Raw genomic sequence first — 57,671 nt, forward strand, 5'->3', positions numbered from 1 at the left:
GGGGAGTGCGATCCCCTCCCGTCTTGTAGGGGCGACCCTTGTGGTCGCCCGCATCCATGCAGGCATTTTGACGTTTCCTGCACCACCTTCCACTTCTTCGACAGACTGAGCGGCATGGAGCATTCCATGCCGCTTCCGTCTTGTTTGGCGGGATTGTAAGGGGTTACTCCAGCGTCAGGGATTGCGCCCAATCCTTCAGCTCCGCCGGGCTGAGCCGGCCGTTGAGCAGCCGTCCGTCCACGATTCTGGCGCCGGGGGCGCTGGCGCGCAGACCCTCCGCCGATCTGCCCAGGCCGCTTCCGCCGGAGGTGGCGAAGAGGACGATGGTTTTGCCCGAGAAGTCGTAGCGCTCCAGGAAGGTATTGACGATGGCGGGGGCCACATACCACCAGATGGGGAAGCCCAGAAAGATCACGTCGGCGCCGGCCACGGGGGCGTCTCCGTCGGCCAGAGCCGGGCGGGACTGCTTGTCCTTCATTTCCACGCTGCTGCGGGAGCTCTTGTCCATCCAGTTGAGATCCGCGCCGGTATAGGGGACGGCGGGTCTGATCTCATAGAGGTCCGCTCCCGCCGCGCCGGCCAGCGCCTTTGCCGCCTTGGCGGTGGTACCGGTGGCGGAAAAATAAGCGACCAATGCTTTTTTCATAAAAAACGCCTCCTTTTCCCTTATTGTAGCGCCCTTTGTCGGAGATGTAAAATACCGATTTCCTATGGACGGCGATTCTTAAAAAGCATTTTTGACCCGCTCCGGCGCAGAAAGGCGTAAAAATGCTTTTACGCTATTTCTGGTCATCCAAACCAGGCATTAGACAGGGGGAAAAAACCGTCTTACAATAGAGCTGTCCGGAGGAGGACACCTGCATTTTTTCATTTGGAGGCTGCGGTATGACCATAGAGGAGGCAAGCGAGCGCTACGAAATTCCCATGCACATTTTGCGGACATATGAGAGCTGGGGGCTGTGCGGGGCGGTCAAGAAGGTCATGGGGGACTGGCAGTACGACGAGACGGACCTGGAACGGCTGAGCGTCATAATGACGCTGCACGACGTGGGCTTTACCGCTGCGGAGGTGGAGGCCTATATGCGTCTCCTGCTGGAGCGTCCCCACACGGAGGAGCAGCGGCTCCGAATGCTGGAGGTCCGGCGCGCCGCCGCCCTGGATGAGATCCACTTCAAGGAGCGCCAGCTTCAGCGGCTGGACGATCTGCGCTATGAGATTCGGAACAAACAGAGGGAGGTACCAAAGAATGCATGCATTTGAACAGCTCCGCTTACAACTGGCGGAGAAGGACCCGGAGTTTGCGTCCTTCTTCTCCGCCTTTGCCTTTGACGAGGTGATCCGGGAGAGCCGTCTGGACGATAAGACCCGGTTTCTGGCCATTCTGGCGGCCCTGATGGGCTGTCAGGGGGCGGACGCCTTCCGCGCCGCGGTGCCGGAGGCCCTGCGGCACGGCGTGACTCCCGTGGAGTTGAAGGAATTGGTCTATCAGGGGACGGCCTATCTGGGACTGGGCCGTACGCTGCCCTTCCTGCACGCGGCCAACCAGGCGCTGGAGGGGGAAGGGGTGCCGCTTCCGCTGCCGCCCCAGGGAACCACCGCGCCGGAGACCCGGATTGAGGAAGGCAACCAGGTCCAGGTGGACATTTTTGGGGAAGGGATGCGGGGATTCCAAAACAGCGGTCCGGAGGAGAGCCGCCGCGTCAACCGCTGGCTGGCCGGCAACTGCTTTGGCGACTACTATACGAGAGGCGGACTGGACCATGGGCAGCGGGAGCTCATCACCTTCTGCTTTCTGGCCGCCCAGGGGGGCTGTGAGCCCCAGCTGGTGAGCCATGCCGCCGGCAATCTGCGCATCGGCAATGACAAGCGCTTTCTCATCGACGTGGTGTGCCAGTGCTTGCCCTACATCGGCTATCCCCGCAGCCTCAACGCGCTGCGCTGCGTCCATGAGGCCGCCAAAGAAAGGGAATAAGGAGCTGCTTTTATGATTTATAAAAAGTATCAGGGCCAAAAGCTTTCCAATCTGGGCATGGGTTGCATGCGCCTTCCGGTGGTGGGGGGAGCCGACGGGGCGGTGGACCAGTCCGCCGTGGAGGAGATGGTGGCCTGCGCCATGGAGTGGGGCGTCAACTATTACGACACCGCTTGGGGCTACCATGGGGGCCATTCGGAGACGGCCATCGGAACAGCCCTGTCCGCCTATCCCCGTGAAACGTTCTATCTGGCCGACAAGTTCCCCGGCTATGATCTCTCCAACATGGACAAGGCGGCGGAGATTTTTGAAGCGCAGCTGAAAAAGTGCCGGGTGGAGTATTTTGACTTCTATCTCTTCCACAACGTGTGCGAGATGAACATTGACGCCTATCTGGACCCCAAGTACGGCATTCTGGACTACCTGCTGGAGCAGAAGAAGAAGGGCCGCATCCGCCATCTGGGCTTTTCCTGCCACGGCGCCATGCCGGTGCTCAAGCGGTTTTTGGAGGCGTATGGGGCGCATATGGAATTTTGTCAGCTCCAGCTCAATTATGTGGACTGGCGTTTTCAGGGGGGAAAGGAGAAGGTGGAGCTGCTGGAGCGGTACCACATCCCGGTGTGGGTGATGGAGCCGCTCCGGGGCGGACGGCTGGCCCGGCTCAGCGAGAAGGAGCTCGCCATGCTCCAGGCGCTCCGGCCGGAGCGTTCCGCGCCCGCCTGGGCCTTCCGCTTCCTCCAAAGCATTCCAGGCGTGACCGTCATTCTGTCCGGCATGTCCGACCTGGAGCAAATGAAGGACAACCTGGAGACCTTTGAGACGGAAGAGCCCCTGTCTGACGGAGAACAGAAGGCCGTTCTGGCCTTGGGGGAAGAGATGACCAACTCCAAGGCGCTGGCCTGCACCGCCTGCCGGTACTGTACCGCCCACTGTCCCCAGGGGCTGGACATTCCCCATTTGCTGGCGCTGTACAATGAGCACCGGTTCACCGGCGGCGGCTTCATCGCCCCCATGGCCCTCTCGGCCATCCCGGCGGACAAGCGGCCCGGCGCCTGCGTGGGCTGCCGCAGCTGCGAGGCGGTGTGTCCCCAGCAGCTGAAGATCTCGGAGGCCATGGCGGAGTTCAGCGCCATGCTGTAAGGAGGGTTTTTATGAAGTGTATGGACCTGAAAACCTTTGAGCGGGAAAATGTGTTTGGTCTGGGGAAGGAGAACAGCGACTACGCGCGGTTTTTCGTGGGCAATTCCTACCTGAATCCGCTGACGGTACCCGGCCGGTGTCCGGTGTTTCTGGCCAATGTGACCTTTGCGCCGGGGTGCCGCAACAACTGGCACATCCACCACGCCAAGGATGGCGGCGGACAGCTGCTCATCTGTACCGCGGGAGAGGGCTGGTATCAGGAGGCGGGCAAGGCGGCGGTCAGTCTGACGCCCGGCATGGTCATCACCATTCCCGCCGGGGTCAAGCACTGGCACGGCGCCAAGCGGGACAGCTGGTTTGCCCATATTGCCGTGGAGGTGCCGGGAAAAGAGACCTCCAACCAGTGGTTAGAAGCCGTTTCCGACGAGGAATACGCGCAGCTGCACGGATAACGGATAAATGAGATACGGCGGGGACCGGTGCCGTCCGGTGCCCGCCGTTTTTCCGCCCGTCGTTCCCGCGGCGTTTTTGTCTTGTGGAAGGGCGGCGAATATGGTAGGATGGGAAAAAAGAGGTGAAAGAGATGGAGCTTCGGGTATTGCGGTACTTTTTGGCGGTGGCCCGGGAAGAGAACATCACAAAAGCGGCGGCCTTGCTCCACCTGACGCAGCCCACCCTTTCCCGGCAGCTGATGCAGCTGGAGGAGGAGCTGGGGGTGCGGCTTTTCCACCGCAGCCGCTATCATATCGTCCTGACGGACGAGGGGATGCTGCTGCGCCGCCGGGCCCAGGAGCTGGTGGAGCTGGCGGACAAGACCGCCCGGGAATTCCGCCAGGCGCCGGAGCTGCGGGGGGAGATCTCCATCGGCAGCGGAGATTTGGAGGGGATGAGCCTTCTTGCGGAGCTGCTGACCTCCTTCCAGGCCCTTCATCCGCAGGTGACCTATCGGATCTACAGCGGCAACGCGGACAACACGAAGGAGCGCATCGAAGGGGGAATGCTGGACCTGGGCCTGCTGCTGGAGCCGGTGGATATCAGCAAGTATGATTTTATCCGCCTGCCGGTGAAGGAGCAGTGGGGCATCCATGTCCGGGCGGACGACCCCCTGGCGGAGCGGGAGGCCGTCACGGCCCGGGAGCTTGTGGGGGTGCCTCTGATCTTTACGCAGCGGGACCTGGTACAAAAGGAGCTGGAGCGATGGTTCGGACCCTATGGCCGGCAGCTCCAGGTAGCCGCCACCGGAAATTTGCCCTACAATATGGCCCAGCTTGCCAGGGCCGGCATGGGGGCCTTTTTGACGATTAAGCTGCGCTGTGAGTACCAGGGACTCCGCTTTCTGCCGCTCTCTCCGCCGCTGGAGGCGAGCACGGTGCTGGCCTGGAAAAAGACCGAGACCTTTCCGCCGGCCATGGGGGCGCTGCTGGAACACATAAAGCGTGAGATTGACCATAAACGGTGAGGGAAAAACATGGAGCATTCGTGGGGATGCTCCATGCGTTTTTTTGAGCGGGTTACTCTCCAATGGTAGAGGAGGCCGAGGCGAAAAGCGTACCCGATGAATGGTGACGACCCGTGCGGCCCGTGGGGACGAGCGGCGGACACAAAGGGAAAATATAGAATATGCCACATAAAAGATAAAAAGAAATCAGATATTTCATCAAAAAAACCAGCTATATTCCACATGATTAGATAGCCTTTTTTGGAAAGAAGTGTTATAATAAAATTTAACTGAGCTCCGAGGGGAGAACAGGAAAAGTGAGTCGATTTATTTTGTATCATATAGAAGAATTCGTCAGATTGGATGTGAATGATATGCCGGCATCGGCATTGGAAAAAGAGAGCCGCCCACAGCTGACAGGCGGACAACAGATGTACCTCAGATGTAAGAGAGGAATTGATATTTTGCTGTCCGGCGTGGGGCTGGTTGTGCTTTCGCCGGTTTTTCTCGGCGTGGTCATGGCCATCAAGCTGGAGGACGGCTGGAAGGCCCCTGTTTTCTTTGCGCAGAAACGAGTGGGGAACCATAAGACCTATTTTCAGCTGTATAAATTCCGCAGTATGAAGCTGGACACCCCCCATGATATGCCCACCCATCTGCTGCGGGACCCGGAGCAGTACATCACCAAGGTGGGGAAGGTGCTGCGCCGCACCTCGCTGGACGAGCTGCCTCAGATCTGGAACATTCTAAAGGGGGATATGTCGGTGATTGGTCCCCGGCCGGCGCTGTGGAACCAGGAGGACCTGCTGGCCGAGCGGGACAAGTACGGGGCCAATGACGTGCCGCCGGGTCTGACCGGCTGGGCCCAGATCAACGGCCGGGACGAGCTGGAGATCGACGTAAAGGCTCGGTTTGACGGCGAGTATGTGGAGAAGCTCTCCTTCCCCTTTGACGTCAAGTGCTTTTTTGGCACCATTTTCCGCGTTCTCCGCAGCGACGGCGTGGTCGAGGGCGGCACCGGGGCAGGCAAAGAAAACATGGAGCGGTGAGAATGCCCGTGAAGCAAATTTACATCATTGGAAAAAATGGATATATTGGGTCCGCATTTGCGGAATGGCTAAAAAAAGAACCGGAAAAATATACGGTCTATACCATCGCGGCAAGGGAATTCCGGCCGGAGACATTTGACTTTTCCCGGGCGGATGCAGTCATTTTTGCGGCCGGGATCGCGCACCTTTCATCCAAAGAAGGCAAAGAGGCGCCATATATGCCTGTAAATTGTGATCTGGCTGTTGCAAGCGCGCAAAAGGCGAAAAAAGACGGCGTCGGGCAATTCCTTTATCTGAGCTCCATGAGCGTCTACGGGGTTGAAGCGGGAGAAATTGATCGCAGTACCCCGCTTTGTCCCAAAAACGAATACGGACGCTCCAAAAAAATGGCGGAGGAGAAGCTGACGGCGCTGCATTCTACCAGCTTTCGTGTGTGTATTTTGCGCCCGCCCATGGTATACGGTAAGAACTGCCGCGGAAATTATCAGACCCTTCGCCGCATTGCGTGCAGGGTTCCCGTTTTTCCGGCGGTCAAAAATAAGCGCAGTATGATCCATATTGATAACCTCTGTGCCTGGATGCAGTGGGCCATCGATGGACAAAGCGGCACGGTTCTTTTACCGCAGGACCCTTTTTATATCTGTACATCAGACATGGTGCGGCTCATTGCGGCGGCGCACGGCAAACAGAAGGCGATGGTTCCCGGCTTTGGGCGGATTCTGGCCATGCTGCCTGTTTCCGCCGCACGGAAAGCCTTCGGCAGTCTTTACTATGCGCCCAGTACCGATGACCACAGCGTGGTGCGCACCTTGGAAGAGGCCGTCGCCCGGACGGAAGGGAGTGCGGAATGAAAAAGGTGCTCTTTGTGGCCACCGTGGTACAGCTGCACATTGCCCGGTTCCACATTCCCTATCTGAAGTGGTTTCATGAGCAGGGGTGGCAGGTGGACGTGGCGGCAAAAAACGACTATGCACATCCGGAAGAATGTGTGATCCCCTACTGCGACCACTTTTACGATATCCCGTTTGCCCGCAGCCCGTTTGATTCCAGCAACCTTCGGGCTTTTAAGATGCTGAAACAGCGTTTGGATGAGACCCATTATGACATCATCCACTGCCATACGCCCATGGGCGCCGTCATTGCCCGCCTGGCCGCCCGAAAGAGCCGCCGGGCCGGGACCAAGGTTATCTACACGGCCCATGGCTTCCATTTTTACCGTGGCGCTCCCATGAAAAATTGGCTGCTCTACTATCCGGCGGAACGGTTTCTGGCCAGATGGACGGATGTCATCCTGACCATGAATCGGGAGGATGAGCAGGCCGCACACAAATTTCCCTGTCCCCGGATCGAATATGTGCCGGGTGTCGGGATAGATCTCGAGAAATTTTCCAGGCACCAACCCCGCGACGCGGTCAGAGCCGCATTGGGTATCCCGCCGGACGCCGTCTTTATTCTGTCCGTTGGTGAACTCATCGCAAGAAAGAACTATAATGTTGCCATTGAGGCGGTGGCCGCGTTGGACACGCCTGCTGATTTTAGATTTTATATTGCCGGAATCGGAGACAAGGAATCCCAGCTGCGGCAGCATATCGCGGACAAGGGACTGGAGGACAAAATCAAGCTGCTGGGCTTTCGGAGCGATATTCCGGATCTGCTCCACGCGGCGGATGTGTTTTTCTTTCCGTCCTTGCAGGAAGGGCTGCCGGTGGCGGTCATGGAGGCCATGGCCTGCGGTCTGCCCATTGTCTGTTCCCGCATTCGCGGCAATACCGATCTGATCGACGAGGGACTGGGCGGATACCTGGTGGACGCGGCGGATACCGCCGGCTTTACACAGGCATTGACGCAATGTATAACCTCGTCGTCCAATGCCGATATGGCAGCGTATAATCGGGAAAAGATAGTTGGGTTTTCCGAAGAGGCTGTATTGGAGCGCATGGCAAATATCTATCGGACCACAATGAATGGAGCGGTGTAATGCTCAACACGATTACAATTCTCATTTGGATCGCCATCGTCACAGCGGCTGTTTTCCTGGCGGGCACACGGCGACTGGTCACACAATACGGACAAGAGGAGTGCCGCTTCCCCAAAGCGGCGGCCTGGGCCATTGCAATTCCGATTATTGTCTGGGCGGGCACGCGGGGATATGTGGCAGATACGACCCTGTATCGCATCGGATTTCAAGATGCGGCGGACAGTATTTTTGCCATCCCAAGCTATTTGATGTCCCAGCCCCAGGACCCGGGATACGGCGTTTTTCAAATTATTGTCAAATCGATCATTGGAAACAACGATGTCCTTTATTTTACCATCATTGCCGCAATCTGCGCGCTGTGTGTCCTGCTGACCTATCAAAAATACTCCTGCTCCCTGGCCATGAGCGCCTTTTTGTTTGTCGCGTCCTGTGACTGCTACCAGTGGCTCTTTAACGGTATGCGCCAATTCATTCCGGCCGCGGTCCTGTTTGCCGCGATGGGTCTGCTGCTGCGGAAACGATACGTCGCCTTTATCGTCTTGACCCTCCTTGGAGCGACGTTTCACCTTTCCGCGCTGCTGCTCATCCCGGCGGCCTTTCTGGTGCAGGGGAAGGCATTGAACAAAAAAACCTTGCTTTTCTTTGTGGCAATTGCGGCTGCTATCATATTTTTGAATCAATTTACCGATTTTTTGGAGACGGTGCTCAGCAATACCCAGTATGATGATGTCGTATCACAATTTGCCGAGGATGACGGAACAAATATTTTACGGGTGCTTGTCTATGCGGTGCCCGTGGTTCTGGCGCTGATCGGGAAAAGACAGATCGATTATTATGACAGTCCGGTCATCAATCTTTCTGTCAATATGTCGCTTCTTTCTCTGGGATTTTATATTCTTTCCATGTTTACAAGTGGAATTTATGTTGGACGGCTCCCTATTTTCTTTTCTCTGTATAACTATATCCTGCTGCCCTGGGAAATTGAGGCCATTTTTGAGCGCCGCTCCGCAAGATTGGTAAAAGTATTGCTGATTTGCTTCTATATGGCGTTCTGTTATTATCAGATGACTGTCAGCTGGGGCGTCAGTTTGTACTAAAAAGGACTGTATATGAAAATCAGTGTGATCGTTCCTGTCTACAATGCGGAGCAGTATCTGCCGCAGTGTTTGGACAGCCTTCTCCAGCAGACCTATCAGGATCTGGAGATTATATGTGTGGATGACGGCTCCACGGATGCGTCCGGTGAAGTCTTACGGCGATATACGGAAAAGGATCGGAGAGTCAGCGCCTTTTTTCAGCGGAATATGGGGGTATCTCAGGCCAGAAATCTTGCCTTGCGTCATGCGACCGGGGAATACCTGATGTTTGTGGACGGCGATGACTGGCTGGAGCTGAATACCTGTCAATCCGCGGTGGAGGCGATGGAGCGGACCCGGGCGGATGTAGTGATGTGGACGTATATAAGAGAATATGGCAGCCACCGACAGGTAAAGCATATTTTTGATGAGGAAGAGCTGTTGTTTGACGGGGAAGGCTGCCGGGAACTGCATCGCCGGATGATCGGTCTGGTCGGTCGGGAGCTTGCCCATCCGGAGACGGCGGACGCGCTGTGTACGCTCTGGGGGAAGCTGTACCGCCGGTCCATCATTGCCGACCATGACATCCGAGTGCCGGATATTCGGTATTTTGGCACCTATGAAGATGGACTATTTAACTTGAATGCCTTTGCTTTTGTGCAAAAGGCGGTATTCCTCAATCGCCCCTTTTACCATTACAGGCGGGATAATTCCGCCTCCATTACACAATCTTTCAAGAAAGATCTGTTTCAAAAGCAACAGGTCTTGTTTGACTACATGTCAGACTACATAAAGTCCCATCCGGAACTTCCAGATGGACAGGAGGCGCTCAGCAACCGAATCGCGCTGAGCCTGATCAGCCTGGGGCTGAATGAACTGGAAAATCCATCCGGTATGCGGGCGAGATATGCGGGAATAAACGCCATTCTGACAGATCCCAGATGTCACAGCGCCTATGGTACGCTTCCGCTGGGCATATTTCCCATTCACTGGAAAGCGTTTTTTTGGTTTGCCCAAAGAAGATTTACATTTGGTGTCTATTTGCTCTGCTGGTGCATCAATTTTTTGAGAAAATAAAAAGAGAGGATAAGTTATTATGCCGGCTTCTCCTAAGGTTTCCATCATTATGGGCGTGTATAATTGCGAAAAAACACTGCCGGAGGCTATTGATTCCATTTTGAATCAGACCTTTCAGGACTGGGAGTTTGTGATTTGCGACGACTGCTCTACGGATGGCACCTACAAGATACTGGAAGAATACAAAAAACAATATCCGGATAAATTTGTTTTGTTGTCAAACGAAAAAAACAGCCGTTTGGCGGCCAGTCTCAATCATTGTCTGCAATATGCTTCGGGAGAGTATATCGCCCGGATGGATGGCGATGATTTGTCCGTTCCCAGCCGCTTGGAAAAATTGGCCGCTTTTTTAGACGAGCATCAGGAATATCAAGTGGTTGGAAGCCAGATGATGATGTTTGATGAAAACGGGGACATTGGCGTCAAGGGGATACAGGAATTCCCGGATAAGTATACGATGCGTAAAAAGACTCCCTTTACCCATGCCACCATTATGATGAGAAAATACGCCTATGATGCGTTGAATGGATACCGGGTATGCACCGAAACGCGCAGATGCGAGGATGCCGAACTCTGGTTCAGGTTTTTTAAGGAAGGATTCAGCGGTTGCAATCTTCAGGAACCGCTTTACAAGGTCCGTGAAGACCGGAAGGCGTTTCAGCGGCGGAAATTGCGGTACGGGATTGATCTTTTGAAGGTATGCTGGAAAGGCTTCCGGATGCTGGACTATCCGTTTTACTACTACTTTTATCTTATAAAGCCGCTTGTCAGCAGCATCATGCCGTCGTTTGTCATGAAAACATACCATGAGCTAAGGACCAGGAGCGTAGGATAAGTAAAATCTATGAGAAAAAAAGTATTGTTTGTCATCCATGATTTACACCATGGCGGCGCTGAAAAGGTACTGGTCAATCTGGTCAATCATATGGATCAAGAGCGCTTTGCTGTCAGCGTATTGGCTTTGTTTGGAGGGGGCGTCAATGAGCCGTTTCTCTCTCCGGAAGTGCGGCTGCTCCATGGACATAGCCGGTTGATCCCCGGGAACAGCAAAATTATGAAGCTGTTTTCGCCCAAGCAGTTATTTCGGCACTACATCAAGGAAAAATACGATATCATTGTGTCCTATCTGGAGGGACCCAGCGCCAGAATCGTCAGCGGTTGTCCAGATGATGGGACCAAGTTGGTTTCCTGGATTCATATTGAGCAGCACACGATGGAGAAAGCGGCACGTTCGTTTCGCAGTCCAGCGGAGGCGCGCGGCTGCTATGCCCGGTTTGACCGGACGATCTGTGTTGCGAAAAGTGTTGCAGAGGATTTTCAATCCATTTTTTCCTTAAAATCTCCTGTGGATGTTTTGTACAACACGGTGGAAAGCGACGTAATCCAAGCCAAAGCTGGGGAAGAGGTAGAGAAGAAGGAATTCCCGCAAGAGAAGTGGAAGCTTGTGGGGGTGGGAAAGCTGGTGCCGACAAAAGGTTTCGACCGGTTACTGCGCATCCAGAAGCGGCTTTTGGAAGAAGATCATTTGCCGGTGCATACCTATCTGCTGGGAGAAGGCCCTGAGAGAGAGCGCATGGAAAAATGGATCAAAGAAAATGGTCTGTATGGCTCTGTCACTTTTTTGGGTTATCAAACCAACCCATATAAATATATTGCTGCTTGCGATCTCTTTGTGTGCGCGTCTCATGCGGAAGGCTTTTCCACGGCCGCCACGGAGGCCCTGATTGTGGGCACGCCCGTAGTTACCACAAAAGTGTCCGGTATGGAAGAAATGCTGGGTGACAATGAATACGGTATAATTACGGAGAATGAGGAAGAAGCGCTTTATCATGGCATACGGGATATGCTGACCACGCCTGGAAAGCTGGCGCATTATAAAAGTAAGGCAAAGGAACGCGGAAGCTTTTTCAGCACGGGGAAAACAGTCCAAGAAGTAGAGCGTATGTTGGAGGCTTTATAAATTAGGGTGTACAATTCAAATGAATAAGATACATTATTCTGTTATCATACGGACAACTGGACAGGCGGGTGAAAAATACGCTAAGCTATTATCTTGTATTTCTGAACTTCAGCCGGAGCCAGAGGAGATTATTATTGTTTTGCCGGAGGGGACAAAACCGCCGGAAGAACGGTTAGGAAATGAATCTTTTTATTATTGTCCCAAAGGGATGGTACGTCAGCGCCTTTATGGACTTGAGCAATGCCGCACCCCATATGCTCTATTTTGTGATGATGATGTTGCGTTTTCATCTGATTTTGTACAAAAATTGCATAAACCTCTGGCAGATGGGATTGCGCAGCTTTCAGCAGGGCCGCTTTTAAGCTTTTTTCCACAGAGGGGGGCGAAAGCGGTTGCGAGTATGCTTTTAGGGAATACAGCCCCCATGTTTCCATGGCGAAATATGTACGTTCGAATATTACGTTCGACAGGATACTCTTATAACCGAAATATTGATTCTTCGAAATGTATGTACTATCCGTCTGAATCCCTGGCTTGGACATGTTTCTATGCAGAAACTGAGGCTATGCGCCGGATTTGTCTGGAAGAAGAAACATGGTTAGATGCGCATGGTTATGCAGCTATGGATGACCAAACCATGTTCTATAAAGGCCATTTGCGAGGAATTCGTACAGTTGTTGTGGCGAATGCCTTATATGAACATTTGGATGCAAAAACATCTACGAGAGCGCTGCAGAGCAGACCAAATGTAAATTATTCGATGGGATTTAATCGAATGGTTTTTTGGCATCGCTTTTTTCTTAGTCGGCACAGAAATATTTTGGAACGCTTTCTGGATAGAGTTTGCTTCTATTATCAATGTGTTTGTGCGTGTATTTATTCTAGAATCAATGTATATTGCGGTAAAAAAAGGAAAGAAGATCATCAAAAATTTGTATCTGGGATACTGGATGGAGCAGGTTATATAAAGTCACCTGAATATAAAAATTTGCCTCCCGTTAAGGAATGAGAATTATTTATGGACTTGATTTCTGTTATTATTCCCGTCTACAAAACAGAAGCATACTTAAGGCGATGTATCGACAGCGTCTTGGGTCAAACATGGACAAATTTGCAGATTATAGCTGTAGATGATGGCTCTCCGGACAACTCAGGGGTAATCTTGGATGAATATCAAAAGAAAGATCCAAGAATAACTGTAATTCATCAAGAGAACAAAGGAGTCTCAACTGCAAGAAACGCCGGACTTGCAATGGCGACAGGGGATTATATAGGCTTTGTAGACAGTGATGACGCATTGGCTCCTAATATGTATGAGGTGCTGGTAAATCTGGCTAAGGAATATGATGCACCCATTTCACACTGTGGATATCGGCGTATTTCTAAGGACGGAAGTACGAAAGAAATCTCTGGAACTGGTATGTTAATGGTACAAAACAATCAGGAAGCTATGGATTGTCTTTTATCAGGGAGACACTTTGTAGGTTCCCTATGGAATAAGCTTTTTGATAGACGGTTGTTAGATGGGCTCTCCTTCAGAGAAGATCTCAAAATCAATGAGGATTTTTTGATGGCGTATCAGCTATTCAAAAAATCTGAACGTAGCGTATATATTGACCGCTCTCTATATTTAATGTTTGAACGAGAAGGGTCCGCGACTAGCTCTGGAACCAAGCAGGACAAGCGGGAAAAGGATTTGCTTTTTGTTGCAGAGTGGATTGCAAAAGATAGCGCTAATACAAACTTTGAGACAGCAGCCCAAATGAGATACATTGAGATATTGGCAATTGAGTATGCATGGCTTCTTTCCAGCGGTCGGGATGGGGAGCTGTTAAACATACGAAAAAAGCTCGCTGAGACAAATTGGGAAAAATATGATTTTCGCCTAACATTTAAGATTAAGCTTATGATGCTGCTTTACGCTCCAATACTTTATGGTTTAACGAATAAAGTTTACAGAAAAATTTTTAAGAGCAATTGGGATACGGTGTAAAATGGAACATATAGAAGAAATGATAAAACATTTTCTAAAAGAGGGGAATCCATTTTTGCTTTTAAGGCGCCATATGGCTAGAAAAAAGCTTCAAAATAGAGATTTCACTTTAATTACATCCAATTGCATAGGAGGCATTATTTATCATGAACTTGGAGTGAAATTTTACTCTCCGACAGTTAATCTTAGAATTGACTCCGACCAATTTGCAAAATTTGTAATAAAAATAGATTACTACTTAGAGCAGGATTTGAAGTTTATTCCATCTGAAGAGCAATGTCCAGTTGCATTGCTGGATGATATTAGAATCTATTTTACGCATTACAAGACCGCGGAAGAAGCGCGCAAAAAATGGGAAGAACGGAAAAAAAGAATTCGATGGGACAATTTGTTTATCATTTTCAATGATCGGGATGGAATTTCGGATGACGCGATAGAGTCGCTCCGTCAAGTGAAATGCCGTGGTATAGTCATCTTTTCGTCTAAAAGGCGGCCAGAAGTTCCATATGTACTATACATGGACTGCTACAAAGATGAACCGTGTGTGGGAAATATATTGGAGAAAAATCCTTGGACGGGGATGCGGACCTATGAACGATATTTTGATTATGTGAGATGGCTCAACGAGGCAGATGGTTCATTGAATTGCGCGCCGTTTTCAAAAAGGGGACAATAAGGTGACAAATAGAATCAGTGTGGTGATCCCTGTTTATAAAGTGGAACCCTATTTGGACCGGTGCGTACAGTCTATTGTGGAGCAGACATATCCTGATTTGGAAATCATCCTGGTAGACGATGGTTCCCCCGATCATTGTCCCGCCGTGTGCGACGCCTGGGCGAAACGGGACAGCCGCATTAAGGTAATCCACAAGGAAAACGGCGGCTTGTCTGATGCCAGAAATGCGGGCATGGCAGCGGCCACGGGTGAATATATGGTATTCGTCGACAGCGACGACTGGGTGTCTGAATATTACATACAAGCGCTGTACGAGGCGGCCCATTATGCAGACGCTGACATTTGCGAATGTGAAATGATCAAAACCGACGGAGAAGTCCCTTTGGAGGAAGAACCGTGTTTGGAAGAGGCGGTCTGCTATGAGACCGAACAAGCGCTTTCGCTTCTGATGCAGGATAGGGTATTCCACCAATATGTGTGGAATAAAATTTACAGAAGCGCCGTGATAAAGGGAATTGCTTTTCGTAAGGGAAAGACCAATGAGGATGAATTTTGGACCTATCAAATATTCGGACGGGCCAACCGGGTGGTGAAGATCGAAAAGAGGCTGTATTGCTATTTTCAGAGAAGCGGAAGCATCATGAACTCGGGATATAGCCTCAAACGGCTGGACGCACTGGAGGCAAAGTGGGAACGTCAAGCGTATATCGACAGTAACTTTCCCCAACTGGGTGGAATTGCCCGGGTAAGCCTGCTGAATTCCTGCCTGTACAGCGGCCAGATGGCACTGCGGTATATGAAAGGAACGGAACGGGACGAGGCGGTAAATACTGCCCAGCGGTACTTTCGTCAAGGAAAAAAAGAGATTGGGGAGCTGCCCAGCACGATGAAGCAAAAAATATGGCTTTCTTTGGCCGGAATCAGTTTTCCTCTAATATGCAGACTACGAAACCGGTTGCAGATCGGCTTTTGAATCAAACGGAATAGAAGGAGAAAAATGATTGAAAATCACAGTATTTACACCGACTTATAATAGGAAGCATATCATTTTGTCTCTTTATCACTGCTTACAGCAGCAGAGCTTTCATGATTTTGAGTGGCTGGTCATTGACGACGGCTCTACGGACGGCACAGAAGAGCTTTTTGCCGCGCTGCTGGGGGATAAAAACCCATTTCCAATCCGTTACTACAAATTTGAAAACAGCGGTAAACAAAAAGAAATCAATCGGGCGTTGGAGCTGGCCCGGGGAAAATTGTTTTTCATTGTGGACTCAGATGATTTGCTCACGCCCAATGCGTTGGAACTGGTTGACCGGTGGGACGCCGCCATGCCTGCTGACGGGAAATACTGCGGCTTTGCCGGGAGCGACGGCGACGCTCAGGGGCATCCTACCAACCCGATTTTTGAAGCGCCTTATATGGACGCGACTTTTTTCGACAGAGACCCCCATTCAGCCAACTTTATTGGATATGACCGGCCATGGGTCTTGTATACCGATGTCCACCGGGCCTATCCATATCCTGAGTTTGAGGGAGAGACGTTTATTACCGAGGCTGTGGTCTGGAACCGGATGGCGGCGGACGGATACCGGATCAGATGCTTCAACGATGTGATCTATCTCCGGGAGCATCAGGAAATTGGGCTGACCAATAAAATACATGAAATACTGGTCAATAATCCCCAGGGCTACGGCCTCTGGATCAAAGAAATGATCGCTCAATCCAACTACAACTGGAAGCAGCGGTTTGCAAGCTACTATTCTTTTTACTGTGAAATGCGCCACAAGGCGCCGCTGGGAGAAATCGGACGGTATGTCGGCGCGACAAAAATAGAAATGGCAATTGTCGGCGCGGTTTATAAAATAAAACATCCCCTTGGGTGATAAGACCAGTCCTCCGGCACCATACCATCAGGGCAAGTGAATTGAAAAAACGGAATAGCACGGTGAAGCAGATGAAGGTAGTTTTTATTGTGCCCTATTATGGGGCGTTTCCCAATTATTTTGCGTTGTTCCTGAAAACCTGTGCAAAGAATCCGGATTATCATTGGCTGATTGTCTCGGATATAAAAAAGCCCTGTCCCTATCCGGATAATGTACGGCAGTTGGAGCTGACCTGGGATGCGCTGAAGGCGCTGGTGAAGAGCAAATTTGCGTTTCCCGTTTCTTTGGAAAAGCCATATAAGCTGTGTGATTTCAAACCGGCTTACGGATACATCTTTGAACAATATATCAAAGAGTATGATTATTGGGGCCATTGCGATATAGATTTGCTGTTCGGCGATTTGAAGCGCTTCCTGCCATTTGAGAAGATTCAGGAATTTGATAAGATCGGACACCTGGGCCATATGACTCTTTACCGCAATTCGGAGGAGATCAACCGGATGTTTGCCCGTCCGATTGACGGGGTGCTGAGATATCAAGAGGTATTTTCCACAGAAGCGTCCTGTGTTTTTGATGAATGGGACTGGATCAGCATCAACCATCTTTTTTTGCACGGAAAGAAAAAGGTGTGGATGTTTGATTCTTTTTTTGACGTGTACCCCAATGACGACAACTTTAGAAGGGTTGAACGGGAGCGCCCAACAGGAAATCAGTCCTATGGTGCAGACCACGTCGAGAAATGGACCAGCTTTGCCAGCTGGGAAGAGGGAAAAGCCTTTCAGTGGCGGTACAGAAATGGAAGCTGGGACAAAACAGAGGTGGCATACGTTCATTTTCAAAAGCGGAATATGCAGCTTCCGGAAGAGCCGCTTTCTGAAAACATTCTGTGCGTGCCGGATGCTTTTTTGCCGCTGGAGGGAGAAACAATACCAAAGGCGTATTTGCGTAAAGCCAGACTCCATACGCTCCTGAATAAAAAAAGAATACGATGGAATGTAAAAAAACTGCTGTATTGGATCATCGTCAAGACAAGTCCCATCAGACATCCCTTTCGGCGGACGCAGGAGAAGGGGTAAGGGCGACCTATGACAAAGGAGAGTATACATGATCAATTTTTATGCCCACGGGGGAAGCGGAAACCACGGCTGTGAAGCCATTGTCCGGTCGTCCGTCAAACTGCTTCATCAGCCGGTCACTCTTTTTTCGACCCACATGGATCAGGATATCCAGTATGGTCTGGATCAAATCTGCACCGTGTGTTCCGACACAGATACTCCGCTGACCCGGGGAAGCAGAGAGTGGTTTCTTTCCGCCATTGAGACCAAGCTGACGGGAAGGATCGACAAGCAGATCGCCTATCGAAAAAAGGAACTTTTTAAGCAGATTCACAGCGGGGACCTTTATTTTTCCATCGGCGGCGATAACTATTGCTACCCGGGAACCGAGGTTCTGGCCGCGGAACGAAACATCCTCCAGCGGCGTGGAGCGAAAGTGGTGCTGTGGGGGTGCAGCGTGGAGCCAAAGCTGCTGGAAAAGCCGGAAATCGCAAAAGATATCGCGGCCTATGATCTTATCACAGCCCGGGAGACCCTTTCGTATGAGGCGCTGAAACAGGTAAATCCCAATACCGTATTGGTGGCCGATCCAGCCTTTACACTGGAGCGGAAGGACCTTCCGCTCCCAGATGGGTGGATGGACGGAAATATGGTTGGGATCAATGCCAGTCCGCTGATTTTGCAAAGCGGGAAAAACGGTCAGTTGGTGTATGCCGCGTATCAGAAGATGATTTCGGATCTTCTGGAGGCTACGGATTGCGGCGTAGCGCTCATCCCCCATGTGGTGTGGAAAGAAAATGATGACAGAGAGCCTCTTTCCAGGCTGTATCAGGAGTTCCGGTCGTCCGGACGGGTTATTCTGCTGAATGACTGCAACTGTTTGGAGCTGAAGGGATATATCGCCAGATGCAGGCTGTTTGTAGGGGCCAGAACCCACGCCACCATAGCGGCCTATTCCACCTGTGTCCCTACCCTGGTCCTGGGGTACTCGGTAAAATCGAGAGGCATTGCAAAGGATCTGTTTGGGACCGAAGAAAATTATGTTTTACCGGTACAGAAACTGGACGACAAAGAGGCCTTGTCGACGGCGTTTCGCTGGCTGTGCGATCATGAAAATGAGATCCGGACGCATTTGGAAAAGTACATGCCGGCATATACGCAAAAGGCACTGATTGGGGAAAGCGCTGTCAGGTCACTGTGACCCATTCCGGGCACACGGAATGGAAGCAGCGGTATACAATAAGTAAAGGATACAGAAATGAACAAAAAAATCAGCCAATTAAAGGCAGGCGTAATACTTTCCTATATTAACCTTGCCATTGGCAGCATGATACCAATCATATATACGCCCATTATGCTGCGGCTGCTTGGGCAGGCGGAATATGGGCTGTACAGTCTGTCCACCTCAGTAATCGGCTATCTGTCGCTGCTGAATTTCGGCATGGGGAGTACGATTGTCCGGTATGTGACCAAATACAGAGTCGAACATAAGAAGCATCAGGAACAGACGATTGTGGGACTATTTTTGATCGTCTATATTGTCCTGGCAATTTTGGTGCTGGCAGGCGGTGCGATTCTCTGCACCTGTACCCCCGTTTTTTTCAGCAAAGGCCTGGTCCAGGCGGAAATAGAGAAATTACAGGTATTGATTTTGATTATGACGGTCAATACCGCGGTCTCTTTTCCCATCAGTGTTTTTTCTTCCGTCATCATCGCCCATGAACGGTATGTGTTCAGCAGATGTATTGATATTCTTTCTACGATCATAGTCCCGATTACAAATATCGTCATGCTGTATCTGGGCTTTGGGTCTGTGGGAATGGCCGGCGCTTCGGTGGCCATTCAGCTTGCCATACTGCCGCTCTCGTTGACTTTTTGCTTAAAAAAGCTGGAAGTTAAGCCTATATTTGAAAAACCGGAATGGACGCTACTGAAAGAGATTTTGGGATTTTCTGCATTTGTCTTTCTCTCCACAGTGGTCGATATGCTGTTTTGGGCTACGGATAAGGTCATTTTAGGCGCCTTGGTTGGCTCCGTGGCCGTGGCCATTTATAACGTAGGTGCTACATTCAATTCAATCGTTGAGAAGCTCTCCACCACAATCAGCGGAGTTTTGACTCCGAGGATCACGGGAATGGTGGTGCTGGGCGCGGACGGGAAAGAACTGACGGATATTTTTATCAGAATTGGAAGGATTCAATTTCTGATTATAGGGTTGGTGATTTCCGGCTTTATCACCTTTGGAGAGCCGTTCATAGCCCTTTGGGCGGGAGAAGGATATGAGGAATCCTATGTGATCGCACTGCTGACCATGGTTCCGCTGACCATTCCTCTGATTCAGACAGTGGGCAAGAACATCGTGGTGGCACAAAACAGGCATCAGTTCCGCTCGGTTGTATATCTGGTAATAGCCGTTGTAAATGCAGTTTCCACTTATCTGATCATTCCGTATATGGGTGGCGTGGGAGCGGCGCTATGCTCCTCTCTGTCTTATATTGTGGGACAGGGCATTATTATGAACATCTATTATCAGAAAGTAACGGGACTGGATATGCTGGCTTTTTGGAAAAATATTTTGAAGATGCTGGTTGTACCGCTCATATTAGTGGTCATTTTTAAGCGATTTGTCTGTCAGACGGTTGATTTTTACCATTGGGAAACCTTTTTGGCGGGAGTGGTGGCATATACGTTGCTTTACTGCCTGCTGATGTATGTTACCCAGCTCAATGCCTATGAAAAGGACCTGATCCGGAAACCGATCCAGATTGCGGTGCAGATTATAAAAAAAGTGAGTTGAGCATATGGCTAAAATATTGATTTATAAAGATGTGGTGCCAAATGGGGAATATGATATATTCCGAACAATTGATTATCAAAAATTTCGGGACGAGGTGGGGGAGAGCGCCTGTTACAACGTAGGGAACAGGGCGTGGTTACAGGGAATCATCGTTGCGCTGGAGGACGGGAAGAACGAGCTGGTATTTCTGACCAAGGAAATGACTCCAAGCCAGATCAATGCGGAATTTGACTTTATCGTACTGCCCATGGCGAACATTTTCCAAAGGCGTTATATTGCGGATATGGAACGCCTGACGAAGATTTTTTCCCAGATCAAGGTACCGACATATGTTATCGCGTGCGGAGCCCAGGCGGACTCGTTCGATCAGCTGGAGGAATTGGTGGAATCCGTAAAAGAGCCTGCCAGCCGGTTTATCCGATCCATTTATGAAACTGGTGGAGAATTTGCGCTGCGGGGATTTTTTACCAAAGATTTTTTTGACAAATTGGGCTTTCCATCTGCCGTAGTGACAGGTTGTCCCTCCATGTACCAGTTAGGACCTGCGTTAAAGATAGAAAAGAAGGCGGGGACAGGTACCATCAAAGCCGCATATAACGGCAGTCTCCGTATCATCGGAAAAAAGCTGCTGAAAGAAGCGGGCTCCGTTTATTTGGATCAGGATGAATTTTACGGATTGCTGTTTGCCCTGGGGAACGAGGAGGTGAGCATACGGAATGATGTTTATGTCCGCAGTTTGGTAAGAAAATATGGCTATGAAATGGTGAAGCTGGCGATGGAACACAGGGCGATGCTGTTCCTGGACGTTCCTGTCTGGCGCAAATATTTGATGGAGAATAAGTTTAATTTCTCCTATGGCACACGGATCCATGGCAATATTATTTCTATTTTAAGCGGAATTCCCGCTTTAATCTGTGCGTGCGATTCCAGAACAAGAGAAATGGCCGAGTTCTACGCGATCCCTATGATTCAGCCGGACCAAAAAGAGAGGACGCTGGCAGAACTCTATGAGCTGACGGATTACAGCGCGTTCAATGCAAACTACGCCAAGAACTACAAGCAATTTGAGCGCTTTCTGGTCAACAGCGGGTTGGTTACGAAAATCGGGACAAAAAACCTCTTTTTTACAGAGGATGTCAGCCTGACATATGTGGACTGGGTACAGGCGCTGCTGGACCCGTATAGAAGCACCTTTGAAGCGCAGGAATACAAGCTTTTCCTGTACGATCAAAGAGTCAGGCTATCCAGAAAGGCCAAACAAATCACCCATAAGTTTTTGCCATAAGACTATGGAATGACGGATAAGAGGACGTTTACGCTATGCCGGAACTTGCGAAAAAAACAGAATGTACAGGCTGTACCGCCTGTGCATCCGTTTGTCCAAAGCAATGTATCAAAATGGTACGGGATGAAGAAGGCTTTGCCTATCCCGAAGTTGATCTGCATCAATGTGTTGACTGTATGCTGTGCGTGAAAAGCTGTCCCATTAAGACGAATGATCTGCGGACCCATCCAACGCCATCGGCATATGCGGCTTATAGCAATGCCGCCCAATTGCGGGAAGAGAGCTCCTCGGGCGGGATTTTTTCCGAGATTGCGATGGAGATATTCAACAGGGGCGGCGTTGTATTTGGAGCTGCGTATGACACGCGGTTTGAGGTAAGGCATGTTTGCATAGAGACGGCGGACGAGCTGTACAGATTAAGAGGGGCAAAGTATGTGCAGAGCACACTGGACGGTGTTTTTTTACAGGTAAAGGATTACCTGCAGAGGCAGCGTGAGGTGTTGTTTTCCGGTACGCCCTGTCAGATCGCCGGACTGAAAGCCTTTCTGAAAGAAGAATATCCTTTGCTGACATGTATCGATTTCGTCTGTCATGGCGTGCCCTCTCCGGCTGTTTGGCGGGAATATGTGCGATATCGCAGCAGGCTGGACAATAACGGGGATCTACCGCGCTCGATCAATATGCGTTCCAAGGAGTCTGGCTGGAGCCGTTATCAATATTCCAATACGTTTGTTTACGGTCAGAAGAGATGGAGCAGCCGAAACCAGGATAATCTTTTTATGAGGCTGTTTGTAGGGGGCTATATCAACAGAGCGTGCTGTGAAAATTGTAAGGCAAAGGGGTATGACAGAACAAGCGATATTACGCTGGGGGATTTTTGGGGGATATGGGAAGTCAGGCCGGAAATGGATGATGATAAGGGGACTTCTCTGGTCCTGCTCCATTCAGAAAAGGCCAGACGGCTATTTGATGCCATCCATGACCGGATCAGATATCAGCCCGTAAGTTTGGAGGAAGCGAGTTGGATGAACCCGTCGCTTTTGCAATCCTCTAAAGCCAAAGGGGAACGGGCGGTGTTTATAAAAAGTGCAATAGACGGAGCATTTGACCAGTTGGAGGAGCGGCTTGGTCAGGATGCTGCTGGGCGCAAAGGGTCTCTTTTTCGCCGTGCCGGCGGGTGGTTTCGGCGGCTTCTGCAGGGAAAATAACAGAAAAAAAGAAAGGCATCGGCTTGTTGTCTGCGCCTATGTATGAACGGTCGGTGTGGGAGTGAGATATGGTAAAGGAAGGGCAAAGGGAATCAAACTTTGAGCTGCTGCGCATTTTGTCCATGTGTGGGATCATCGTCGCGCACTATATCAACAGCGAGATAGGAGGCGCGGTGCAGGAAGCGGTATTTCCCAATTTTTCGTGGTTATATGTACATTTTATCAGCGGATTTTGTATGCCGCTGGTCAATTGCTTTGTGCTCATCTCCGGGTTTTTTATGATAAGCAAAAAGACATTTTCTTTGAGAAAAACAGCGGATTTGCTGTGTATTACGGCGTTTTATGGGGGTATTTCCTATTTTATCTCCATTGCGGCGCAAAGCAACACTTGGAACATTCGGGAGTTTGTATACGCAGTCATACCGTTTTGGAAGGGCGCGAGATGGTTTGTAGAAACCTATATCATTCTGATTTTGCTGGCGCCGTTTTTGAATAAGGCGCTTTGTTCTTTGAACAAAAAAGCATATGAGCTCCTGCTTGCCATTCAAATATTGATTTTTTCGGTATGGTATTCCGTTGGCCTGAGTGCACCGGTATTGGACGACGGATACGGGATCATCAACTTTATCACGCTCTATATGATAGGGGGATACCTGAAACGATACGGCGGTGAGAGCTGGCTTTACCGGCAGAAGAAGTGGAAGCTTTTATTGATCTATGTGGGGATGGCTGTCGTAACCTTCCTGATGAGCTATTTTACCAATCCATATGGGTATGCTTACATCACAAATATCGTAGGCGCAGCTGCTATTTTTACTTTTTTTGCAAAGTGGGATATCGGTCGGATCAGATGGATCAATGGAATCAGCAAGGCCGCGTTTGATGTATATTTTGTACACAGCGACAAAAATACAAGCCTTTTGCTGATGTATGAGCTGTTGGGAGCAAAGTTTATTGTGGATACCCCATGGATTATGCTCCACGTAATACCAGTCATTCTGATCGTGTGGCTGCTGGGATTTTGCACATTTAAGGTCCGCAAAAAGCTGTTCCGCCTCTCGGTGGATAAACTGCTGGATAAGGTCCGATTTTTGAACAGAGAGATTGAAATCTAAACCATAAAGCGGCCAGTGTTCGTAAGCGTAAAAACAGTCGGCGGCTTGTCAGGGTAAAATGCCTCTGCCAAACTATAAGAGTCTAAGAAAGTGCATGGTACTACAAGGTAGTACCAGAGAGTACCCAAGACTCTGAGACAGTGAGGTGGAGATATGGAAAAGACAGAAAGTTTACAGAGGGCCAATCAACAACAGCGGTTGGTGGAATGGAGCCGGCATGTGGAGGCCTGCCGGAACAGCGGGCTGTCGGTAGGTCAATGGTGCCGGGAAAATGGAATATCGGTATCCACCTATTTCTCCTGGCAGAGGAAGGTGTTCCAGGCTCTGAAAGAAGTCCAGGAGGTAACCTTTGCAGAGGTGCCGGTCATGGAGCGTTCCCAGCCCTGCGGGCATATCGCAGCCGCAATGGAAGTAAGCGGTGTACGGATCCAGGTCTATGAGGGAGCGGATGGGGCCACACTGCAGGCAATTCTCCAGGCAGTAAAGTCATGCTGAACGATTTTAGCTGCAGCTGCCCGGTGTACATCGCCTGCGGATACACAGACCTGCGGCGCGGCATTGATGGACTGGCCAATCTGGTAAAGAGCCAGTTCCAAATGGATCCCTTTCAGCGGGCGCTGTTTCTGTTCTGCGGGAGGAGGCGGGACCGGCTCAAGGCACTGTACTGGGAGGGAGACGGCTTTCTGCTGCTGTATAAGCGTCTGGAGAGCGGCAGTTTCCAATGGCCTCGGAGCACGGAGGAAGTGCGGGCCCTGACGCCGCAGCAATACCGCTGGCTGATGGAGGGACTGAAGACGGAGCAGCCGAAGGCAAACAAGGCTGTGTTTGGCCTGAGCGTGATCTGATGCCGGAAAAGAGCAAAAGCAGTGGCTTTTTGACCTGTTTTATGGTATAATTTTATTATGGAACACGAAAAGAATACTGCCGCAAGCACCCCGGAAATGGTGACCATTTCACGGGCGGAAAAGGAACCAGGCAGGACTTCTACGAGCAAGTCCTACATGTGGCTCTACCGGACCAGCGGCTGCGCCAAGTATCCCATTGTGTTGTACGAGTACCAGCCCAGCCGGAAGGCGGAGCACGCGGCGGCCTTCCTCAAGGATTTCTCCGGCTGGCTGCATGCAGACGGCTACCAGGGGTACCACAAGCTGCGGTCGAACATCCGGGTGGTGGGCTGCTGGGCTCATGCCAGGAGAAAATTTGACGAAGCGCTGCAGACGCTGCCCAAAGAGAAATGGAAGGATTCTCTGGCGGCAGTTGGTGAGTGTTATTGCACCAGGCTGTTTCAGCTGGAGCAGTCTCTCATGGACCTGACGCCGGAAGAGCGCTATACCAAGCGGCTGGAACTGGAGAAACCGGTTCTGGACGCTCTGTTGGCATGGGCAAATGAGGCCAGCGCTAAAACGGCCCCCAAGTCTGCCCTGGGCAAGGCCCTGCACTATCTGCGGGAGCAGTGGCCCTACCTGGTGCGCTATCCGGAGGACGGCAGGCTGGAGCTCTCCAACAACCGTGCCGAGCGCAGCATTAAACCCTTCGTCATGGGCCGGAAGAACTGGCTCTTTTCCAACACCCCCGCCGGGGCTCAGTCCAGCGCTGTGATCTACAGCCTGATTGAGACCGCAAAGGAGAACGGTCTGAATCCCTACCGCTACCTGCTTTGGCTTCTGAACACCGCACCTGGCCTGAGCCGGACGGATGAAGCCTGGGCAGAATCTTTCCTCCCTGTGAATGCTCCGCAGGAATGTAAAATTCCAAAACCATAATAAAAATACCGACCGCCATCTCAATGCCTGCGCACTGAGATGGCGGCCGTTTTATACGTCGGAAGATTTGACGGTTACGTTTATTCCATGACGCCGATCTCATCGGCCACGGTAAAGTCAGCGTCGGTGCAGGCCCGGATGTCCTCCACCGTGTAGCCCGGGGCCAGCTCCCGCAGCACCAGGCCGTCGGGGGTGACCTCAAAATAGCACCGCTCGGTGACGATGTCGGTGACGCACCGGGCGCCGGTGAGGGGGAGGGTACACTGCTTGAGGATCTTGGACTGGCCGTTTTTCTCACAATGCTCGGTGGCCACCACGATCTTCTTTACGCCGGCGCACAGATCCATCGCGCCGCCCATACCGGGCACCAGCTTGCCGGGGATGGTCCAGTTGGCGATGTTGCCCTGCTGGTCCACCTGAAGGGTGCCCAATACCGCCGCGTCCACATGTCCGCCGCGGATGTAAGCAAAGGAGGTGGCGTGGTCGCACACGCTGCCGCCGGGGATCACAGAAGCGGGCTGTCCGCCGGCATCGATGAGGTCGGGGTCCACCTCATCCCAGGCGGGGGAGGCGCCGCAGCCCACGATACCGATTTCCGCTTCCAGCCACAGTTCCACGCCCTCGGGGAGATAGTTGACGCACATCAGGGGCAGACCAATGCCCAGATTGACAAAATCGCCGTCTTTGAAAAACTTTGCGCAGCGGGACGCAATCAGCGCCCGTCCGGTAAGAGCTCCCATTACTGCTTGCCTCCTTCCGCCGCTTCCCGCGCTTTGGCTTCCGCCTTGGCTTTCGCCCGCTGCCACATGGGGCAAAGGGGCTTCTTTTCTCCTGTGCGCACATAGACCAGATCCACAATGGGGGCGGGAATGTCGATCTCATCGGGGCCCAGCTCGCCCACTTCCACCAGCTCCTCCACTTCCGCGATGACCAGGTCGGCGGCCAGGGCCATGTAGCTGTTGGTGGCCCGGCTCATGAGACGGAAGTTCAGGTTGCCGGCCTTGTCCGCCTTGGTGGCCTTGATGAGGGCCACGTCGGCGTGGAGGGGCAGCTCCAGCAAATATTCTTTTCCGTTGATGGTCAGCTTCTGCTTGCCCTTTTCCACATCGGTGCCTAGGCCGGTGGGGGTGAGACAGCCGCCCAGACCGGCGCCGCCGCAGCGGATGCGCTCGGCAAAGGTGCCCTGGGGGACAAACTCAATGTCCAGCTCGCCGGCGAACATCTGGTCCCGGGCTTCCGGGTTGAGGCCGATGTGGGTGGTGATGAGGCTTCGGACCCGGTGCTCGTGAATGAGCCGGCCCAGTCCCTGATCCGGCATACCGCCGGAGACCGCGATGGCATCAATGTCCTTGACGCCCTTTTTCAGCAGCTCGGTGATGAGCTCCTCGGCGGAAAATTCGCCGTGCCAGTCGCCGAACATGATGACCTGGCCGTCATGGATGCCGGCCACGGCCTCCTCGCGGGTCACGATCTTAGATTTCAAATCTCTTACCACCTTTCATGTGGGGACGGACGGTTGCCGCCCTTTATTGACCCTGGAATTGGGGCTTGCGCTTTTCCATAAATGCCTTGCAGCCTTCCTGGAAGTCCATGGAGGCGGCGCACTGGCGCTGGGTGGGGACCTCGGTCTCGTCCAGCCATTTTTTGTAATCGGCGTAGCTGGCGTCATAAATCTGCTTTTTGATGTTTTTGTAGGAAATGAGGGGACCGGCGGCCAGCTTTTTGGCAAAGGCCATGGTGACCTCGTCCAGCTCGTCCACCGTGGTGACCCGATAGGCCAGGCCCAGGTCCTTGGCCTCCTGAGCGCCCATGGGACGGCCGGTGGCCGCCAGCTCCATGGTACGGGCGGTGCCGATGCTCTTACAGAGCAGATAGGTGGCGCCGGTGTCGGGCACGAGGCCCAGGTTGACGAAAGCCAGGATGAATTTTGCGTTGTCGGCGCAGATCATAAAGTCGCCGGCCAGGGCCAGACTCACACCCGCGCCCGCCGCCGCGCCGCACACCGAGGTGATGACCAGCTTGCTCATCCGTTTGATGCCGTCGGCCACGCTGCCCACCTTGCTGATGAGGCCGTCCATATTGACCTCGCCGCCGGCCTGGATCAGCTGATAGAAGTAGCCAATGTCTCCGCCGGCGGAGAAAGCCTTCCGGCTGCCCTTGAGCACCACCACCCGCACAGCCGGGTCCTGTTCCGCGGCGTCCACCACATACTGAAGCTCGTCGGCCATCTGCTCGTCAATGGCGTTGAGGTTTTTGAGATAGTCCATGGTGATGACTGCCACTCCGTCCTGTACGGTATAGATCAGTTTTTTCAGCTCCATTGATACTCCGCTCCTTTTTTTATGATAGTTGGGTGACAAACGGAAAAAGCTGCGTTATAAAAGAAAAAGGGCTGTGGACGGGCTGGGTGGAAAGCGCGGCTGGAACGCGGCCGTTCCAAAAGAGGATAAAAACATTTTGGCAATTATCGCCAAAATTTTATACATATAGTATACCATAAATAAGCAATTATGACAAGAAAAATTTAGGACGCGCAATAATTGGCCCCGGCGGCGCGGCGCGCTCCGAAGAAGGACAATGAAAACAGAGCGGGTTGAAATTTGAGAAGCAGTTAAGTAAAATACCATACATATAGATGCCGAAAGGCAGAAAGAAAGGATGATCACCTTGGCCACACTGCTTGAGAAAAAACTGTCCCGATTGACCCCCGGCACCCAAGTCGAGCTCACCTATGACTGCGGAGACGCGTTGCGCAAAAAAGTCATAGGTACGGTGGTGGACAACGACAACGAAGAGAGCATCGAGGTGCTCTCCCAAGACGGAACAGACCTGATTTTGAATTACTGCGACATCAAAATGCTCAGCGCCCAGCCGGGGGGCCAGAGACCGGCTCCGGAGGAAAAGAGAGAGGAGGAGGTCAGACCGAGCCGCAAACCGCTTTACGAGGAAGCGCCGGAGGATATCCTCAACGTCAACGACCAGAAACTGGAACAGCTGATGGACCAGATGCCAAAGCAGGACCGGAAAAAGCTTTCGGGTGTGTATGACAGCTTCCGGTACGGCGTACGGATGAGCGACAAAAGCAAACTCTCATCCGCGGCCCAGAACGGAAAACGCATCCTCTTTGATGCGGCGGACCAGGATTATGACTGGTCTGACGAGGCGATTTTGTTTTGCACCTATCTTTTGCGCAGAGCCAACAGCTACGACCATGAAGTGCCGCTCATTGGTGAATTTTACCATGAAGCCGCCGCTTCCTGCTGGAAGGAGGGAAAATACAGCCTCTCCGCCGCCTATGCCATCCTTGCCATACTGAAAGGCGGGCATGACGCGGACAGGAATCTGATGATCCTCACAGTCAACGGAATCGTAAAGGGCAACGACATTTCCGGCCTGCGCATCCTGAACGAACGCCTGCCGGACGGCTTTGCAACTAATCTGAAAGAGATGATCGGAGACCTCTTCCTGGCCAAAGGGCTCCGGATCACCAAGGAGCAGGAGATACAGGAGGCCATTCAGACGCTGGAAACCATGTACGGTCAGGGGGAGATGCTGGAAGAGCTCCAATACTGGTTGGGAGAGGAAGAGACGGAGGACAAGCCGTCGTCTGAGGTCCAGGCGGGACCGGATAAAGCCGGGGAGCAGACGGCTCCCCCTTTGGCAAAGCCGCAGTGTGCCTACGGAGTCATCAGCAGGCTGAACTGGGGAGAACATACGGGCAAGATCCAGGGGGAGGACGGCGAGAGCTATACCTTTGCCTATACGGACATTGCCGACAACGCGCTCAGAAAAAGCGTGGAGGACTGTATGCGCGCCGACCTGGGCGGGGCCGTCTATGGGGTGCGGTTCCTTGCGGACGGAAGCGCCGCCAGGCAGATCCAGCAGGCCATGTTTGTGGACCGGGCCAGGTCGCTCATGGTGGACGGCAGCCAGAGTGACCGCTTTGAGCGGGCCTATGATCTTTGCAAGCGGGCGCTTGAGACCCAGGATGTCACCAGAGCGCTGGTGGAGCTGGTCAAGATTGCGGAGACGCTTTATGGCAAAAACGGCGACCAGACTATTTTGGAGGAGACCATTGCCTGCTACGAAAAGCGCAAGGATAAATACCCCACCGATAAACCGGCTTACATCATGAACGTGGCCCGGTGCTATGGATATCTCAAGCAGTACCCCAAGATGATCGAGCACTTTGAACGGGCCGTTGGGATGGACGGGCTGGGCATCGGCGCCCGGCTCCCCATTACGGGCACCTATCTCAAGATGCTCAATGAGTACCAAAAGGCCTCGGGCGACAAAGGGATGTTCTCTAAAATGCTGGGTGTTGTCGCCGACTTGGAGAAGTCGTGGGGCAGCAAGATCGCCCAGGAGCCAAAATGGACAGATCAGTATAAAAGCGCCATTCTGCCCTACAAGATGATCGCGGAATGCGGACTGGACCGGCTGGAGGAGGCCCAGGAGACCTATGCCGCGCTCTCCGTGTCCAAGGCGACGCAGGAGACGTTGGAGGCGCTGCTGCGGGAGACCAGGGAACGTCTGGCGCCGCAGCCGGAAGCGCCCACGGAGGACGTGGGGGCCTATGACCCGCTGCCGGAGGTTCTTGGGGATTATCAGGACCCGCTGCCGGAGGAGGAAGAAGAGGGAGAGATACCGCCCTATGAAGATGCCGGCGGCTGGAACGCACTTTGCCTCACCAAGCGGGAGGCGGCAGACTGTGCCGTTGGGATGGGCGGTCAAGGTTTTATACCGGAGATGCTGGCCTATCTTCGGGCCGCGGCCAATCTGAACCCGGAGCTGGAGCCCCTTTACCGGACCGTGGCCCTGGCGGCCAACGATCCCATGCATCCGGCGGACGATCGGGTGCAGACCCTTAACGACGCGCTGGCCGGCAGCGACACGGACTACCCCGTGCTCACCGACTACTGTATGGGAGCGGCCTTCCTCAGAATGGCCTTTGTGTCGGGGGCGGGCTATGACTATAACGCCAAGGGGCTCCGGGACAGCATTGCGGTCTGCCAACAGCCGGCCATGGGACGTGTATGCGACCTGCTGGAGGAATTCCACAGAGAGACCGGCCGCGCCATCGACATCTACGCCGACTACCGCAACCAGGATGTCAAACGGCTGCTGGCGGACCAGCAGGAGACGGTAAGCCACGCTCAGGACCTTTATACCAAATTTGTTTTGACCCCGGCCAGAGAGGGGGTTAAATTTGCCCGCCTTCTGGAGGCAAAGAAGCTCCTCTTTGCCAAGGACGGCACGCTGGCCACCCTCCTCCAATCTATCATCGACCAGGATCAGGAGGCGCTGGAGGAAGAAAAGGAGTCCTTTGTCCGGCAGTTCCTCAACGGCGTCCCCCGTTTCTCCGGAAATCAGATCAGCGAACAGGCCATGGAGGACCTGATCGAGGAGGTATGGGAGCAGGCGGGGAAAAACATGCAGCAGAAAAAGGTAAATGCCCGCCTCCAGGGTGAGCGCCGCAACAATCTGCGCTCCAACCTCCGGGAGGTGCTCTCCACCGTCTGCCGCTGGTATGACCTGGACGAGCAGAGCGCCGGGTTGACCTGGCGCACCGAGGAGGGAGCAGAAGCCTATCAGCAGGCGCGGCCCCGGCTCCTGGAGCAGCTGGGAGAGATCGGCGCGTGTTTCTCCGCCGGGACGGAGGAAGATCCCCAGGCCGCCGCCGGCCGGCGTCTGCTCTGCCGCACCGCCGAGGAGCTGGCGGCCCGGCTGGAGGGGAGATGGAAGTACGGACAGGAAAAATTCCTGTATGTGGACTTCCTCAAGACGGGCTGCGTCATGCTGGATCAGGACTTCATGCCTGAGCTGAGCGCCACCTTCTGCGTCCTGCCGGAGTTCAATATCCTGGCGCGGATTCGCCGGCATGTGGAGCGCCATAAGCCCTCCTTCCAGGAGCAGATCGACCGGATCTACGGCCCCGACAAGTGCTGCAGCAACTACGGCAGCGCCGGTCTGATCGTCCGGTATCTGGAGGCGATGGGGGAGGAGACCGTCACCCTGCCGGAGCATCCCGAGCGCTTTGTGGAGCACTCGGCCATGCAGTTGGATATGCGCTACCGCAGCTTCCGGGAGACCTACGCCCTGGCCATGAACTATGGGCAGATCATCAAGTCCGACGCCTTCTGCTGCACCCTGGAGGATACGGCGCGGTATTGGTACAAATTCTGCAAGGAGTCGGGAGACTATGGCTTCTTTACCAGCTTCCTCTATCACGCCGAAAATCAGATTCACGCCAGCGCCCGCCAGTATGAGACCCAGCTGGACGAGCAGCTGGACGCGCTGATCGCCAGCAATCAGGACTATTTCAATGCCCATCCCGATTATGTGGAGGCCATTCGCGCCCAGATCGTCAACCAGAACTTTACCGTGGCCGAGGACTGGATGGCCCGCATCCGCATCGGCGACTTCTCCCTGAACGTGCAGCAGCTGGAGGCGCTGGGCTATCTGGAGTCCTTCTGGAACAGCTATGTGGTCATTTACAACCGGGTGGCGGACGCCAGCCGCACGCTGGCCGGCCTGCTGGGCCGCCGGGAGGTGCGCAACAAGGACTCCAAGCACGCCCAGCAGCTCATCGACAACTGGCTCAGCAGCGGAAATCCCTCCACCCCCGAACGGATCGGCCAGCTGCTGAGTCTGTTGGGCTGGCAGAATGTCCGGGTCTCTCCCTGCGCCTTTGCCGGGGAGATGCGCACCGAGCTTTATGAAGTCTGCAAGGAGAGCAGCTTTGCCGGCCGTGCGGCGCCGCTCCATCCCATCGCGGCCTTCGGCTCCGGCCTGGAGAAAAAGGGGATGTATGTGGCCTGCCTCTATGGCATCTACGACTGCGACCGCATTTTTGAGAAGATCCGCGCCCTTGACGTGATCGACGGCAGCAAGGTGATCCTGCTGGATTATGCGCTGGGTCAGGCCGACCGGCGGGCCCTGGCCCGCAAGATGAAGCAGCGGGAGAGCGGCCTGCGCAACGTGTCCATTGTCATTGACCGGGTCCTCATCACCTATCTGGCCAACAACTATAACGAAAACCTCATCAACCGCATCCTGATGGCCACCGCCATGCCCTTCTCCTATTGCCAGCCCTATGTGGTGGACAGCATGCACACCATGCCGCCCGAACTGTTCATCGGTCGGAAGGACGAGCTCCTCAAGATCGAGCAGCCGGACGGGGTGAATCTGATCTACGGCGGCCGGCAGCTGGGCAAATCGGCGCTCTTCAAAAAGGCCCTGTCCGATCTGGACGGCTATCAGAACCAGCGGGCGGTGCTCATCGACATCAAGCATCTGGGCTGCGCTGACGCCGCCAAAAAGCTCTCCGCCAAGCTGATCGACCTGGAGATCACCCCCGACGGGGAGATTACCGACGATTGGGATACCCTGTGCAGAAACATCGAGCGCCGTCTGCGCAGCCGGGACCAGGAGATCCGCTATTTCCTGCTGATGCTGGACGAGGCGGACACCTTCATCAAGGACTGTGCCGGCTGCGGGTACCGGCCCCTGGTTGCCCTGAAGGATGTGCAGCAGTCCCTGCCCGGGCAGTTCAAGTATGTCCTGGCCGGCCTCCATGACATCGTGCGCTTCAACCGTCAGGTGGCGCTGGGCAACAACTCGGTCATCACCCATATGTCCTCCCTGAAGATCACGCCCTTCCGCACCCCGGAGGCCGAGGAGCTGCTCACCGGTCCCCTGAGCTATCTGGGCTTCTCCCTGCCCAGCAAGGTCACCGTCTCCCAGATTCTGGCCACCTGCAACTACTTCCCCGGCCTGATCCAGCTTTATGCGAAAAAGCTCATCGAGTCGGTGCGCTCGGCCGACTATGCCGGCTACGACGTCAAAAAGGCCCCGCCCTATGTGGTCTCCGACGAGCACCTGCGCCGGGTCATGAGCGACAAGGAGTTTGTGGACCAGATCTATGATAAATTTGAGATCACCCTGACCCTGGACCAGGACGAGGGCAGCTGCTACTATCCGCTGGCTCTGGTGATCGGTCTGCTGTACAATGTAGCGCCCTCCAAATCGGGCTACACCGCCCAGGATGTGCTTGCCTGCGCCAGGGACTTTTCCGTATATCCGCTGATGGAGCTGGACGAGGAAAAGATCGACGCCCTCTTCCAGGAACTTCAGGACCTGAACATTTTGCGCAGCGTGTCCAACAACTCCTATCTGCTGGCCTCCAAGAACTTCCGGGATCTGCTGGGCACCGATGAGGAGATCCTCAACAAGCTGGTAAAGATGGGAGGCGCGCCGGTATGAGTCCAGGCATGATTTGGTGGGGACAGATCGGGAACTCCCTCCGCCTGCTCAGCCGCATCGCCAACGATCTGCGGGACCGCCGTTCGGCGGTCCTGCGGGTCCCCCGGAGGCTGCCCTGGCGGGCGGCGTTTTATGAGGCGGTGGACCTGCGCCGGTCCTCCTTCGGCGGGGAACGGCGGCTCCGGCGGCTTCCCTGGGAGGAGGGAGCCGACCCGGGGGCGTATATTCTGGATAAGCTCTGCTCCGAGCGGGTCCGGGCCGACTACTGGCCGGGGCAGACCTACGGGGCGTACCTGGGGTCCAGGGACGATATCGTGCTGTGCGACTACTACGTCTGGATCACCGGTATCCGGCGCAAGCGGGATCTGTTCCAGTGGCTGGAATTCGTCACGCAGTATAGGCAGGCGGCAAAGCAGGCCGAGCAGAGCGCCGTTTTTATACTGGAATGCGAAGAGACCGTGGCGGACGCCTCGGGGATGGACGTCATTGATTACAGCGTGGAAAATTATGACTGCCGGGTGTTCGCGCTGGAGACGGCCAACGCCCTTTGCGCCGGGGAGCTGCGGGCCTACCAGGCGGAGCTGGCGCTGAGCCTGGCCGGCAATGACCCGGAGCTCTGCTGCGCCCTGCTGCGGGAGGGCGAACGGCTGCTGCAAGACCCGGTTAGGACCGCGCTGGAGGTGTGCAAAACCGCCCTTTCTTCCTCCGGCGAGCCGTTTTCGGCGTTGGAAGAACAGCAGGCGGCCAGCGCGGCGTGGGAGGCGGCCGTGGTGCTGCTGTTTCCTGTTTTGGAGCGCTTCCGCATGGACTTTATCAAGCGGTTTGACGAGGAGCTTCGGCGGCATCTCCCCATCCACAACTCCAACGGGGATGTGGTCCAGGACCCGCAGGATCTGGAGATCGGGCCGCTATACCATATTGTGACGGCGTGTTCAAAGGCGTTTTCCCCCGCCATGGTGGAGGCCATACGGCTTTGCCGCAATGCGCGCAATCTGCTGGCCCACAATAAGCTCGTCCCCTATGAGGACGTCAGACGGCTTTTGACGCTGGAAAAAAGCTAATTAAAAGACAAGAAAAATGGAGAGAAAACCGGAAAAACTCTGGTTTTCTCTCCAAATTTTTATGGCGCGGCGATGGAGGCAACGGCCCGGACGGCAGCGTCGATCTCCTCCTCGGTATTGAACCAGGAGAAGCTGAAGCGTACCGCGCCCTGCCGGGTGGTGCCCAGGGCCTGGTGCATCCGGGGGGCGCAATGGGCGCCGGGACGGGTGGCGATGTTGTACGCCTGGCTGAGCAGGTCGGACACCTCGCCCGAGTCCAGGTCCCCAATGTTGAGGGATACGATGGCCGCCCGGTGGGGCTGGGAAAAGTCCCCGTAGACGGTGACGCCGGGCAGAGGGGAGACCCCCTCATAAAAGCGGCGCATCAGGTCCTGTTCCCGCCGGGCGATGGTCTCCACGCCGGTCTCCGCGATAAAATCCAGGGCGGCGGAGAGACCCATGATACCGTGGCTGTTCAGGGTGCCCGCCTCCAGCCGGGTGGGGTATTCCTCCGGCTGTTCTTTGCGGTAGGACTGCACCCCCGAGCCCCCCACCTTCCATGGGCGGATCTCCACCCCGGGACGGATGCACAGTCCCCCGGTGCCCTGAGGACCCATCAGGCCCTTGTGGCCGGTAAAACAGAGGATGTCGATGCCCATTTCCCCCATATGGATGGGCACGGCGCCGGCGGTCTGGGAGGCGTCCACCAGAAAAAGGAGGCCGTGGGCTCTGGCGATGGCGCCCACCCGGGCCACGTCCACCAGGTTTCCCGTCAGGTTGGAGGCGTGGGTACAAATGATGGCTTTGGTCTCGGGGCGGATGAGGGCGGAGAAGGCGGACAGGTCTGGCCGGCCCTGCCGGTCGGCCGGCACGAAGCTGACCGAGACGCCGTGCCGCTCCAGCCGGTAGAGGGGGCGGAGGACGGAGTTATGCTCCAGGTCGGTGGAGATCACATGGTCGCCGGGGGACAGGATGCCGTGGATGGCGATATTCAGCGCCTCGGTGGCGTTGCAGGTAAAGACCACATGGTCGGGCCGTGGACAGCCAAAGAGGCGGGCCAGCTTACAGCGGGCGTCGTAGACCGCCCGGGCGGCCTGCAAGGCGCTGCCGTGCGCCCCCCGGGAGGCGTTGCCCATGGTGGTCATAGCCTGCACCACCGCCTCGATGACCTGGGGCGGCTTTTGCCGGGTGGTGGCGGCGTTGTCCAAGTAGATCACAGGGCGTTCAGCTCCTTTTGGTTTGGATTAGACCCACAGCTCCAACACCCGGACCTCCTGCCAGTGGAGGCCCGCCTGGGACATGGCGTCGGTCAGGTGGGCCTGGGCGTCCACGGGGGCCTTCCAGGCCAGGCCGCAGCCGGCGCTGATCTCCCGGGGCACCGGGATGAGACGGCCGGGCAGCTGGTTTTCCGCGCACATACGCTCCATGCCCATGGCGTCGGTGGTGGTGGGGAAGGTGACGATGAGGGCCGGTTTTTTCTCCCGCATGGCGCTGCCTCAGGGCCGGACGACCCGGCCGGCGGCGCTCAGCTTTTCCACGATGTCGTACATATTGGTGACACCGCCCACCGCCAGCTTGTCGCTCAGGCCGTAGTAGTTCAGGCAGGTGCCGCAGGTGAGGATCTCCACCCCCTGGGCCTCCAGGCTCTTCAAATCGTCCAGGGAGGCGGAGCCCTCAGTGGTCAGCTTGGCGCCGCCGTTGTAGAAAAGGACGGTTTTGGGCAGGGTGTCCTGCTGGGTGAGGGCGAAGAGGAAGCTTTTCATCAAAGCGGCCCCTAGCTCGTCGCTGCCGGTGCCCATGCAGGGTGAGGAGACGGCCACCACGGTATCGTTCCGGCTGCCGCCGGGCACCGGGCAGGTCTCCTCCCCGCCGGGGGCCGTCTCAGGCGCGGGGGCGTCCCCCACCTCGATCACCACCCGGAAGGAGCTTTCCCCCAGCTTTTCCGATTTGACTCCGTAGCCGTTGTTGTTGGCCATCCGGGTCAGATTCTGCACGGCCACCTCGTTGTCCACCAGGGTCTCCACCGTGCCGGGGCCGTTGAGCTCCTTGATGGCGTTCTTGGTCTTGACGACCGGAATGGGGCAGGGGTCCCCCATGGCGTTTACCTGTTTGTACATAGCGATGTTCCTCCTATTTTTTCGTTCCCTTGGCGATGAGGGCCGCGCCCAGCGCGCCGGCGTACCGGCCCAGGGGATGGGTGTGGACGGGCTGCCTGAGCGTTTGGGCGAGGCGGTCCACCAGATAGGGGCTGTCGCACAGCCCGCCGGTGAGGAGCACCTCTCCCGTTATGGTGTGCCGGGCGCACAGTCCGGCCACCTTGCCCACCACCGAATCCACCACCCCGGCGGCGATATCCTCCCGGCGCTCACCCGCGCCGATGTGACTGATGACCTCGCTCTCGGCAAAGACGGTACACATGGAGCTGATGGCCAGCGGCGTGCCGGCTTCCGCCAGAGTGAAGAGCTCCGGCAGGTCCACCCCCAGGCGGTTGGCCATGATCTCCAAAAACTTTCCCGTCCCGGCGGAGCATTTGTCGTTCATGAGAAAGCTGGTGGGCATACCGTTTTCCACCGAAATGACCTTGGTGTCCTGGCCGCCGATGTCCACAATGGTGCAGGAACGCCCCAGCAGATGGAAGCCGCCCCGGCCGTGGCAGGTGATCTCGGTGACGGTTTTGTGGGCGTAGTCCACCGCAACCCGGCCGTAGCCGGTGGCCACCACCCGCAGGCTGTGTTCCACCGGGTAACCGTTGGCAGCCAGCCGGGCGGCGATTTCACGGGCGGTCTCTTTGCTGCTCCAGCCGGTGGGGAGGACGAAATGGTCCTCCATGCCCGCCTCGCCCAGCACCACCACCTTGGAGGCGGTGGAGCCGATGTCGATGCCGGTAAAGTAGCTCATTTGTCGATGGTCTCCAGGAAAGCGGCCAGCCGGGTGTTGATCTGGCCCTTGTCGGACTGGGAGTAGTCGGTCTCGATGTTCAGATAGGGGAGCCCCTTCTCCTGGGTGACGAACCGGCGGATAAAGAAGGCCTCCACATCGTAAGTATGACAGGATTGGAGGACGATTTCAATGACTCCGTCCACCTTGTAGTCGTCGATCATCTGGCCGATGTAGTCCCGGCGGCTCTCGTTGGGGCTCATCACTGAGCAGTTGATGCTGAGGTATTTCCGGGCGAGGGCGTCGTATACGTCGGGATTGGACGCGTCCACCGGCTCCACCTTTTCCCGGATGCCGTTGCAGGTGTCGAAGGCCACCACGTCGGCCCCCAGTTCCTCCACGGCCCGGATGATCTTCTCCCGCACGCCGGCGTTGGGGCATCCGGTGACCAGCAGCCGAGGCCGGTGAGAGGGAGTCTTGTCCGGTCTGGCCTCCCACTGGGCCAGCACCTCGGCAATGCGCTGTTCCACCCCGTCGCACCGCTCCTCCAGGTCGAAGGAGAAGCTGCCCGCATCGATACGGGTGCCCATCTCGTAGCCGCTCATGGGGGCAGGGTCCAACTTGCCCAGCTCCAGATAGCGGCGCATCACGTCCCGCTCCCGGTTTTTCCGGCGGATGGCGGACCGGATGTCCTCCTCCGTGATGGTGATGCCGTAAAATTCCTCCAGTTTCTTCTGGAAGGAGATGATCTCATTGCGCCAAAAGGCCAGGGCGGAGGCGTCCCGGCTGTGGGGGAGCTGCATCACATAGGTGTCCTTGATCTCGTGGAGCAGCTCGAACATCTTCTTTTTGCCGTCGCAGGTGGTCTCGCCCACCACAAAGTCGGAGAAATAGAAGTAGGGACAGGTATCGGTGAGGGCAAAGCCGTAGCTGGCCTTGATGAGGGGACAGAGATTGCGGGGCAGGTTGGCCTCGGCGGCGGGGATGGGCTCGTCGGTAAAGGCGCACAGTCCCACCGGCAGCGCGCCGGCGGCGTATACCAGCTCGGTGGGCACAAAGGAGCAGAACAGGCCCACCACCCGGGCGCCCTGTTCCTTCAGGGCTTTCATGCGCAGAAAGCCCGCCCGCCGGGCCTCGCCGTAGGTCTCAAAATCGGCGGGCAGCTGGATCTTGGTCGCTTCCATTTCAGACATCTCCTTCTATATATTCTATAAAATTTTTAGGCAACCTTTTTTATTATTAGTATAGCAAAGAATGGAAGCCGTGTAAAATCGCATCTTTGTATAAGTTCAATCGGTCTGATAGAAAAAAACAATAGGCGCGGCAGAGGAAAAGCCGCCGTCCCCACCCGTAGGCGCGGAGACGGCGGCTTGTTTTTACAGCGGAAGGACCTTGACCTGGAAGGGGGAGAGGGCTTCGCCCAGGGCCCGTACGGCGGTTTCGTTGTGGTTGAGGAGGATACGCACCTGGCTGCCGGTCGTACCCCGCACCACCGCTTCCACACCCTCGGGCAGCGCCAGACGCTCAAGTCCGGCCCGTTCCATGGCCTGGCCCAGGACCTGGTCCAGAGTGGCCTGGTCGGGCGTAGTGCCCAGATAGTAGGCCGCGCCCCGGCCGTAGGAATTGCGGGTGATGGCGGCATACCGGCGATAAAAGGGGTCGTCGTAGCGCCACAGGACCTGGGCGCTCTGGGGGACGATCATGTCCCGGAAAATACCGGCGGTGCCGGCGCCGGTCTCGCCTGCGATGGGGATGCAGTCGTATGCCTGGACGCTTTCGGTCTCCTCCACATAAAGCCCCAGCAGGTCGCCGCAGTCCACAGGGATGGTCTTGCCAAAGACCAGGTTGTTGTCCCGGTCCTTGACGGCGGTGCGATAGGTGACCACGGCCACGCCGCCGGCGGCCACATAGTTCTTCAGCCGGGCGGTAAACGTCGGGTCGGTGACAATCATATTGGGAACGATCACCAGCTTATACCGGGAAAAATCCCGGCTGGCGGGAATCACGTCCACGCTCTGCCCGGCCCGGAAGAGGACGCCGTGGAGGCGCTTCATCTCGGCCTCGCAGTCCAGCAGGATACTCTGCCGCTGGATGCGGAAGGAGGCCAGGGAGTCGTAATCGTAGAGAATGGCGGCGCCGCTGTGGACGGGAGTGGTCAGGACCTGCTCATAGGGGCGGACCTCCTGAAAAAAGCGCTGGACCTCGAAGAAGCGGCGGCGGGGGACGTTGTCCGCGTCCAGAATGCCGTAGCAGAACTGCTCGGCCCCTTTGGCGGCCCCCCGGTAGCGGAAGTAGAGGAGCCCTTCGCAGCCGTGGGCCATGCCCTGCCAGCTCCACAGCTTGGCCTGGCCGGGCCGGGGCAGGAAGCCGGTGATGTCGTGGCCCTGGGCGCCCATGATGGCCTCGGTGATCCAGAAGTTTTCCCCCTTCAAGCCCCGGATGTAGTCCAGGCCGAAGGCGATTTCACTGGGGGAGAGGGGCTCCTTCTGTCCGCCCCAGACGGGGTAGTTGTTATAGGCCACCCGGTCCAGCGTCTGGGCCACGGCGGCGTAATCCGCGTGCTTGCCCAGCCCGCCGCCGGGAAAGTCGTGCATCACCACCGCATGGGGGATGATCTCTTTGAGCAGCCTGGACTGGAAGGCGGCAAAATCCCGGAGTTTATAGCTGCAAAAGCGCTCCCAGTCCAGGCGCAGAGCGGGGTTGTGGGTGGTGATGGTGGGCGTGGGCAGGGGGATTTCTTCAAAGCCGTTGTACTCCTGGCTCCAGAAGGCGGTGCCGTAGGTCTCGTTGAGGGCGTGGATGTCCCCGCCGAATTTATGGCGGAGAAAGTCCTGGAACGCGGCGCGGCACCGGGGGCACCAGCACAGGTCGCTCCCTTCGTGGCCCAGTTCGTTGTCGATCTGCCAGGCCATGATGGCCGTTTCGTCCTTGTAATGGCGGGCCAGGGCGGTGATGATCTTGGCGCAGTGCTCCCGGTAGGGGACGCTGCTGTAACAGGCCACATGGCGTCCGCCGAAGGCTCTGGGCGCTCCGTTGTCGAACTGGGAGAGAATGTCGGGATGCTTGCGGATGAGCCAGGCGGGCGGGGCGGCGGTGGGAGTGCCGAAGATGACCTGGAGCCCCTTCTCCCTGGCCATGGCGATGACGGCGTCAAAGTAGGAAAAGTCGAACCGCCCTTCCTCCGGCTCCATCCGGTGCCAGGCAAATTCCCCGATGCGGATCACGTTGCATCCCAGCTCCAGGATGCGGTCCATATCCGCCTCCAGCATGGAGGGGTCCCATTGTTCTGGGTAGTAATCAACGCCTAAAAGCATAAAAAATCCTCCTTTTTACAGAGCCGGAGCTGCTTCTCCGGCCTTTGGGGCCGTCCTGCCGTGAAGCGCCGCGGAGCGGCTGTCTGCTGAGGTAATGCTAACAAAAATTCCGTAAAATTTCAAGAAAAATAGCTCATTATTTTTACTAAAGTTTTTACGCAAATTTTGGCGGAGCGTTGACAAAAAAGCCGCAGCGTCACAGCTGCGGCGTGAGGGAGCGTATTCAGGCTCTGGGCGGACAGACGCTGCCCCGGTCCACATAGACGCAGGGGACCACCGTTTTGAAGGGATGCTCCGTGCCCGACCGGGAGAGCTGCATGGAGGTAACGGCGGCCACGGCCAGCTCATGCTGCAAAACCCGGATAGCGGTGAGGGGAGGAGTGGCGTTTTGGGAGAGGGGGGTATCATTGAAGGCGATGACGCTGATGTGGCCGGGGATGGACAGACCCGCCTCGTCCAGGGCCCGGAGGGCGCCCTGCACCATGGCGTCGGAGGAGAGGAAGAGGGCGGTGGGGAGCGTTTCCCACTGGGACAGGGCCTGCCGGAGGACCTGATAGGCAGAGGGGGAGTTCATCTCGCAGTCCAGCACCAGATCGGGACAGTAGCATCCCGCATCCTGCAAGTGATGGCGGAAATAGTAGAGGCGGGGGTCCAATTGCAGGTCGTGGGTCTCCTGAAGGGTAAAGTGGCTGCCCAAAAAGGAGATGCGCCGGTGTCCCGCCTCCAGCAGATGGGTGAGCGTCTGGCGCAGGCCCAGATGAAAATTGGGTACGGCGGAAAAATAGCGCTCGTCGTCCGGCGTAGAGTCCACAAAAACGATGTGCTGGGTCAGGCGCTGGAAGCTGTGGATTTCTTGCTTGGTAAAGCTGCCGATGGCAAAAATACCGTCCAGGGGCCGGTCGCCCTGGGGAACAAAGCAGCCCTGACTGTTTCGGAAGAGTGGGGTGGTCTCCATCCCCTGGGAGAAGCAGACCTGCTCCAGGGCGTTTTTCATATACAGGTAGTAGGGGTCCTGGAGCACCTGCTCAGACTCAAACATTTGGGCAATGCCCATACGCAGGGCGGCGGTGTGTTCCCCCTCGCCCCGGGAGCGGCTGCGTACCGTCCTATAACCCAGCGCCTTGGCGGCGTCCAGGATTTTTTGCTGGGTCTGGGGGGTGACGCTGATGCTCCCGTCCTGGTTGAGGACCCGGGAGATGGTGGAAATGGAAATGCCGGTGGCGGCGGCGATGTCTTTCAGCGTGGCCATAGGTCTCACCTGCCTCGGAAAACTGTTTGAGAAAATTATACGCAAAAAAAGGGAAAAAGTCCAGCCCAGGCTGGACTTTTTCCACGGGCCACCAATGGCGGCTGAAGCCGTATAGTTGTTCTGCGCGCTTCACAGACAGCCCTTTGGAGCCCACCACTGTGGGCCGCCAGGCTATCCCTCCATGTCCTTGGTCAGCGCCAGGCCCTGGGACCCGACGGAGAGCGCGCCGTCTTTCAGGGAGATAAAGGGGGAGAATTCCACCTGCTCCTCCCGGTAGGTCAGGCGGATGGTGGCGTCGGGAAAAATATCGCTTGCATTGCACTGGAGCACGAAGGGCTGGCAGTCGGGGGCCTCATAGAGCAAAACCGGCGGTCCGCCCTCGATGTCGTTGCGGTACAGGGCCACTTCCATGCCGTCGTATCTGGGAATGACCAGGTAGTAATCCCCGTCGGAGAGATAGTGGATAGGCAGCGGTTCCCCGTCCAGATATCGCGCCGCGTAGTAGTCCAGCTCGGTTGTCTGCTGATAGCCCAAATAGGCCACGGCATAGGATTGCCCCTCCTCAAAGGGGATGGCGTTCCGATGGCTGGCCTGGGGCTGGCATCCGCTCAAAAGCCCCAGGCAGACCAGAACGCAGAGCGTATGACCTATGGTTCCCATGCGTTTTCTCCCCCGGCCGCAAAAGCCTATGTTTCGCTTCGGATGTTCAATACTTCTCGTTCAGGTCGCTGTGGAACACTTGGATGTGGTAGGCCATGGCCGCTTCCGCCGCGTCCGCGTCCCCCAGGCGTACGGCCTCGTAGATCTTGCGGTGCATGGACAAGATCCGGCTGCACATATCGAGATTTTCCGCCTCCGTCTGCCGGCGGACAAATTGCAGCATGATGGGCGAGGACAAATTGCTGGTCACCTTGGCCATCACATAGGCCACCTGGTTTTTGCCCGCCTTGGCCAGCTGGCTGTGAAAATCCACGTCTCTGGCCACAAATTCCTCAAATTCTCTGGACTCCACCAGAATGGCCGCCTCCGTCAGCAGACGGTTGAGGACGGCGATGTCCTGTTTGGTATGGCGCTGGGCCGCCCACCGGGCCACGGTGGTGTCGTTTTGCGCCCGGTACTCGGTAAGCTCGTCCAGAGAGACCCGGCTGGTCTGAAGCACCACCTCCAGCGACTGCTCCACCCCGTCGGTGCCGATCTGCTGCACCACCGCGCCGTTGGTGCCGGGAATCGTACGAATAAAGCCGGTCCGCTCCAGCATCCGCAGCGCCTCCCGAATGGTGGGGCGGCTCCGCTGGAGCATGGACATCATGCTCCGCTCCGACGGCAGGCGGTCTCCCGGCTTGAGGTGTCCGTCCAAAATGAGCTGCTTGATCTGCTCATAGATCGCCTCACTGGCCCGCTGTGTCTCCACCGGGTGGAGCATCCCGCCTAATTTATCCTCATGACCCTTTTCCATAGCAGCACCCCTGCATTTTGGTATTATTTTTATTATATCACGAATTGATACGCTAAACAAAGCATTTTCCGACACTTGTGCATAGTGCAATAAAAGATTGTGAAAAAATCTTCAATGTGTACATTGACAACAAAGTGTACCCGCAATATAATATGGTCAGCTGGTAAGACCAGTTATAACAGTTCGGAGGTACCGCAGTGTTTACATTGGGAATCGACATCGGGTCCACCACCTCAAAGTGCGTTCTGCTGAAGGACGGGACGCACATCGTGGCGCAGGCCCTGGTGGATGCCGGGATCGGGACGGAGGGACCGGAAGAGGCCTTTCAGTCTATCCTGGCACAGAGCGGTCTGTCGCCGGAAGAGATCACACGCAAGACTGCCACCGGCTACGGCCGTACCCGCTGGCAGGGGGCGGACAACGAGATCAGCGAGCTCACCGCCCACGCTCTGGGTTGTCACTTTCTGATTCCGGAGGCGCGCACCGTCATCGACATCGGCGGCCAGGACGCCAAGGTGATCTCTCTGGATGAAAAAGGCCGGATGAGCGGGTTCGTGATGAACGACAAGTGCGCCGCCGGCACCGGACGTTTCCTGGAGGTCATGGCCGGGATCCTGAAGCTGGAGGTGGACCAGCTTGGGGATCTGGCGGCGCAGTCCGTCCAGCCGGTGAACATCTCCAGTACCTGCACCGTTTTTGCCGAGTCTGAGGTCATCTCTCAGCTGGCCAACGGCGCCGACCGGGCCGACGTGGTGGCGGGTATCTGCCAGTCGGTGGCGGGCCGGGTGGCGGCGCTGGCCAAACGGGCCGGCGTGCGGCAGCAGGTTTGCATGAGCGGCGGCGTGGCCCGCAACCGTGGGGTGCGGGAGGCGCTGTCCCAGGCGTTGGAGGTGCCTGTGGTCTGGTCTCCCATGGCACAGATGGCCGGCGCGCTGGGCGCCGCCCTTCATGCCTGGCAAAAATGCGGTAAACCCACATAAACAAAGGGGAACATTGTGTAAGGAGGAAGGAACATGGCAGAAGAAACAAAAAAGGCCCGTCCGGCCCCGGACCCCAACTCAGCCAAGTATAAGCTGGGGCAGATCGCGGCCAAAGCCTACACCGACGTGCAGGAGGCCAAGGCCCGGGGAGAGAAGATCGGCTGGATCTCCAGCAACTTCCCGGTGGAAATTCCCGAGACGCTGGGGATTCCGGTCTGCTATCCGGAAAACCAGGCCGCGGCCATTGCCGCCCGCGGCGCCGGTCAGCGCCTGTGCGAGATCTCCGAGGGAGACGGCTACTCCAACGACATCTGCGCCTACGCCCGTATCAGCCTGGCCTATGCCAAGATCAAGGACGCCCCGGAGCAGAACATGCCCATGCCCGACTTCGTGCTGTGCTGCAACAACATCTGCAACTGCATGATCAAGTGGTATGAAAACCTGGCCAAGGAGCTGAATATCCCCCTCATCATGCTGGACATTCCCTTCAACCCGGATTACGAGGTGTCCGACGCGGAGGTGGCCTATGTGAAGGGCCAGTTCCTGGAGGCCATCCGCCAGCTGGAGGAGATCACGGGCAAGAAGTGGACCGAGGAGAAGTTCCAGGAGGTTATGAAGAACTCCTGCCGCACCAGCCGTGCCTGGCTGGAGGCCACCGCCTGCGCCAAGTACGATCCCAGCCCCTTCAACGGCTTCGATCTGCTCAACCACATGGCCGTCATGGTCACCGCCCGCGGCAAGGCCGAGGCGGCCGACGCCATGGAGACCCTCCTCAAGGAGTACGAGGAGAACCACAAGACCGGCAAGAGCACCTTCCGCACCGAGGAGAAGTACCGCATCATGTTCGAAGGCATCGCCTGCTGGCCCTGGCTGCGCGCCACCTCCACCGGCCTCAAGAGCCGCGGCATCAACATGGTCACCACCATCTATGCCGACGCCTTCGGCTTCATTTACGACGACTTCGACGGCATGATCCGCGCCTACTGTAAGGTGCCCAACGCCATCAACCTGGAGCTGGCCCGGGATAAGCGCATCAAGCTCTGCAAGGACAACGGCGTGGAGGGCCTGCTGGTCCACGTCAACCGCTCCTGCAAGCTGTGGAGCGGCTTCATGAACGAGATGAGCCGTCAGATCGGCAAGGCGTGCGACATCCCCGTGGTGTCCTTCGACGGCGACCAGGCCGACCCCCGCAACTTCTCCGAGGCCCAGTATGACACCCGCGTCCAGGGCCTGATGGAGATCATGGAATCCCGGAAAGGAGGCGCCCAGGCATGAGCGTTCAGGAGATTTTGAAAACATTCCAGGACATCGCCGCCAATCCCCGCGCCCAGATGGACCGCTGCCTGGCTCAGGGGGACAAGGTGGTCCTCACCGCCCCCGTCTACACCCCCGAGGCGATCATCCACGCCATGGGCCTGGTTCCCTTCGGCGTCTGGGGCGCTGACCTCACCCTCCGCAAGTCCAAGGAGTATTTCCCCGCCTTCATCTGCTCCATTATGCAGTCCGTCCTGGAACTGGGCATCAACGATACCTACAAGGGCGCTTCCGCCATCGTGATCCCCTCTCTGTGCGACTCTCTCAAGTGCCTGGGGGAGAACTGGAAGTACGCCGTGCCTTCCATCCCCTTCATCCCCATGACCTATCCCCAGAACCGGAACAACGACGTGGGCCGCGCCTTTACCAAGGCGGGCTATGAGCGGGTCATCGCCGACCTGGAGAAGGCCACCGGCGCCTCCTTCCGGGAGGATCGGCTGGGCAAGTCCCTGGAGATCTATAACCGGCACAACGCCGTGATGCGCCTTGTGGACAAGACCCTGACCGCCCACCCCGAGGTCACCGCCGCCCAGCGCTCCGCCGTCTATAAGAGCGCCTGGTTCATGCGCAAGGAGGAGCACACCGCCCTGGTGATGGACCTGCTGGACGCCCTCAACGACGCCCAGCCCGGCGCGGAAAAGGTCAAGGTCATGACCTCCGGCATCCTGTGCGACAGCCCGGCCCTGCTGGAGATCTTTGATGACCTGGGCTTCCAGATCGCCTGTGACGACGTGGCCGCCGAGAGCCGTCAGTACCGCACCGACGTGCCCAAGGGCCTCGCTCCGCTGGACGCCCTGTGCGAACAGTTCGCCCGGATGAACGACTGTTCCGTCCTCTATGACGTGGAGAAGCACCGCGCTCAGCTCATCGTGGACACCGCCCAGGCGCGGGGCGCCAAGGGCGTTGTGGTGGTCCTCACCAAATTCTGTGATCCGGAGGAATTCGACTATCCCATCATCAAAAAGGCCTGTGACGCCGCCGGCCTTCCCGTCCTGCTGGTGGAGGTAGACCGGCAAATGGCCAACTTTGAGCAGGCCCGCACCGCCCTGGAGACCTTCCGGGACGTGATTTCCTGAAGGAAAGAGAGCAAGAGAGCTCTGAGGAGGAAATGAAACCATGAAAGCAAAGCACACCAGCGCCCTTTCGGCTGCATTCGGTATCTCCTTCGTGTGGTTTACCACCCAGTTTGGCGGCGGCTTCGCCTCCGGCGCCCAGCTTAAGTCCTATTTCCTGAACTACGGCATCTGGGCCATCCTCATCGCTGCCGGTTCCCAGGCCATCTGCGCCATTTACAACTGGTACATTGCCTACTATGCCAGAAAGCACGGTACTTATAACTACAACAGCTTCAACAAGGCCTTTTACGGCAAGTATTCCAAGATCTTCTCCCCCCTCTTTGAGCTGGTCTATATCTTCGTCCTGCTGGTGGTCCCCGCGGTGGCCTTCGCCACCGGCGGCTCCACCCTCACGACCCTGACTGGTATCCCCTATTGGATCTCCACTCTCATCATCGGCGTATTCATCTTTATCGTGGCCCTCTACGGCACCGCTATCGTCCGCAAGGTGGCCACCCTACTCTCCGTTTTGATCGTGGTGGGCCTGCTGGCCATCTTCATCCCCAACATCGCCGTGCAGTGGAACAGCGTCTCCGCCAACCTCTCCGACATGGCCGCCGCCCCCGCCCCCATCCTGCCGGCCCTGTGGAGCATGCTGGTTTACGCCGCCTTCCAGATCGCCTCTTCTCCCGCCATCCACTCCCAGCACGCCGAGGCGCTGCCCGAGCCCAAGGACGCCAAGATGACCTACGTGATCGGCTTTGTGGTCAACACCCTGATGATCGTCCTGTCCATCTTCGGCCTGCTGGCCATCGTCAACCTGCCTGAGTACGCCACCGCCGAGACCCCCGTCCTGGTGCTGGTACAGCGCGGTCCCGGCGCCGCCGTCCTGACGCCCGTCATCTCTGTCCTCATCGTGCTGGGCTCTGTGTCCACCGCGGTGAACATGGTCTCTGCCGGTACTGCCCGCGTTTGTCCTCTGCTGGACAAGAACTATGACCCCGACGCCAAGCCCACCAGCAAGGTGGTCATCGTTACCCTCATTCTGTGCATCATCGGCTTTGCCGTGGCGCAGTTCGGCCTGCTGCCTCTGGTGAACGCGGGCTATGGCATCCTGGCCTATCTGACCTTCCCGGTCATCATGATTCCCTACATCGTGCATGCCGTGGCTACCCGCTGCGACTCCAAGTCCGACGGCGCCAAGGCTTAAAAAGCAGAACAGGAGGAATTTACTGTGGAAAGCATCAAACGTCCCCTGGACGGGGTCAAAGTCGTGGAGCTGGCGACCTTCATCGCCGCCCCCTCCTGCACCCGTTATCTGGCCGACCTGGGCGCCGAGGTCATCAAGGTGGAATCTCCCGCCGGCGATAACCTGCGCTATACCGCCATCAATGAAGGCCGCCCCACCGGCGACTTGGAGAATACCAGCTTTGACTGTGACAACGCCAACAAAAAGGGCATCTGCCTGAACATCAAGACCCCCGAAGGCCGGGAAGTGCTGGAAAAGCTCATTGCCGAGTCCGACATCTTCGTCACCAACGTGCGCCACAAGTCCCTGGTGCGCGACGGCCTGGACTATGACAGCCTGAAGGTCAAATATCCCAAGCTGGTCATGGGCTACGTCACCGGCTACGGCGAGAACGGCCCCGACAAGGACCTGCCCGGCTTTGACTTCACCGCCTTCTTTGCCCGCGGCGGCATTCTGGGCACCCTGATGGACAAGGACGCCGTGCCCATGCTCACCATCCCCGGCTTCGGCGATCATCCCGTGGGCCTCTATCTGGCCAACGGCATCCTGGCCGCCCTCTACCGCGCCCGTGAGACCGGCAAGGGCGACAAGGTCACCGTCAGCCTCTTCCACAGCGCCATCTGGGCCATTGCCATCATGCTGCAGGGCGCCCAGTACGGCATGGACGCCACCCGCTATCCCATGTCCCGCAAGGACATCGCCAACCCCCTCACCGTGGTCCACAAGACTAAGGACGGCCGCTGGATCCAGTTCGCCGCGCCCGCTTACAACCTGATGTACAACCGCTTTGTTACCGCTCTGGGCCGTGAGGACCTGGTGGACGATCCCCGCTACTTCCCCCAGGCCAACCTCCAGAACAATCTCCACGAGTTTTACGACATGCTGGTGGCGCAGGTGGCCACCAAGACGCTGGACGAGTGGTGCGACATCTTCAAGAAGGCCGACATCCCCTACGCCATTGCCCAGACCTGGGACGAGCTGCTCCAGGACGAGCAGGCTTGGGCCGCCAACTGCTTCTACAAGATGCACTATCCCACCGGCAACGACCGCACCCTGGTCCGCCCGCCCATTCTGTTCCAGGACACCCCGCTGCCCGAGTACAAGCGCGGTCCCTATCTGGGCGAGCAGACCGAGGAGATCCTGGCCTCTCTGGGCTACACTGAGGAGCAGATCCAGGCCATGATGGCCGCCGGCGCCGCCCAGCATCCCGCCCCCAAGGAACACTGATTTTTGAACAAATAAAAGGAGGAGCTTTCCGTGACCAGTCCGTTTTTTAATGAAGACCATGAGTCCATCCGCGAGATGGCCCGCGACTTTGCCAACAAGACCCTCGCTCCCATCGCCGCCGAGATCGACAAGACCGACGCCTTTCCCCCTGAAGTGGCCCAGCAGATGGCCGATCTGGGCTTCTTTGGCCTGAAAATTCCCGAGGAGTACGGCGGACTGGGTCTGGATATGCGCAGCTATGTCTCCGTGATGGAGGAGATCGCCAAGAAGTGCGCCACCGCCACCCTGTTCATCTCCTCCGCCAACTCCCTCTCCACCGCCCCCATCGTGCTCTCCGGCACCGAGGAGCAGAAGGAGACCTATCTGCCCGGCGTGGTGTCCGGCGAGGCCTACATCGCCTTCGGCCTGACCGAGCCCGGCGCCGGCAGCGACGCCGCCTCCCTCTCCACCAAGGCGGTGGAGGATGGAGACAGCTACATCCTCAACGGCCGTAAGTGCTTCATTACCTTTGCCCCTCTGGCCAAGTATGCCGTCATCTACGCCAAGACCTCTCCCGAGAAGGGCGCCAAGGGCATCTCCGCCTTTATTGTGGATATGAGCCTGCCCGGCGTCTCCTGCGGCAAGCACGAGGAGAAGATGGGCCAGCGCGGCGTGCCCGTCAGCGACATCCTGCTGGAGGACGTGCGCATCCCCAAGGAGTGCCTGCTGGGCGAGAAGGACCTGGGCTTCATCAACGCCATGAAAACCCTGTCCGTGGGCCGCATCGGCGTGGCTTCCATGTGCTTGGGCATCGCCCAGGAGGCCATTGACCTGGCGGTGAACCACACCAAGAACCGCGTGCAGTTCGGCAAGCCTCTGTGCAAGAACCAGGCCCTGGCCTTCATGCTGGCCGATATGGAGACCAAGCTCAACGCCGCCCGGCTGCTGGTCTACAACGCCGCCTGGCTGATGGACAACGGTCAGCCGGTGGACAAGGCCGCCTCCATGGCCAAGTACTTCGCCGCCGAGGCCGCCATCGACATCGTGAACAAGTCCCTCCAGCTCCACGGCGGTTACGGCTACTCCCAGGAGTACGAGATCGAGCGCCTCTATCGTGACGTGCGCATCACCTCCATCTACGAGGGCAGCTCCCAGGTCCAGCAGATGGTGATCTCCGGTAAGCTGCTCAAGTAAGACCGGAAAGGAGACGCCATGCACAAACTGAACGCACGTCAGTTCCTTCTGCGCGTGGGCATCTATGTGGTGGGCTTGTTCTTCATGGCACTGGGCGTGGCGCTGTCCGTCAATGCCAACCTGGGCATCTCGCCGGTCAACTCCCTGCCCTATGTGGTGAGCGTGATCTCCGGTATCGACCAGGGGACCTGCGTCATCATCATTTTCTGCCTCTATATTCTGGTCCAGATTCTGATCCTTCGCCGGGAATTTCGCCTCATCGACCTGACGCAGATCGTGTTTTCCACCATCTTCGGCTATCTGGTGAATTTTGCCAAGTGGCTGGTGGGCGACTTCGCCCTCCCCACCTATGTGGGACAGCTGGTCATGATGGCGGTGAGCATCGTAGTGGTGGCGCTTGGCGTGGCCCTCTATGTGGAGGCGGGGCTGGTCAACATGCCTATGGAGGGCATGACCATGGCGATGGCCAGAAAACTCGGAAAGCCTTTCCATAACGTCAAGATCGTGGTGGACTGCTTTGTGGTGGCGCTGGGCGCCATCCTGTCGCTGGTATTCCTCCATCGGCTGGACGGCGTGCGGGAAGGCACCGTCATCGCCGCCGTGGTAACGGGAAAGATCTTGGCCCTAATCAAACCCAGACTGGTCCCCCTCTTTACGCGGCTGGGGCTCTATGACCAACCCATGACCCAAAAATAACCGAATGATGACTTCTCCCGCTGAACCGTCCTCAGACAACAGCCCCCTGATGCAGAGCCTGCATCAGGGGGCCTTTTTCTGCTTTTAACGTTTAGGGAAATCCGGTGTTAGGCCGGGAAGCGCTGACAGAAGCGGGTGAGAAGCTGCGCGGCTTCGGCCCGGGTGGCGGAGCCCTGGGGGTCCAGCACGGCGTCGTCTTTGCCCTGAATGAGTCCGCAGCCCACGGCCCAGGCCATGGCGTCCGCCGCCCAGGAGGAGACCGACGCGCGGTCGCCGAAGCCGGTCAGGTCCGCGCCCTCGCTTACGTCATGGCCCTGATAGCGGGCGTAACGGTACAGCATCGCGGCCAGCTGTTCCCGGGTGATCTGGAACGCCGGGTTTGTGCCGTCGGACACGCCGGCGGCAACCGCCCATTCCATGCCCGTTTGATACCAGGGAGCGCTGCCGGCGGTGTCGGTCCCATCCATGCGGGCCAGAACGGTCATCAGCATGCCACGGGTGGTGGTCATCTCGGGGGAGAAGGTGGTTTGGGACGTGCCCTGGAAGAGCCCGGCGGATACCACATAGCCGATGGCCTCCCGGGCCCAGTGATCCTCCGCCACGTCGGTGAAGGGCTGATCGGCCAGCGGGGTATCGGGCTCATCAATTTCGTTCTCCTCGTCCCGGTCCGGGGAGAAGCCGGAAATTACGGTCTCCCGGCCCGTCAGCTCATAGACCGCCACGGTGCCGCTCACCTCACAGGCGGCCAGGAGAAGGGCCTGACCGGTGGGACTGGCGGAGGAGGGCACAAAGGCCAGGCCCTCGGGGGCCACGTCGCCGCCGGTGACCCACTTGTCCAGCGCGCCCTCGTCGTATTCCTGGGAGCCGGGGACGATGGACGCAAAGTCGCGGGAGTTGATGTAGTTGACATAGGCGACATGGGCGGGGTCGGTCACGTCGTAGACCATCACGCCGCCGGTGCGCTCCAGAGCCACAAAGGCGTAAGTCCGGCCGTCCACCGCGCCCACGGTCACGCTCTCGGCCTCGGGACCCTTTTTGCCGGAACGGTCATCCAACACCGCGTTATCGTTGGAGGCGTTGAAATAGTCGGGGAAATACCGGGCGGTGAGGGCCTCGAAGTCGTCTCCGCTGGTGAACAGTTCCTGAATGCCGGTATCGGTGACCTCGTAGAGGGTGAAGGAACGGCCGCCGAAGAGGTAGTCCTTCTCCGGGTTCAGGCCGTCGTAATCCTCGGCGCGGAAGAATACCACCTTGCCGGTGAGTCCGGAATTTGCGGCGGTGATGGCCCCGGTGGGGGAGGTCTTGCCCTCCTTGCCGAAGTTCACCTCATCTTCATTGAGGTAGTCGCCCCACTCCCGGCTGTCGCCCTCGTTGGCGGTGAGCAGGTAGGTCTTGCCGTTCCGGGTAAAGGCGGCGATGCCGTCTGGCATACGGATGCCCATGAGGCTCTCATAGGTCTGGGGGCTATACGCATTGTCCTTCTTGTCGATGTCCACGGGGGTGACGCTGTAATCCTCAAACCCGGCGGAGTAGATGCCGGTGAAGGTCTTGGAGGACAGGTCCAGCACCGCGATGGCGTTGTTTTCCTGGAGGGTTATGTAAGCCCTGCCGCCGGCAACGGCAATATACTCCGGCTCCAGATCCACAGAGGGGACGGTGTCTTTTTTCAGGACGATGCCGGCGGAGGCCAGGCTGTCCCGCTGGTCGTCAAAGGAGGTGAAGTCCACCACCACAGCGGTGCGGGTGGGCACGTCGATGACGGTGACGGAGCCTTTGGGATCGACCGCGCCGTCGCCGTAGCCCTGGCGGGGTTCGCCCTCGTCGGCGGTGAGGACGGTGTCGTTGTCCGCAAAGGTCACCATGTCGGGCTGCACGCCGGTGGTAAGCACATCCAGCAGGGTGAGGGAGCCGTCGGCATTGCAGGTAAAGAGGGCCACCCGGCCGGGGTCGGCATAGCCTTCGGCCTGGAGGGCCGCCGCCAGGGTGGAGCCGTCGGGAGAGACGGCCACGGAGGTCATGTCACCATAGGTGAAGGAGGGGTCGGCGGTTTCCACCATGGCTTTGATGTCGATGTCATGGCCGTCCAGCAGGTCCACATACGCCGTTTTCTCCAGATCGCGGAGGGAGATGGCGGTGAGCAGGCCGGACTGGCCGTTGACGGCGTAGGCCCAGCCGGTGGCGGCGTTGCAGGCGACGATCTCCATGACGCCGCCGTCCACGTTGAACGCCCCGGAGGTGTAGCCGGCGATCTTGGTCAGATCCAGGCTGGCGGAGCCGTTTTCCTCACCCTGGGTCTGCGGTTCGGGGGCCTTTTCGGCGGTGACCCAGACGGGATTGGCGTAGAAGGAGAGGTGGGTGTAGTTATAGTCGTTGATGTAGTCAAAGCGGGCGGGGCGGTCGTCGGTGACGGTGCGCTCATGGGTGACGGGGTCGCCGTTCTGGTCCACCTCGCCGCTGGAGAGACCGCGGACGCGGAAATAGAGATCGCCGTCAGCGGCGGTGGTGTAGGTCAGGGTGTAGTATCCATCCTCCCCCAGCGCGGCGGCCAGTTCGTCCTTGGAGAAAGTCCTGACGATGCTGGCGTCGGTGTTGGCGGTGCTGCCGTACTGGGACGGGTCCACCTTGCCGGTGACGTGGCCCATGATGAGGTCCACATGGTCCACCTGGGGGGTGTTTCCGGCGTTGAGGCCGGTATCGGTTCCGAAAAGGCTCTGGTAGTTGTTGTGCGCGGGGACCTGGAAGCGGATGGTAACGGTGATGGGGGTTCCCTCCGTCACGTTCAGTTCCTGGCCCATGGCGGCGCTGGCGCTGCCGTCAGAGACGGTGAAGGAGAGATCGGAGATGAGCTCCCCGTTGACCGCGTAGCTGTTGCCCGAGCGCATCCCCTCCACCACGTCGGAGAAGGTGAACTGCCGGTCGTCGCCCGGCTCCACCCAGGTGTAGTTGCGGGAAAACTCGCTGGCCCAGTAGCCGCTGGAATACTGCTCATTGGAGCTGATCTTAAAGTGGAAATCGGAGTTGACGAAGTTATAGAACCGCCGTCCCTCGGAGAGGAGGGCGTCCCACACGCCGCCGGTGACCGAGATCATCTCGTCGGCGCCGGCCCGGAGGTCGTCGGCGGGCAGCTCACAGGAGGGGTCCAGCTGATTGCCGGGCATCCCCTCAAAGCCAAAGACCACGCCGGGGGCGATGTCGTTCATGATGCGCAGCTGCTCGATGGTCACCTCGCCGCTGTCCGCCACGTCGTCGCCGTTGTTGTGGCGGGAGGGGTGGTTGGGCAGAATAAAGCTGTCTGGATAATGTTCGGCCACCCACTCTACGGCGGCGTAGGTATCGTTGACATCGTTCTTGTCGTTTTGACGCTCGCCGTACCGCTCGGCTTCGTCGCCGTAGAAGCGGTCGTCAGAGGTGTCATAGCTGAACAGCCACTCAAAGGCCCGGATACCCTGGATGGGTACCGCTCCGCTCTCGTCCATGAGCCCCACGGTGGCGTGATCCAGGGCCATCATATCCCACTCAAAGCCGGAATAGAGGAGCTTGCCGTCATACTTACCCTGAATCTGGAGCTGTTCGATCTCCCGCTGCTGGGCGCCGATGGCGGACCAGCGGGCGGTCTCGTTGGCGGAGCCGTCAGGGTTGCGGGGGGAGTTGCGCAGATGGTCGGCCAGCATCAGATAGTCAAAGCCGTCGCCGTACTGGAGGTTGTCCACCCCGGCCGCGTCGGGCATGTCGTCCAAATCCTCCCGGAACGCGGCGTTGAGGGCATTTTCCACCGTCATGTAGGGCTCGGAGGCGTCGTTGGACTGGAGGGTGTGGGTGTGATACTCGCCGGTCATCCACTTGCCCTCGGTCTCGGGTTCAGGCTCCTCGTTGGCCATACCGGCAAAGCGGGTGTCAAAGTCGATGCTGATCTCACCCTCATGGCCAGGGCCGGTGAGGAAGTTGACGTCAAAGAAGGTCTTTTCGTCCTCGTCCAGGGAGGCGGCATAGGGCGAATAGACGGAATAATAGATTTTATCGGCGTCCTCGTCAAACTCCAGGTAGCGGAACCAGCCGTTGCCGCCGTTGTAGGAGAATTGCAGATCGGTGAGGATGGAGATGACGTCCTGACCGGCGTCGTTCTGGAGCACCTCCACGCCGGAGCCGTGGCTGTGTCCGCCCACCATCATAAAGACCTGGGGATATTTTTTTACGATGTCCCACAGCTTTTCGCCTTCTCCGCTGAGCTGGATGGCGCTGGGCTGGGTGTCGGAGCAGTTCTGGATGTCATGGCGGGTGACGATGGTGGGGCAGTTGGGATACTGCTGGAGCATGGATTCAAACCACTCCAGCTCGCCGCTGGTGGGATTCCAGCTGGTCTTGCCGCCCTCGCAGGCCAGGGAGAGGATCAGATAGGTATAGCTGCCCGCCTCCACGAACATGGCCCCGCTCCAGGCCTTGGGTGTGAGATAGGAGCTGGTCAGGCTCATATATTCCTTGCTGTCCTGACCGAAGTAGTGCCAGTAGCTGGAACCGTTGCCCGCCCAGTTGTCGTGATTGCCCGGCTGCACCAGGAATTTGACCCCCGCCTCAGGCAGCTGGTAGAAAATATCCTTGGCGTTGTTGTACTGCCGGGCGTCGCCCGCGTCGTCCACCACGTCGCCCAGATGGATTACGCCCTTAATGTTCAGCGCGTCCACGCTGGCGATGAGTTCGTCAATGGCGGCGTCCATCACGTCGGGGCGGTATTCCACCGTGTTCTGGGTGTCGGGGATGAGGACGAAATTATAATTATCCTCGTCGCGGAGGGTATAGGTCTCGTTGCTGCCGAAATCCTCCACATAGTCCTCGGGGTTGGGGACCAGCCACTGGTCCTGTTCCAGGGCCTCGCCGCAGATGCGGATCTCCTGCAAGCCGCCCTGGAGGAACTTGTCCAGCCCCTCCCACCAGGAGGAGCCAACACGGAAGCGCCCATCCTCAGGGTCGGCGTACATCCCCGCCATGTCGTCCGACACATAGTCCCGGAAGGCCTCGCAGCCGTTGACATAGGTGGCGATTTCCTGACCGTCGGACACGATGGCGATGTGATACCACACACCGCCCTCGTCCATGGAGACCGACCAGGCGGCGGAGGACATGGAATGGTCTCCGTCGGCGTTGCCGGTGATGAACTGGATCTCCTTACAGTTGGAGATGGAGGCGTACATGGTGCCCTGTTCACCCTCAGGGTTGCCGCCGCCGGTGCCCTGCCGGCCGATGAGGCTCATCCAGGAGTCCGCCGCGGTCCAGTCCTCGGGGAAGTAGTAGAGGAACTCCATGGTATAGCCGTTTTCAAATTCCTCGCTGTTGATGGACGCGCCGTCCACGGTGATGAAGTCCGCGCCGGTCTTGCCGGCGCTGTCGCCGTTGAAGATGAGGCTGCCGCCCTCGCCGGTCATGCTGTCGTCGGAAAAGGACAGATAATCCGTCCAGGTTCCGCTGCCGTAGGTCTGCATTTGCAGGTCGTTTCCGTTGCCGCTCTGGTCGGGGATGACCAGCGTACCGTCGGCGATGCTGCCGGCGGCATAATCCCGACCGAATTTCCAGTCGGCCGCCGCCTGGGGCTGGGACAGGGTCTCCGCCAGGCGTTGACTCAGATCCTGGGCCGCCGCCGTGGGCACGAGTCCCAATACCAGGGCGCTGGTCAGCGCCGCTGCGGCACATCTCCGGCCCCACGGCCTGCGCCGTACCTCTTTCATATCCTTCCACGCTCCTTTACATTCTGCATGGAGCTTGCCCTGGGCAAGCTCCAAACGCAATCAGTATAGCCCGCCGCCGGCGGCCGGCGCTATCGCGGCAGCGTCAAGTTTCTGTAAAGATTGTGGAGGGGTTCATCACTTCCGGAGAGGGAAAAAGCGCCGCCGGTCAAGGGGAACCGGCAGCGCTTTTATGGTGGCTGGGGTTGGTTCTGGGTCTGTTATTGGGCGTTTTTCCGCGCCTCGGTGACGCCCAGCACGGCGAAGGTCTCCGGGTCCAGCAGGACACCGTAATCTTCCTCGGCCTGGGCCACGGTGATATACTCATTTTTGGCGTCCATGGCCACCTTCTCCGCCGGACGCTTGAGGGGGTCGCCGTAGCCGCCGCCGGTGGCGGTGACCATGCGCACCACGTCGTTTTTGTTCATCACCCGCCGGGCCACGATGCCGGTGGGGGGGCTGACGGTGCCGTCGGCGTCCATGAACTGGAAGTAGTTGATGGAGCCGTCCTTGCCGCCGGCGGCGCCCCAGACGGGCCACTTGTTGCGGCCGAAGGAGGCGGTAAAGGTCTGGTTGTCGTTCATGGAGCGGTAGGTG

Annotated in this window: 50 protein-coding genes (1 of these 50 running past the window's edge); 35 read left to right on the top strand and 15 right to left on the bottom strand. The window is 56.9% G+C overall.

Going from position 1 to position 57,671, the window contains the following annotated elements:
- Nucleotides 1-163: 163 nt before the first annotated feature.
- Nucleotides 164-646, bottom strand: a complete 483-nt coding sequence (locus tag H7U37_RS02700; protein WP_204873402.1) for a flavodoxin — start codon at nt 644-646, stop codon at nt 164-166.
- A gap of 239 nt (nt 647-885) precedes the next feature.
- On the opposite strand from H7U37_RS02700, the gene H7U37_RS02705 reads away from it, so the two are divergent.
- From H7U37_RS02705 to tnpC, 26 genes are all read left to right on the top strand, one after another.
- Entirely contained in the window at nt 886-1,260 is a 375-nt protein-coding gene (locus H7U37_RS02705) for a MerR family transcriptional regulator (RefSeq protein ID WP_204873404.1), read from the top strand.
- Nucleotides 1,247-1,972, top strand: a complete 726-nt coding sequence (locus H7U37_RS02710) for a carboxymuconolactone decarboxylase family protein (RefSeq protein ID WP_204873406.1) — start codon at nt 1,247-1,249, stop codon at nt 1,970-1,972. The genes H7U37_RS02705 and H7U37_RS02710 overlap by 14 nt, the downstream gene beginning before the upstream one ends.
- Nucleotides 1,973-1,984: 12 nt before the next feature.
- Entirely contained in the window at nt 1,985-3,112 is a 1,128-nt protein-coding gene (locus tag H7U37_RS02715; RefSeq protein ID WP_204873408.1) for an aldo/keto reductase, read from the top strand.
- A gap of 11 nt (nt 3,113-3,123) precedes the next feature.
- Nucleotides 3,124-3,564, top strand: coding sequence for a cupin domain-containing protein (locus H7U37_RS02720; protein WP_204873410.1), 441 nt, complete (start codon nt 3,124-3,126; stop codon nt 3,562-3,564).
- A gap of 131 nt (nt 3,565-3,695) precedes the next feature.
- Nucleotides 3,696-4,571: a LysR family transcriptional regulator gene (locus H7U37_RS02725; RefSeq protein ID WP_204873412.1), complete on the top strand. Its 876-nt coding sequence runs from the start codon at nt 3,696-3,698 to the stop codon at nt 4,569-4,571.
- 410 nt (nt 4,572-4,981) lie between these two features.
- The gene (locus H7U37_RS02730) at nt 4,982-5,599 is read left to right on the top strand and encodes a sugar transferase (protein ID WP_204873413.1); all 618 of its coding nucleotides are present in this window, start codon (nt 4,982-4,984) and stop codon (nt 5,597-5,599) included.
- Nucleotides 5,600-5,601: 2 nt separating this feature from the next.
- Nucleotides 5,602-6,450, top strand: coding sequence for an NAD-dependent epimerase/dehydratase family protein (locus H7U37_RS02735; RefSeq protein WP_204873414.1), 849 nt, complete (start codon nt 5,602-5,604; stop codon nt 6,448-6,450).
- On the top strand, nt 6,447-7,577 hold the full coding sequence (locus H7U37_RS02740) for a glycosyltransferase family 4 protein (protein ID WP_204873415.1): 1,131 nt from the start codon (nt 6,447-6,449) through the stop codon (nt 7,575-7,577). The genes H7U37_RS02735 and H7U37_RS02740 overlap by 4 nt, the downstream gene beginning before the upstream one ends.
- Complete coding sequence (locus H7U37_RS02745) at nt 7,577-8,674, top strand: EpsG family protein (protein WP_204873416.1); 1,098 nt, start codon at nt 7,577-7,579, stop codon at nt 8,672-8,674. The genes H7U37_RS02740 and H7U37_RS02745 overlap by 1 nt, the downstream gene beginning before the upstream one ends.
- A 12-nt stretch (nt 8,675-8,686) precedes the next feature.
- On the top strand, nt 8,687-9,730 hold the full coding sequence (locus H7U37_RS02750) for a glycosyltransferase family 2 protein (protein ID WP_204873417.1): 1,044 nt from the start codon (nt 8,687-8,689) through the stop codon (nt 9,728-9,730).
- Between the two features lie 19 nt (nt 9,731-9,749).
- Nucleotides 9,750-10,565, top strand: coding sequence for a glycosyltransferase family 2 protein (locus H7U37_RS02755; protein ID WP_204873418.1), 816 nt, complete (start codon nt 9,750-9,752; stop codon nt 10,563-10,565).
- Nucleotides 10,566-10,574: 9 nt separating this feature from the next.
- Nucleotides 10,575-11,690 (top strand): glycosyltransferase, encoded by a 1,116-nt coding sequence (locus H7U37_RS02760; RefSeq protein ID WP_204873419.1) that lies wholly within the window; start codon nt 10,575-10,577, stop codon nt 11,688-11,690.
- Between the two features lie 19 nt (nt 11,691-11,709).
- Nucleotides 11,710-12,699, top strand: coding sequence for a glycosyltransferase family 2 protein (locus tag H7U37_RS02765; protein ID WP_204873421.1), 990 nt, complete (start codon nt 11,710-11,712; stop codon nt 12,697-12,699).
- 9 nt (nt 12,700-12,708) lie between these two features.
- Complete coding sequence (locus H7U37_RS02770; RefSeq protein WP_204873423.1) at nt 12,709-13,683, top strand: glycosyltransferase; 975 nt, start codon at nt 12,709-12,711, stop codon at nt 13,681-13,683.
- 1 nt (nt 13,684) lies between these two features.
- Nucleotides 13,685-14,359, top strand: coding sequence for a DUF1919 domain-containing protein (locus tag H7U37_RS02775; protein ID WP_204873425.1), 675 nt, complete (start codon nt 13,685-13,687; stop codon nt 14,357-14,359).
- 22 nt (nt 14,360-14,381) lie between these two features.
- Complete coding sequence (locus H7U37_RS02780; RefSeq protein ID WP_338049753.1) at nt 14,382-15,332, top strand: glycosyltransferase family 2 protein; 951 nt, start codon at nt 14,382-14,384, stop codon at nt 15,330-15,332.
- 28 nt (nt 15,333-15,360) lie between these two features.
- A complete protein-coding gene (locus H7U37_RS02785; RefSeq protein ID WP_204873429.1) occupies nt 15,361-16,242 on the top strand; it encodes a glycosyltransferase family 2 protein in 882 nt (293 codons plus the stop codon).
- Nucleotides 16,243-16,313: 71 nt separating this feature from the next.
- Nucleotides 16,314-17,318 carry a DUF6625 family protein gene (locus H7U37_RS02790; RefSeq protein ID WP_338049754.1) on the top strand — a complete coding sequence of 335 codons (1,005 nt, stop codon included), beginning with the start codon at nt 16,314-16,316 and terminating at the stop codon, nt 17,316-17,318.
- 28 nt (nt 17,319-17,346) lie between these two features.
- Complete coding sequence (locus H7U37_RS02795) at nt 17,347-18,498, top strand: polysaccharide pyruvyl transferase family protein (RefSeq protein WP_204873433.1); 1,152 nt, start codon at nt 17,347-17,349, stop codon at nt 18,496-18,498.
- Between the two features lie 57 nt (nt 18,499-18,555).
- The gene (locus H7U37_RS02800; protein WP_204873434.1) at nt 18,556-20,094 is read left to right on the top strand and encodes an oligosaccharide flippase family protein; all 1,539 of its coding nucleotides are present in this window, start codon (nt 18,556-18,558) and stop codon (nt 20,092-20,094) included.
- A 4-nt stretch (nt 20,095-20,098) separates the two neighbouring features.
- Nucleotides 20,099-21,379 (top strand): polysaccharide pyruvyl transferase family protein, encoded by a 1,281-nt coding sequence (locus tag H7U37_RS02805; protein ID WP_204873436.1) that lies wholly within the window; start codon nt 20,099-20,101, stop codon nt 21,377-21,379.
- A 35-nt stretch (nt 21,380-21,414) separates the two neighbouring features.
- Nucleotides 21,415-22,587, top strand: coding sequence for a Coenzyme F420 hydrogenase/dehydrogenase, beta subunit C-terminal domain (locus tag H7U37_RS02810; protein WP_204873438.1), 1,173 nt, complete (start codon nt 21,415-21,417; stop codon nt 22,585-22,587).
- Between the two features lie 68 nt (nt 22,588-22,655).
- Entirely contained in the window at nt 22,656-23,702 is a 1,047-nt protein-coding gene (locus H7U37_RS02815) for an acyltransferase family protein (RefSeq protein ID WP_204873440.1), read from the top strand.
- Between the two features lie 153 nt (nt 23,703-23,855).
- A complete protein-coding gene (gene tnpA, locus H7U37_RS02820; protein WP_204873442.1) occupies nt 23,856-24,197 on the top strand; it encodes an IS66 family insertion sequence element accessory protein TnpA in 342 nt (113 codons plus the stop codon).
- Nucleotides 24,191-24,547, top strand: a complete 357-nt coding sequence (gene tnpB / locus H7U37_RS02825; RefSeq protein WP_204873444.1) for an IS66 family insertion sequence element accessory protein TnpB — start codon at nt 24,191-24,193, stop codon at nt 24,545-24,547. The genes tnpA and tnpB overlap by 7 nt, the downstream gene beginning before the upstream one ends.
- A 96-nt stretch (nt 24,548-24,643) precedes the next feature.
- Nucleotides 24,644-25,465 carry an IS66 family transposase gene (gene tnpC / locus H7U37_RS02830; RefSeq protein ID WP_204873445.1) on the top strand — a complete coding sequence of 274 codons (822 nt, stop codon included), beginning with the start codon at nt 24,644-24,646 and terminating at the stop codon, nt 25,463-25,465.
- Nucleotides 25,466-25,545: 80 nt separating this feature from the next.
- Here the strand turns inward: tnpC and H7U37_RS02835 are convergent, their stop codons facing one another.
- The 3 genes from H7U37_RS02835 to H7U37_RS02845 are packed head-to-tail and all read right to left on the bottom strand — an operon-like array spanning nt 25,546 to nt 27,786.
- Nucleotides 25,546-26,205 (bottom strand): CoA transferase subunit B, encoded by a 660-nt coding sequence (locus H7U37_RS02835; RefSeq protein ID WP_204873446.1) that lies wholly within the window; start codon nt 26,203-26,205, stop codon nt 25,546-25,548.
- Nucleotides 26,205-26,948, bottom strand: coding sequence for a CoA transferase subunit A (locus tag H7U37_RS02840; protein ID WP_204873447.1), 744 nt, complete (start codon nt 26,946-26,948; stop codon nt 26,205-26,207). The genes H7U37_RS02835 and H7U37_RS02840 overlap by 1 nt, the downstream gene beginning before the upstream one ends.
- A 43-nt stretch (nt 26,949-26,991) precedes the next feature.
- Entirely contained in the window at nt 26,992-27,786 is a 795-nt protein-coding gene (locus H7U37_RS02845; RefSeq protein WP_204873448.1) for an enoyl-CoA hydratase/isomerase family protein, read from the bottom strand.
- A 346-nt stretch (nt 27,787-28,132) separates the two neighbouring features.
- Between H7U37_RS02845 and H7U37_RS02850 the strand changes: the two genes are divergently transcribed.
- A complete protein-coding gene (locus H7U37_RS02850; RefSeq protein WP_204873449.1) occupies nt 28,133-33,730 on the top strand; it encodes an ATP-binding protein in 5,598 nt (1,865 codons plus the stop codon).
- A complete protein-coding gene (locus H7U37_RS02855) occupies nt 33,727-34,791 on the top strand; it encodes a hypothetical protein (protein ID WP_204873450.1) in 1,065 nt (354 codons plus the stop codon). The genes H7U37_RS02850 and H7U37_RS02855 overlap by 4 nt, the downstream gene beginning before the upstream one ends.
- A gap of 59 nt (nt 34,792-34,850) precedes the next feature.
- Here H7U37_RS02855 and H7U37_RS02860 read toward each other — a convergent pair whose 3' ends face one another.
- The 9 genes from H7U37_RS02860 to H7U37_RS02900 all read right to left on the bottom strand — a co-directional run bounded on the left by H7U37_RS02860 (nt 34,851) and on the right by H7U37_RS02900 (nt 43,666).
- Entirely contained in the window at nt 34,851-35,987 is a 1,137-nt protein-coding gene (locus tag H7U37_RS02860; RefSeq protein WP_204873451.1) for an aminotransferase class V-fold PLP-dependent enzyme, read from the bottom strand.
- A 27-nt stretch (nt 35,988-36,014) separates the two neighbouring features.
- Nucleotides 36,015-36,257 (bottom strand): putative Se/S carrier protein, encoded by a 243-nt coding sequence (locus H7U37_RS02865; protein WP_204873453.1) that lies wholly within the window; start codon nt 36,255-36,257, stop codon nt 36,015-36,017.
- Between the two features lie 9 nt (nt 36,258-36,266).
- Nucleotides 36,267-36,887: a sulfurtransferase-like selenium metabolism protein YedF gene (yedF, locus tag H7U37_RS02870; RefSeq protein ID WP_204873455.1), complete on the bottom strand. Its 621-nt coding sequence runs from the start codon at nt 36,885-36,887 to the stop codon at nt 36,267-36,269.
- A 13-nt stretch (nt 36,888-36,900) separates the two neighbouring features.
- Entirely contained in the window at nt 36,901-37,668 is a 768-nt protein-coding gene (locus tag H7U37_RS02875) for an acyl-CoA dehydratase activase (protein ID WP_204873457.1), read from the bottom strand.
- Nucleotides 37,665-38,831: a double-cubane-cluster-containing anaerobic reductase gene (locus H7U37_RS02880; protein ID WP_204873459.1), complete on the bottom strand. Its 1,167-nt coding sequence runs from the start codon at nt 38,829-38,831 to the stop codon at nt 37,665-37,667. The genes H7U37_RS02875 and H7U37_RS02880 overlap by 4 nt, the downstream gene beginning before the upstream one ends.
- A gap of 192 nt (nt 38,832-39,023) precedes the next feature.
- On the bottom strand, nt 39,024-40,961 hold the full coding sequence (locus H7U37_RS02885) for a beta-galactosidase (protein ID WP_204873461.1): 1,938 nt from the start codon (nt 40,959-40,961) through the stop codon (nt 39,024-39,026).
- A gap of 223 nt (nt 40,962-41,184) precedes the next feature.
- The gene (locus H7U37_RS02890; protein ID WP_204873463.1) at nt 41,185-42,210 is read right to left on the bottom strand and encodes a LacI family DNA-binding transcriptional regulator; all 1,026 of its coding nucleotides are present in this window, start codon (nt 42,208-42,210) and stop codon (nt 41,185-41,187) included.
- A 171-nt stretch (nt 42,211-42,381) separates the two neighbouring features.
- Nucleotides 42,382-42,870: a hypothetical protein gene (locus tag H7U37_RS02895; RefSeq protein ID WP_204873465.1), complete on the bottom strand. Its 489-nt coding sequence runs from the start codon at nt 42,868-42,870 to the stop codon at nt 42,382-42,384.
- Nucleotides 42,871-42,916: 46 nt separating this feature from the next.
- Nucleotides 42,917-43,666: a FadR/GntR family transcriptional regulator gene (locus tag H7U37_RS02900; RefSeq protein WP_204873467.1), complete on the bottom strand. Its 750-nt coding sequence runs from the start codon at nt 43,664-43,666 to the stop codon at nt 42,917-42,919.
- Between the two features lie 197 nt (nt 43,667-43,863).
- Between H7U37_RS02900 and H7U37_RS02905 the strand changes: the two genes are divergently transcribed.
- Genes H7U37_RS02905 through H7U37_RS02935 form a run of 7 tightly spaced genes read left to right on the top strand, consistent with a single transcriptional unit; the run spans nt 43,864 to nt 51,360 of the window.
- Nucleotides 43,864-44,646, top strand: a complete 783-nt coding sequence (locus tag H7U37_RS02905) for an acyl-CoA dehydratase activase (RefSeq protein WP_204873469.1) — start codon at nt 43,864-43,866, stop codon at nt 44,644-44,646.
- A 33-nt stretch (nt 44,647-44,679) separates the two neighbouring features.
- On the top strand, nt 44,680-45,921 hold the full coding sequence (locus H7U37_RS02910) for a 2-hydroxyacyl-CoA dehydratase subunit D (protein ID WP_204873471.1): 1,242 nt from the start codon (nt 44,680-44,682) through the stop codon (nt 45,919-45,921).
- On the top strand, nt 45,918-47,036 hold the full coding sequence (locus tag H7U37_RS02915) for a 2-hydroxyacyl-CoA dehydratase subunit D (protein ID WP_204873473.1): 1,119 nt from the start codon (nt 45,918-45,920) through the stop codon (nt 47,034-47,036). Before H7U37_RS02910 ends, H7U37_RS02915 begins: the two co-directional genes overlap by 4 nt.
- Before the next feature lie 40 nt (nt 47,037-47,076).
- On the top strand, nt 47,077-48,225 hold the full coding sequence (locus H7U37_RS02920; protein WP_204873474.1) for a YkvI family membrane protein: 1,149 nt from the start codon (nt 47,077-47,079) through the stop codon (nt 48,223-48,225).
- 24 nt (nt 48,226-48,249) lie between these two features.
- Nucleotides 48,250-49,491 (top strand): CaiB/BaiF CoA transferase family protein, encoded by a 1,242-nt coding sequence (locus H7U37_RS02925; protein WP_338049749.1) that lies wholly within the window; start codon nt 48,250-48,252, stop codon nt 49,489-49,491.
- Nucleotides 49,492-49,521: 30 nt separating this feature from the next.
- A complete protein-coding gene (locus H7U37_RS02930; RefSeq protein WP_204873475.1) occupies nt 49,522-50,664 on the top strand; it encodes an acyl-CoA dehydrogenase family protein in 1,143 nt (380 codons plus the stop codon).
- Nucleotides 50,665-50,682: 18 nt separating this feature from the next.
- The gene (locus tag H7U37_RS02935; RefSeq protein ID WP_204873476.1) at nt 50,683-51,360 is read left to right on the top strand and encodes a YczE/YyaS/YitT family protein; all 678 of its coding nucleotides are present in this window, start codon (nt 50,683-50,685) and stop codon (nt 51,358-51,360) included.
- Between the two features lie 107 nt (nt 51,361-51,467).
- Here H7U37_RS02935 and H7U37_RS02940 read toward each other — a convergent pair whose 3' ends face one another.
- Together H7U37_RS02940 and H7U37_RS02945 are read right to left on the bottom strand one after the other, a co-directional pair.
- On the bottom strand, nt 51,468-57,077 hold the full coding sequence (locus H7U37_RS02940; protein WP_204873477.1) for a choice-of-anchor I family protein: 5,610 nt from the start codon (nt 57,075-57,077) through the stop codon (nt 51,468-51,470).
- 218 nt (nt 57,078-57,295) lie between these two features.
- On the bottom strand, nt 57,296-57,671 hold the 3' end of the coding sequence (locus H7U37_RS02945; protein WP_204873478.1) for a hydantoinase B/oxoprolinase family protein. Its footprint extends 1,361 nt past the window's final position; only the last 376 of its 1,737 coding nucleotides appear in the window; its start codon lies off the right edge, out of view — the gene reads right to left on this strand; it ends in the stop codon at nt 57,296-57,298.

This window comes from Pseudoflavonifractor phocaeensis, assembly GCF_016901735.1.
GTDB lineage: Bacteria > Bacillota > Clostridia > Oscillospirales > Oscillospiraceae > Pseudoflavonifractor_A.

What these genes read in the sequence shown, in the direction of transcription:
- H7U37_RS02700 (WP_204873402.1), bottom strand. Translation starts at nt 646, where the DNA reads ATGAAAAAAGCATTGGTCGCTTATTTTTCCGCCACCGGTACCACCGCC.
- H7U37_RS02705 (WP_204873404.1), top strand. Translation starts at nt 886, where the DNA reads ATGACCATAGAGGAGGCAAGCGAGCGCTACGAAATTCCCATGCACATT.
- H7U37_RS02710 (WP_204873406.1), top strand. Translation starts at nt 1,247, where the DNA reads ATGCATGCATTTGAACAGCTCCGCTTACAACTGGCGGAGAAGGACCCG.
- H7U37_RS02715 (WP_204873408.1), top strand. Translation starts at nt 1,985, where the DNA reads ATGATTTATAAAAAGTATCAGGGCCAAAAGCTTTCCAATCTGGGCATG.
- H7U37_RS02720 (WP_204873410.1), top strand. Translation starts at nt 3,124, where the DNA reads ATGAAGTGTATGGACCTGAAAACCTTTGAGCGGGAAAATGTGTTTGGT.
- H7U37_RS02725 (WP_204873412.1), top strand. Translation starts at nt 3,696, where the DNA reads ATGGAGCTTCGGGTATTGCGGTACTTTTTGGCGGTGGCCCGGGAAGAG.
- H7U37_RS02730 (WP_204873413.1), top strand. Translation starts at nt 4,982, where the DNA reads ATGTACCTCAGATGTAAGAGAGGAATTGATATTTTGCTGTCCGGCGTG.
- H7U37_RS02735 (WP_204873414.1), top strand. Translation starts at nt 5,602, where the DNA reads ATGCCCGTGAAGCAAATTTACATCATTGGAAAAAATGGATATATTGGG.
- H7U37_RS02740 (WP_204873415.1), top strand. Translation starts at nt 6,447, where the DNA reads ATGAAAAAGGTGCTCTTTGTGGCCACCGTGGTACAGCTGCACATTGCC.
- H7U37_RS02745 (WP_204873416.1), top strand. Translation starts at nt 7,577, where the DNA reads ATGCTCAACACGATTACAATTCTCATTTGGATCGCCATCGTCACAGCG.
- H7U37_RS02750 (WP_204873417.1), top strand. Translation starts at nt 8,687, where the DNA reads ATGAAAATCAGTGTGATCGTTCCTGTCTACAATGCGGAGCAGTATCTG.
- H7U37_RS02755 (WP_204873418.1), top strand. Translation starts at nt 9,750, where the DNA reads ATGCCGGCTTCTCCTAAGGTTTCCATCATTATGGGCGTGTATAATTGC.
- H7U37_RS02760 (WP_204873419.1), top strand. Translation starts at nt 10,575, where the DNA reads ATGAGAAAAAAAGTATTGTTTGTCATCCATGATTTACACCATGGCGGC.
- H7U37_RS02765 (WP_204873421.1), top strand. Translation starts at nt 11,710, where the DNA reads ATGAATAAGATACATTATTCTGTTATCATACGGACAACTGGACAGGCG.
- H7U37_RS02770 (WP_204873423.1), top strand. Translation starts at nt 12,709, where the DNA reads ATGGACTTGATTTCTGTTATTATTCCCGTCTACAAAACAGAAGCATAC.
- H7U37_RS02775 (WP_204873425.1), top strand. Translation starts at nt 13,685, where the DNA reads ATGGAACATATAGAAGAAATGATAAAACATTTTCTAAAAGAGGGGAAT.
- H7U37_RS02790 (WP_338049754.1), top strand. Translation starts at nt 16,314, where the DNA reads ATGAAGGTAGTTTTTATTGTGCCCTATTATGGGGCGTTTCCCAATTAT.
- H7U37_RS02795 (WP_204873433.1), top strand. Translation starts at nt 17,347, where the DNA reads ATGATCAATTTTTATGCCCACGGGGGAAGCGGAAACCACGGCTGTGAA.
- H7U37_RS02800 (WP_204873434.1), top strand. Translation starts at nt 18,556, where the DNA reads ATGAACAAAAAAATCAGCCAATTAAAGGCAGGCGTAATACTTTCCTAT.
- H7U37_RS02805 (WP_204873436.1), top strand. Translation starts at nt 20,099, where the DNA reads ATGGCTAAAATATTGATTTATAAAGATGTGGTGCCAAATGGGGAATAT.
- H7U37_RS02810 (WP_204873438.1), top strand. Translation starts at nt 21,415, where the DNA reads ATGCCGGAACTTGCGAAAAAAACAGAATGTACAGGCTGTACCGCCTGT.
- H7U37_RS02815 (WP_204873440.1), top strand. Translation starts at nt 22,656, where the DNA reads ATGGTAAAGGAAGGGCAAAGGGAATCAAACTTTGAGCTGCTGCGCATT.
- tnpA (WP_204873442.1), top strand. Translation starts at nt 23,856, where the DNA reads ATGGAAAAGACAGAAAGTTTACAGAGGGCCAATCAACAACAGCGGTTG.
- tnpB (WP_204873444.1), top strand. Translation starts at nt 24,191, where the DNA reads ATGCTGAACGATTTTAGCTGCAGCTGCCCGGTGTACATCGCCTGCGGA.
- tnpC (WP_204873445.1), top strand. Translation starts at nt 24,644, where the DNA reads ATGGTGACCATTTCACGGGCGGAAAAGGAACCAGGCAGGACTTCTACG.
- H7U37_RS02835 (WP_204873446.1), bottom strand. Translation starts at nt 26,205, where the DNA reads ATGGGAGCTCTTACCGGACGGGCGCTGATTGCGTCCCGCTGCGCAAAG.
- H7U37_RS02845 (WP_204873448.1), bottom strand. Translation starts at nt 27,786, where the DNA reads ATGGAGCTGAAAAAACTGATCTATACCGTACAGGACGGAGTGGCAGTC.
- H7U37_RS02855 (WP_204873450.1), top strand. Translation starts at nt 33,727, where the DNA reads ATGAGTCCAGGCATGATTTGGTGGGGACAGATCGGGAACTCCCTCCGC.
- H7U37_RS02865 (WP_204873453.1), bottom strand. Translation starts at nt 36,257, where the DNA reads ATGCGGGAGAAAAAACCGGCCCTCATCGTCACCTTCCCCACCACCACC.
- yedF (WP_204873455.1), bottom strand. Translation starts at nt 36,887, where the DNA reads ATGTACAAACAGGTAAACGCCATGGGGGACCCCTGCCCCATTCCGGTC.
- H7U37_RS02875 (WP_204873457.1), bottom strand. Translation starts at nt 37,668, where the DNA reads ATGAGCTACTTTACCGGCATCGACATCGGCTCCACCGCCTCCAAGGTG.
- H7U37_RS02880 (WP_204873459.1), bottom strand. Translation starts at nt 38,831, where the DNA reads ATGGAAGCGACCAAGATCCAGCTGCCCGCCGATTTTGAGACCTACGGC.
- H7U37_RS02885 (WP_204873461.1), bottom strand. Translation starts at nt 40,961, where the DNA reads ATGCTTTTAGGCGTTGATTACTACCCAGAACAATGGGACCCCTCCATG.
- H7U37_RS02890 (WP_204873463.1), bottom strand. Translation starts at nt 42,210, where the DNA reads ATGGCCACGCTGAAAGACATCGCCGCCGCCACCGGCATTTCCATTTCC.
- H7U37_RS02895 (WP_204873465.1), bottom strand. Translation starts at nt 42,870, where the DNA reads ATGGGAACCATAGGTCATACGCTCTGCGTTCTGGTCTGCCTGGGGCTT.
- H7U37_RS02900 (WP_204873467.1), bottom strand. Translation starts at nt 43,666, where the DNA reads ATGGAAAAGGGTCATGAGGATAAATTAGGCGGGATGCTCCACCCGGTG.
- H7U37_RS02910 (WP_204873471.1), top strand. Translation starts at nt 44,680, where the DNA reads ATGGCAGAAGAAACAAAAAAGGCCCGTCCGGCCCCGGACCCCAACTCA.
- H7U37_RS02915 (WP_204873473.1), top strand. Translation starts at nt 45,918, where the DNA reads ATGAGCGTTCAGGAGATTTTGAAAACATTCCAGGACATCGCCGCCAAT.
- H7U37_RS02920 (WP_204873474.1), top strand. Translation starts at nt 47,077, where the DNA reads ATGAAAGCAAAGCACACCAGCGCCCTTTCGGCTGCATTCGGTATCTCC.
- H7U37_RS02935 (WP_204873476.1), top strand. Translation starts at nt 50,683, where the DNA reads ATGCACAAACTGAACGCACGTCAGTTCCTTCTGCGCGTGGGCATCTAT.
- H7U37_RS02940 (WP_204873477.1), bottom strand. Translation starts at nt 57,077, where the DNA reads ATGAAAGAGGTACGGCGCAGGCCGTGGGGCCGGAGATGTGCCGCAGCG.